This is a genomic window from Pseudomonas sp. LBUM1673 (assembly GCF_059695645.1).
The window spans coordinates 2,000,050-2,055,097 of sequence record NZ_CP166780.1; the positions used below are offsets into that span (position 1 = coordinate 2,000,050).

58 protein-coding genes (2 of these 58 running past the window's edge) are annotated in these 55,048 nt (G+C 59.4%); 37 read left to right on the plus strand and 21 right to left on the minus strand.

The features are described 5' to 3' along the window. The 4 genes in view from ACA044_RS09125 to ACA044_RS09140 are tightly spaced (at most 14 nt apart) and all read left to right on the plus strand, a layout consistent with a single transcriptional unit that may run on beyond the window. Positions 1 to 637, plus strand: partial view of a capsular polysaccharide export protein, LipB/KpsS family gene (locus tag ACA044_RS09125; RefSeq protein WP_497446068.1) — the end only. It extends 1,391 nt beyond the left edge of the window; only the last 637 of its 2,028 coding nucleotides appear in the window; its start codon lies off the left edge, out of view; its stop codon occupies positions 635 to 637. A gap of 14 nt (positions 638 to 651) precedes the next feature. After that, a complete protein-coding gene (locus ACA044_RS09130) occupies positions 652 to 1,443 on the plus strand; it encodes an ABC transporter permease (RefSeq protein WP_497446069.1) in 792 nt (263 codons plus the stop codon). After that, a complete protein-coding gene (locus tag ACA044_RS09135) occupies positions 1,443 to 2,636 on the plus strand; it encodes an ABC transporter ATP-binding protein (RefSeq protein WP_497446070.1) in 1,194 nt (397 codons plus the stop codon). Before ACA044_RS09130 ends, ACA044_RS09135 begins: the two co-directional genes overlap by 1 nt. Then, positions 2,633 to 3,553, plus strand: coding sequence for a glycosyltransferase (locus ACA044_RS09140; RefSeq protein WP_497446071.1), 921 nt, complete (start codon positions 2,633 to 2,635; stop codon positions 3,551 to 3,553). The genes ACA044_RS09135 and ACA044_RS09140 overlap by 4 nt, the downstream gene beginning before the upstream one ends. 57 nt (positions 3,554 to 3,610) lie before the next feature. Here ACA044_RS09140 and ACA044_RS09145 read toward each other — a convergent pair whose 3' ends face one another. Continuing rightward, positions 3,611 to 4,606, minus strand: coding sequence for a glycosyltransferase family 2 protein (locus ACA044_RS09145; protein WP_497446072.1), 996 nt, complete (start codon positions 4,604 to 4,606; stop codon positions 3,611 to 3,613). Between the two features lie 298 nt (positions 4,607 to 4,904). Between ACA044_RS09145 and ACA044_RS09150 the strand changes: the two genes are divergently transcribed. From ACA044_RS09150 to ACA044_RS09175, 6 genes are all read left to right on the plus strand, one after another. Next, entirely contained in the window at positions 4,905 to 6,899 is a 1,995-nt protein-coding gene (locus ACA044_RS09150) for a polysaccharide biosynthesis protein (protein WP_497446073.1), read from the plus strand. Positions 6,900 to 7,012: 113 nt separating this feature from the next. Then, complete coding sequence (locus tag ACA044_RS09155) at positions 7,013 to 7,348, plus strand: ComEA family DNA-binding protein (protein WP_497446074.1); 336 nt, start codon at positions 7,013 to 7,015, stop codon at positions 7,346 to 7,348. Between the two features lie 206 nt (positions 7,349 to 7,554). Further along, positions 7,555 to 8,349, plus strand: a complete 795-nt coding sequence (locus ACA044_RS09160; protein ID WP_497446075.1) for an SDR family NAD(P)-dependent oxidoreductase — start codon at positions 7,555 to 7,557, stop codon at positions 8,347 to 8,349. 32 nt (positions 8,350 to 8,381) lie between these two features. Next, the gene (fabF, locus tag ACA044_RS09165) at positions 8,382 to 9,656 is read left to right on the plus strand and encodes a beta-ketoacyl-ACP synthase II (protein ID WP_497446076.1); all 1,275 of its coding nucleotides are present in this window, start codon (positions 8,382 to 8,384) and stop codon (positions 9,654 to 9,656) included. A gap of 74 nt (positions 9,657 to 9,730) precedes the next feature. Then, entirely contained in the window at positions 9,731 to 10,384 is a 654-nt protein-coding gene (locus ACA044_RS09170; RefSeq protein ID WP_497446077.1) for a GntR family transcriptional regulator, read from the plus strand. Positions 10,385 to 10,399: 15 nt separating this feature from the next. Then, positions 10,400 to 11,251, plus strand: a complete 852-nt coding sequence (locus ACA044_RS09175; protein WP_497446078.1) for an urea carboxylase-associated family protein — start codon at positions 10,400 to 10,402, stop codon at positions 11,249 to 11,251. 45 nt (positions 11,252 to 11,296) lie between these two features. On the opposite strand, the gene ACA044_RS09180 is transcribed toward ACA044_RS09175, so the two are convergent. Continuing rightward, complete coding sequence (locus tag ACA044_RS09180) at positions 11,297 to 11,464, minus strand: DUF2897 family protein (RefSeq protein ID WP_497446079.1); 168 nt, start codon at positions 11,462 to 11,464, stop codon at positions 11,297 to 11,299. Positions 11,465 to 11,592: 128 nt separating this feature from the next. Further along, entirely contained in the window at positions 11,593 to 12,957 is a 1,365-nt protein-coding gene (gene eat, locus ACA044_RS09185; protein ID WP_258672872.1) for an ethanolamine permease, read from the minus strand. 403 nt (positions 12,958 to 13,360) lie between these two features. Here eat and kdpF point away from each other — a divergent pair, with 403 nt between their 5' ends. From kdpF to ACA044_RS09215, 6 genes are all read left to right on the plus strand, one after another. Beyond that, complete coding sequence (gene kdpF / locus ACA044_RS09190) at positions 13,361 to 13,450, plus strand: K(+)-transporting ATPase subunit F (protein ID WP_007899818.1); 90 nt, start codon at positions 13,361 to 13,363, stop codon at positions 13,448 to 13,450. An 8-nt stretch (positions 13,451 to 13,458) separates the two neighbouring features. Continuing rightward, positions 13,459 to 15,153: a potassium-transporting ATPase subunit KdpA gene (gene kdpA, locus ACA044_RS09195; RefSeq protein ID WP_497446080.1), complete on the plus strand. Its 1,695-nt coding sequence runs from the start codon at positions 13,459 to 13,461 to the stop codon at positions 15,151 to 15,153. Positions 15,154 to 15,176: 23 nt separating this feature from the next. After that, positions 15,177 to 17,234, plus strand: coding sequence for a potassium-transporting ATPase subunit KdpB (kdpB, locus tag ACA044_RS09200; RefSeq protein WP_497447191.1), 2,058 nt, complete (start codon positions 15,177 to 15,179; stop codon positions 17,232 to 17,234). A 229-nt stretch (positions 17,235 to 17,463) separates the two neighbouring features. Continuing rightward, entirely contained in the window at positions 17,464 to 18,009 is a 546-nt protein-coding gene (gene kdpC, locus ACA044_RS09205; RefSeq protein WP_497446081.1) for a potassium-transporting ATPase subunit KdpC, read from the plus strand. A gap of 140 nt (positions 18,010 to 18,149) precedes the next feature. Then, entirely contained in the window at positions 18,150 to 20,801 is a 2,652-nt protein-coding gene (locus tag ACA044_RS09210) for a DUF4118 domain-containing protein (RefSeq protein ID WP_497446082.1), read from the plus strand. Between the two features lie 48 nt (positions 20,802 to 20,849). After that, positions 20,850 to 21,548 (plus strand): response regulator, encoded by a 699-nt coding sequence (locus ACA044_RS09215; RefSeq protein ID WP_497446083.1) that lies wholly within the window; start codon positions 20,850 to 20,852, stop codon positions 21,546 to 21,548. A gap of 112 nt (positions 21,549 to 21,660) precedes the next feature. Here ACA044_RS09215 and ACA044_RS09220 read toward each other — a convergent pair whose 3' ends face one another. Then, positions 21,661 to 22,710 carry a patatin-like phospholipase family protein gene (locus tag ACA044_RS09220; protein ID WP_497446084.1) on the minus strand — a complete coding sequence of 350 codons (1,050 nt, stop codon included), beginning with the start codon at positions 22,708 to 22,710 and terminating at the stop codon, positions 21,661 to 21,663. A gap of 220 nt (positions 22,711 to 22,930) precedes the next feature. On the opposite strand from ACA044_RS09220, the gene ACA044_RS09225 reads away from it, so the two are divergent. From ACA044_RS09225 to ACA044_RS09235, 3 genes are all read left to right on the plus strand, one after another. Continuing rightward, positions 22,931 to 23,209 carry a hypothetical protein gene (locus ACA044_RS09225; RefSeq protein ID WP_497446085.1) on the plus strand — a complete coding sequence of 93 codons (279 nt, stop codon included), beginning with the start codon at positions 22,931 to 22,933 and terminating at the stop codon, positions 23,207 to 23,209. 46 nt (positions 23,210 to 23,255) lie between these two features. Then, positions 23,256 to 24,023: a CHAD domain-containing protein gene (locus ACA044_RS09230; protein WP_497446086.1), complete on the plus strand. Its 768-nt coding sequence runs from the start codon at positions 23,256 to 23,258 to the stop codon at positions 24,021 to 24,023. A 229-nt stretch (positions 24,024 to 24,252) separates the two neighbouring features. Then, positions 24,253 to 25,050 (plus strand): acyl-CoA thioesterase, encoded by a 798-nt coding sequence (locus tag ACA044_RS09235; protein WP_497446087.1) that lies wholly within the window; start codon positions 24,253 to 24,255, stop codon positions 25,048 to 25,050. Here the strand turns inward: ACA044_RS09235 and ACA044_RS09240 are convergent, their stop codons facing one another. Further along, positions 25,051 to 25,419 carry a terminase gene (locus ACA044_RS09240; RefSeq protein WP_497446088.1) on the minus strand — a complete coding sequence of 123 codons (369 nt, stop codon included), beginning with the start codon at positions 25,417 to 25,419 and terminating at the stop codon, positions 25,051 to 25,053. Here ACA044_RS09240 and ACA044_RS09245 point away from each other — a divergent pair. Next, positions 25,418 to 25,633: a hypothetical protein gene (locus ACA044_RS09245; RefSeq protein ID WP_497446089.1), complete on the plus strand. Its 216-nt coding sequence runs from the start codon at positions 25,418 to 25,420 to the stop codon at positions 25,631 to 25,633. The genes ACA044_RS09240 and ACA044_RS09245 overlap by 2 nt on opposite strands. Here ACA044_RS09245 and ACA044_RS09250 read toward each other — a convergent pair. Both ACA044_RS09250 and ACA044_RS09255 read right to left on the minus strand, forming a co-directional pair. Next, entirely contained in the window at positions 25,623 to 27,104 is a 1,482-nt protein-coding gene (locus ACA044_RS09250; protein WP_497446090.1) for a methyl-accepting chemotaxis protein, read from the minus strand. The two genes, ACA044_RS09245 and ACA044_RS09250, sit on opposite strands and share 11 nt — an antisense overlap. 256 nt (positions 27,105 to 27,360) lie before the next feature. After that, complete coding sequence (locus tag ACA044_RS09255; protein ID WP_497446091.1) at positions 27,361 to 28,170, minus strand: TatD family hydrolase; 810 nt, start codon at positions 28,168 to 28,170, stop codon at positions 27,361 to 27,363. Between the two features lie 234 nt (positions 28,171 to 28,404). Here ACA044_RS09255 and ACA044_RS09260 point away from each other — a divergent pair, with 234 nt between their 5' ends. The 3 genes from ACA044_RS09260 to ACA044_RS09270 all read left to right on the plus strand — a co-directional run bounded on the left by ACA044_RS09260 (position 28,405) and on the right by ACA044_RS09270 (position 30,921). Continuing rightward, positions 28,405 to 29,826, plus strand: a complete 1,422-nt coding sequence (locus ACA044_RS09260; RefSeq protein ID WP_497446092.1) for an MltF family protein — start codon at positions 28,405 to 28,407, stop codon at positions 29,824 to 29,826. 103 nt (positions 29,827 to 29,929) lie between these two features. Further along, complete coding sequence (locus ACA044_RS09265) at positions 29,930 to 30,364, plus strand: DoxX family protein (protein WP_497446093.1); 435 nt, start codon at positions 29,930 to 29,932, stop codon at positions 30,362 to 30,364. A gap of 248 nt (positions 30,365 to 30,612) precedes the next feature. Continuing rightward, positions 30,613 to 30,921, plus strand: a complete 309-nt coding sequence (locus ACA044_RS09270) for a class I SAM-dependent methyltransferase (protein ID WP_497446094.1) — start codon at positions 30,613 to 30,615, stop codon at positions 30,919 to 30,921. 18 nt (positions 30,922 to 30,939) lie between these two features. Here the strand turns inward: ACA044_RS09270 and greB are convergent, their stop codons facing one another. The 3 genes from greB to ACA044_RS09285 are packed head-to-tail and all read right to left on the minus strand — an operon-like array spanning position 30,940 to position 34,671. Continuing rightward, a complete protein-coding gene (gene greB / locus ACA044_RS09275) occupies positions 30,940 to 31,437 on the minus strand; it encodes a transcription elongation factor GreB (RefSeq protein ID WP_095196793.1) in 498 nt (165 codons plus the stop codon). Positions 31,438 to 31,483: 46 nt separating this feature from the next. Next, entirely contained in the window at positions 31,484 to 33,988 is a 2,505-nt protein-coding gene (locus ACA044_RS09280; RefSeq protein ID WP_497446095.1) for an ABC transporter permease, read from the minus strand. After that, the gene (locus ACA044_RS09285) at positions 33,988 to 34,671 is read right to left on the minus strand and encodes an ABC transporter ATP-binding protein (protein ID WP_007899869.1); all 684 of its coding nucleotides are present in this window, start codon (positions 34,669 to 34,671) and stop codon (positions 33,988 to 33,990) included. Before ACA044_RS09285 ends, ACA044_RS09280 begins: the two co-directional genes overlap by 1 nt. A gap of 10 nt (positions 34,672 to 34,681) precedes the next feature. Here ACA044_RS09285 and ACA044_RS09290 point away from each other — a divergent pair, with 10 nt between their 5' ends. From ACA044_RS09290 to ACA044_RS09300, 3 genes are all read left to right on the plus strand, one after another. Further along, positions 34,682 to 35,287 (plus strand): arylesterase, encoded by a 606-nt coding sequence (locus ACA044_RS09290; RefSeq protein ID WP_497446096.1) that lies wholly within the window; start codon positions 34,682 to 34,684, stop codon positions 35,285 to 35,287. 56 nt (positions 35,288 to 35,343) lie between these two features. Next, positions 35,344 to 35,637, plus strand: a complete 294-nt coding sequence (locus ACA044_RS09295) for a hypothetical protein (RefSeq protein WP_007899882.1) — start codon at positions 35,344 to 35,346, stop codon at positions 35,635 to 35,637. A 279-nt stretch (positions 35,638 to 35,916) separates the two neighbouring features. Next, positions 35,917 to 36,888 carry a L,D-transpeptidase family protein gene (locus tag ACA044_RS09300; RefSeq protein WP_497446097.1) on the plus strand — a complete coding sequence of 324 codons (972 nt, stop codon included), beginning with the start codon at positions 35,917 to 35,919 and terminating at the stop codon, positions 36,886 to 36,888. Between the two features lie 122 nt (positions 36,889 to 37,010). Here ACA044_RS09300 and oprI read toward each other — a convergent pair whose 3' ends face one another. Further along, complete coding sequence (gene oprI / locus ACA044_RS09305; protein WP_003172710.1) at positions 37,011 to 37,262, minus strand: outer membrane lipoprotei OprI; 252 nt, start codon at positions 37,260 to 37,262, stop codon at positions 37,011 to 37,013. Between the two features lie 632 nt (positions 37,263 to 37,894). On the opposite strand from oprI, the gene ACA044_RS09310 reads away from it, so the two are divergent. Further along, positions 37,895 to 38,176: a GNAT family N-acetyltransferase gene (locus ACA044_RS09310; protein WP_030132333.1), complete on the plus strand. Its 282-nt coding sequence runs from the start codon at positions 37,895 to 37,897 to the stop codon at positions 38,174 to 38,176. 69 nt (positions 38,177 to 38,245) lie between these two features. Here ACA044_RS09310 and ACA044_RS09315 read toward each other — a convergent pair whose 3' ends face one another. Then, positions 38,246 to 39,322 carry a 3-deoxy-7-phosphoheptulonate synthase gene (locus tag ACA044_RS09315; protein ID WP_497446098.1) on the minus strand — a complete coding sequence of 359 codons (1,077 nt, stop codon included), beginning with the start codon at positions 39,320 to 39,322 and terminating at the stop codon, positions 38,246 to 38,248. A gap of 190 nt (positions 39,323 to 39,512) precedes the next feature. Further along, positions 39,513 to 39,956 (minus strand): PilZ domain-containing protein, encoded by a 444-nt coding sequence (locus ACA044_RS09320; RefSeq protein WP_497446099.1) that lies wholly within the window; start codon positions 39,954 to 39,956, stop codon positions 39,513 to 39,515. On the opposite strand from ACA044_RS09320, the gene ACA044_RS09325 reads away from it, so the two are divergent. From ACA044_RS09325 to cysB, 5 genes are all read left to right on the plus strand, one after another. Then, entirely contained in the window at positions 39,955 to 40,341 is a 387-nt protein-coding gene (locus ACA044_RS09325) for a thioredoxin family protein (RefSeq protein WP_497446100.1), read from the plus strand. The genes ACA044_RS09320 and ACA044_RS09325 overlap by 2 nt on opposite strands. Further along, positions 40,338 to 41,291 carry a putative 2-dehydropantoate 2-reductase gene (locus tag ACA044_RS09330; RefSeq protein ID WP_497446101.1) on the plus strand — a complete coding sequence of 318 codons (954 nt, stop codon included), beginning with the start codon at positions 40,338 to 40,340 and terminating at the stop codon, positions 41,289 to 41,291. The genes ACA044_RS09325 and ACA044_RS09330 overlap by 4 nt, the downstream gene beginning before the upstream one ends. Before the next feature lie 245 nt (positions 41,292 to 41,536). After that, positions 41,537 to 42,442: a 5'-nucleotidase gene (locus ACA044_RS09335; RefSeq protein ID WP_497446102.1), complete on the plus strand. Its 906-nt coding sequence runs from the start codon at positions 41,537 to 41,539 to the stop codon at positions 42,440 to 42,442. Between the two features lie 97 nt (positions 42,443 to 42,539). Then, positions 42,540 to 43,043, plus strand: coding sequence for a universal stress protein (locus ACA044_RS09340; RefSeq protein WP_007899922.1), 504 nt, complete (start codon positions 42,540 to 42,542; stop codon positions 43,041 to 43,043). Between the two features lie 113 nt (positions 43,044 to 43,156). Next, a complete protein-coding gene (cysB, locus tag ACA044_RS09345; protein ID WP_007899921.1) occupies positions 43,157 to 44,131 on the plus strand; it encodes an HTH-type transcriptional regulator CysB in 975 nt (324 codons plus the stop codon). A gap of 8 nt (positions 44,132 to 44,139) precedes the next feature. On the opposite strand, the gene ACA044_RS09350 is transcribed toward cysB, so the two are convergent. Next, positions 44,140 to 44,622 carry a GreA/GreB family elongation factor gene (locus ACA044_RS09350; protein ID WP_497446103.1) on the minus strand — a complete coding sequence of 161 codons (483 nt, stop codon included), beginning with the start codon at positions 44,620 to 44,622 and terminating at the stop codon, positions 44,140 to 44,142. Between the two features lie 14 nt (positions 44,623 to 44,636). Then, positions 44,637 to 45,035, minus strand: coding sequence for a hypothetical protein (locus ACA044_RS09355; protein WP_497446104.1), 399 nt, complete (start codon positions 45,033 to 45,035; stop codon positions 44,637 to 44,639). 124 nt (positions 45,036 to 45,159) lie between these two features. Here ACA044_RS09355 and earP point away from each other — a divergent pair, with 124 nt between their 5' ends. Both earP and ACA044_RS09365 read left to right on the plus strand, forming a co-directional pair. Continuing rightward, on the plus strand, positions 45,160 to 46,302 hold the full coding sequence (gene earP / locus ACA044_RS09360; RefSeq protein WP_497446105.1) for an elongation factor P maturation arginine rhamnosyltransferase EarP: 1,143 nt from the start codon (positions 45,160 to 45,162) through the stop codon (positions 46,300 to 46,302). A gap of 48 nt (positions 46,303 to 46,350) precedes the next feature. Then, complete coding sequence (locus ACA044_RS09365; protein ID WP_007943632.1) at positions 46,351 to 46,920, plus strand: elongation factor P; 570 nt, start codon at positions 46,351 to 46,353, stop codon at positions 46,918 to 46,920. A 178-nt stretch (positions 46,921 to 47,098) separates the two neighbouring features. On the opposite strand, the gene ACA044_RS09370 is transcribed toward ACA044_RS09365, so the two are convergent. From ACA044_RS09370 to ACA044_RS09385, 4 genes are all read right to left on the minus strand, one after another. Next, complete coding sequence (locus ACA044_RS09370; RefSeq protein ID WP_497446106.1) at positions 47,099 to 48,115, minus strand: alpha/beta hydrolase; 1,017 nt, start codon at positions 48,113 to 48,115, stop codon at positions 47,099 to 47,101. A 32-nt stretch (positions 48,116 to 48,147) separates the two neighbouring features. Next, complete coding sequence (locus ACA044_RS09375; RefSeq protein ID WP_497446107.1) at positions 48,148 to 48,567, minus strand: organic hydroperoxide resistance protein; 420 nt, start codon at positions 48,565 to 48,567, stop codon at positions 48,148 to 48,150. Positions 48,568 to 48,910: 343 nt separating this feature from the next. After that, the gene (locus ACA044_RS09380) at positions 48,911 to 49,372 is read right to left on the minus strand and encodes a MarR family winged helix-turn-helix transcriptional regulator (protein WP_497446108.1); all 462 of its coding nucleotides are present in this window, start codon (positions 49,370 to 49,372) and stop codon (positions 48,911 to 48,913) included. Between the two features lie 69 nt (positions 49,373 to 49,441). Beyond that, on the minus strand, positions 49,442 to 50,398 hold the full coding sequence (locus tag ACA044_RS09385; RefSeq protein ID WP_497446109.1) for a LysR family transcriptional regulator: 957 nt from the start codon (positions 50,396 to 50,398) through the stop codon (positions 49,442 to 49,444). Positions 50,399 to 50,522: 124 nt separating this feature from the next. Here ACA044_RS09385 and ACA044_RS09390 point away from each other — a divergent pair, with 124 nt between their 5' ends. Further along, positions 50,523 to 51,257, plus strand: coding sequence for a sulfite exporter TauE/SafE family protein (locus tag ACA044_RS09390; RefSeq protein WP_497447192.1), 735 nt, complete (start codon positions 50,523 to 50,525; stop codon positions 51,255 to 51,257). On the opposite strand, the gene ACA044_RS09395 is transcribed toward ACA044_RS09390, so the two are convergent. Beyond that, positions 51,247 to 52,101, minus strand: a complete 855-nt coding sequence (locus ACA044_RS09395; protein WP_497446110.1) for a LysR substrate-binding domain-containing protein — start codon at positions 52,099 to 52,101, stop codon at positions 51,247 to 51,249. The genes ACA044_RS09390 and ACA044_RS09395 overlap by 11 nt on opposite strands. Before the next feature lie 96 nt (positions 52,102 to 52,197). On the opposite strand from ACA044_RS09395, the gene ACA044_RS09400 reads away from it, so the two are divergent. Together ACA044_RS09400 and ACA044_RS09405 are read left to right on the plus strand one after the other, a co-directional pair. Next, positions 52,198 to 52,413 carry a DUF1127 domain-containing protein gene (locus ACA044_RS09400; RefSeq protein ID WP_497446111.1) on the plus strand — a complete coding sequence of 72 codons (216 nt, stop codon included), beginning with the start codon at positions 52,198 to 52,200 and terminating at the stop codon, positions 52,411 to 52,413. Between the two features lie 64 nt (positions 52,414 to 52,477). Beyond that, positions 52,478 to 53,707 carry a winged helix-turn-helix domain-containing protein gene (locus tag ACA044_RS09405; protein ID WP_497446112.1) on the plus strand — a complete coding sequence of 410 codons (1,230 nt, stop codon included), beginning with the start codon at positions 52,478 to 52,480 and terminating at the stop codon, positions 53,705 to 53,707. A gap of 107 nt (positions 53,708 to 53,814) precedes the next feature. On the opposite strand, the gene ACA044_RS09410 is transcribed toward ACA044_RS09405, so the two are convergent. Beyond that, positions 53,815 to 55,048 carry the 3' portion of a class II 3-deoxy-7-phosphoheptulonate synthase gene (locus ACA044_RS09410; protein WP_497446113.1) on the minus strand. The gene runs 113 nt beyond the window's last position, so 1,234 of the gene's 1,347 nt are visible here — the last part of the coding sequence; its start codon lies beyond the right edge, outside the window; its stop codon occupies positions 53,815 to 53,817.

Here is a 55,048-nt window from a genome sequence, read left to right on the forward strand (position 1 = left end):
GCAAGCTGCCAAGTCGCAGAGGCAGTTGATTGATGAAGGTTTGTTACCATTTGATATCAGTGGCCGCTGGTTCCCTCGCCGCACGCTGCGCCCCTATATCTTTTTTCCTTTGCAGATTCCTACAGATCAATCGATTCAATTGTTTTCCGATTTTTCAGAACAAGTGCTCGTCGGGTCGCTGGTGGAATGGGCGAAGAAAAATGGCGTCACTGTGGTACTCAAGCCTCATCCGGCAAACATGAAAAGCATGAAACCTTTCGAAAAAATGGTCGACAACACGAACATTTTTTACAGTGAGGCCAATGTTCAGGATTTAATCGCGCATGCTACTGCGGTTTATACCATTAACAGTGGCGTGGGTTTTGAGGCCCTGTTACAAGTCAAGCCCGTTGTCACTTTCGGTCGCGTGGAGTACGACTGTGTTACGTTCAACGCGACGCCGACCACTTTGGATGAGGCTTGGGGTTATGTGCAGAATAGTACCGCAGCTGAATTGGAAGTAAGATACAAGAATTTTGTAGATTGGTTTCTTGAATGCTATGCGGTGGATATGTCTCAATCGCAAGCGTCAAAGGCACGACTGGATGAAATTGCAGCGCAGGTTCTTTCGATAATTTCACAATCTGTTGTGCGCTGAGGATGTCCGTCACTATGATCGCAAGTATTATCAACTCAAGTTTAGCGCTGGCACGTCGCAGTATTGTCATGCAGATAAAGCAGCATGCGTTGGGTTATGCCTGGACGCTAATCATCCCGATGCTTTACGCCGCCTGTTATATCTTTGTAAAACGTCAACTCAACGGCGAAGCCGCCCACTCGGTGGAAGGAAGCTGGGATGTATTGCGCGCCTTTGCCGGGATCACGCTGTTTCAGTGCTGGATGCACATGGTTCAGGAAACTTCCGAATTCATTCGACGCAATCGCGGTTTGCTCAAGGGCATGAACGTAGGACCCGTTCCTTTCGTACTGGCGGTTGCGTTTGAGGGCATCATCGCGCTGGTCGTCAGGGTCGTACTGATTTTGATCGCTGTTCCGGTGCTCGGGCTTACGTTGCCCACGGATATCTCGTCATGGCTTTGGTTTTTCTGCAGTCTGATTGCCTTGTTGATATCGGCTACCATGCTCGGCCTGCTGTTAGCGCCCTGGGCTGTACTGTACGCCGATGTGCGTAAAGGCCTCAGTTCAATCAGCTTGCCGATGATTCTGATTTCCCCCATTTTTTATGCGGCCCTTGAGCAAAAAAGTGGCGCGTTGTTTTGGGTGAATGTTTTCAACCCTGTTGCCTCTCCTCTGGCGGTCATCTCCCGATCCCTGCACGGTGAGGCGTCTGTTTATATGCTCCCGATGTTGATCGCGATGGGGGTTTCGCTTCTGGTACTGTGTTGGCTGATCAAGTCCTTGAGTCGTCAGGTGCCAATTCTTCTTGAACGGATGGGTAACTGATGAGTGCTTTGCTTGAAATCGACGGTTTGTGGAAGAAGTATTCCAGGGACCTGAAATCATCCGTCAAATATGCATCTAAAGACTTGCTGCGGGGGGCGTTGTCACGAGGCGCAGCATCCACTGAATTGCGCGACTCCGAGTTTTGGGCTCTGCGGGATATCAATGTTTCGTTGCACAGAGGCGAAGTACTTGGAGTATTGGGACACAACGGCGCAGGAAAGAGCACGTTACTCAAGTGCATAGCGGGAAAGCTGGTTGCCGACCGCGGCAAGATTTCTCGCAAAGGGGAAATTGGATTCCTGCTCGAAATGAGTGCCGGATTTGTGCCTTCCATGACGGGCAGGGACAACGTATCTGTACGCGGTCAGCTTATGGGGAAATCCGGCAAAGAGCTCAAACACTACATTAGCGCTGTTCAGGATTTCGCCGGGCTCAATGAGTTTTTCGATTCCCCTGTGCAATTTTACAGCTCGGGGATGAAATCCCGTCTGGGATTTGCTGCCTCCACGGTCATTGAGCCCGACATCCTGATCATCGATGAAGTGCTCGCGGTGGGTGATCTTTCATTTCGGCTGCAGTGTTATGAACGAGTCAATGAGCTGGCACGTAATGCTGCGGTGTTGTTTGTCTCTCATTCCATCGGGCAAGTTGCACGCATGTGCGATCGCGGTTTCTTTCTTGAGAAGGGCCGGGTCATTTTTGATGGCGGTATACAACAAGCCATTTCCATCTATCAGGACAAGTTGGGTGACCAAAGCGAGAAGGGACGCGGTCACGTGTTGAATCCGGAACTGGTGTCATTTGACTTGTTGATTGATGGAAGCGTACTGCCTTCGGGACAGACTATCCCTTATGGCGCGCAAATGGCTCTGGATATCGATGTTTCCAGGCTGCCTGCCAATGCTCAGGTCTGTGTATTTTTAAGAGACAGTTCGCAAGGTGTTCTCATGGATTGGAACTCAGCTCGTTGTAACTTGAGTTGGCCTGACGCTGCCAGTCGGCTGGTCGCTCAGCTGGGCGGCGCAGAGTTGGCTCCAGGCCCCTATTCCTTGTCCATCCAGGTGATGAGCCCGGATGGGGTCAGTCACCTGTCCTTGTCAGAAAGTGTTGCATTCAGGGTCAGTGGAGAATACTTGAATGCCGTGCCTGTACAGAAGCTTGCTGGCTGGCAGTTTGGAGGGCACCAGGTATGAACCTGCAGACCGACGATCATCCAACGGGAATGGCTGGAAATACTGTTCTGACGCCGGTCCGCGTCTTTGTAGCCGCCACCCCGGCTGAATGGTTGCCAATGCGGGTGCTGGAGTTTTCGATCAGAGAGCGGTCTTCACTGCCGGTCGAACTGTCGGCTATTTATAGCCATCAGCGACCAATCCCTCAGCCCAAGGGTATTGAGAACCGGGCTCGCACGCCTTTTTCCTTCCAGCGATTCCTCATCCCGGAGTTGTGTCAGTTCAAGGGGCGAGCCATTTACATGGACGCCGATATGCAAGTCTTTGAGGACATTGAAGGGCTTTGGAATCAGCCTTTCGGTGACAATGATCTGTTGACGGTGGCAAGCGGCACCCAAGGGCGCCGTTCGCAATTCAGCGTCATGGTCCTGGACTGTGAGCAGCTGGCCTGGAATATAGAAGACATCGTCGCCGATCTGGACAGCGGGGCGCTTGAGTACCACGCATTGATGTTCGAGATGAACGTCGCGAAACAGGTTGGCTACTCGGTGCCGGTGACGTGGAACTCTCTGGAGCACTACTCGGCCGGACAGACGTCATTGCTGCATTACACCGACATGAACACTCAGCCTTGGGTCTCTCTTGAGAACCCGAACGGCCATGTCTGGATGGCGTGCCTTAGAAGAGCCGTCGCAAGTGGCTTTATCAGCCATGCCGAGGTCGCCAGGGAGGTTGCCCTGCATCATGTAAGGCCTACGCTTTTGGCTCAGATAGACGCAGGCATGGATCGTACTTCTGAGTTGAGCGTCACTGCGGTGATTCGTGATCTTGCATTTCAGGCGCCTTATCACAAGTTGGGCAAGAAATGGCTGGGTCGGCTCAGAACCCGCACGCTGTATTACGTACGCCTGTGCCGATACATCATTAAAAAATTGTGATCGGTGCGAGCGCACTTTTTGAAAAGGGCACCTTGTATCGGTGCCCGCTGCGCCGAGTTAAATCTTGTTCAGGCAGATTGCCAGAATGAGGCTGATGTTGCCCGCCAGGGTCTGGCGATAAACACCTGATTTTTTCATGAGGCGAAACCTCTTGAAAATGGAGCTTTGACGCCCTTGCTTGAAGTCATTCAATGCCTGCCGATTCACCGGAGTCAGCTCCCCTTCAAGTAACTCAAGAATCTGCACATTCGAATCACTCCAGCGGCTGAAGCGTCCGTCGATCAACTTACCGAGACGTATCATGCGTTCTTTGAAACCGGAGTTGGCACCGATGACATTGCCACCGTGCTGACGATAGTCCAGCGTCGGCTCTGAATCGTAGATGACGTTTCCACCACAGGCTGTCGTCAAAAGATAGGTAAGCCAGTCGTGCGCGACAATGGTCATGGCGTGTGGAATTTTGTTCAAGAGGTCCCGTGCTGCGCCATTGAGGAGCATCGTATTGGCACCGGCGATGCTTTGGATCAGCGCATTCTGGAAGACCGGGGCTCGTTTGAAGTCAGGTGAAAAACCAATGATTTTCCGGTTTTCATCGATCAGGCGAGTTCGGGAGCAGTACAGGGCCGGCAAATGGGTGGGCAGCGATTCCAATTGTCGGATGCTTCTTTCCAGCTTGTTGTTGAACCAGATATCGTCCTGATCGCTGAATGCAAAAAAGTCTGCTTTTATATTTTCGTTTCTTACCAGCGACATGAAGTTTTCAGCAAAACCTGCGCGCGGACCGCTGAACACTTGTATACGTTGCGTGTTGATCAGGTCCTGGTAATTTTCCAGCAGTGCAAGCGTTCCATCGGTAGAGCCATCATCAGAAATGTATAGCGTCCATTTTTGATGTGTCTGGGCAATGAAAGAATCGATTTGCTCTTTGAGAAATGTGTAGCCGTTAAACGTACACAGAAGTATCGCTACTTCAGGGGGCGTCGGTGAATTCCTTGAGTTTTCGACGAATAGCTCAGCGTCTGATCTACCGGACAGGGGCGGTTGCTGGTCCATGCGTCCTCGCATCTTGAGTTTAAAAATAGCATTGTCAATGCGTAAAAAAAGACTGATGTCTACTTGACATCATCCCGGGTGATAGAACCGGCATCGGCGATGCGCACAGGACGTGCATTTTATCTGTCTGGAAGGTTTAATCTCTACTTCTTTACGCTCTGCTAGAGACTAGAGTGAATACGTGAAGCGCGCCCGGGCACCTGGCGCCTGCTTCGCTTGTCGAAGGAATTGTTCTGTGACTGTGGTGCAATCCCTGCATGGTTTGGACTGATTGAGATCAAAAATGGAAGGAAAGGGAATGGACAGACTGCGGATATTCCTTTTGGGAATGCCTCGCCAGAGAAAGCGCCTGATTCAGGTGATCATGGACGTGTTCCTGGTCTGGATCTCGCTATGGGGTTCGTTCGTGGTTCGTTTGGGGGTAGACGATCTGCTTGGGCCTCTGAGGGCTCACCTGTGGTTGTTTCTCAGCGCGCCATTGATTGCGATTCCTCTGTTCATTCGGTTTGGCATGTATCGGGCCGTCATGCGCTACTTTGGCAATGATGCGTTGATTGCCATTATCAAGGCGGTCAGCCTTTCTGCGCTCATTCTGGCGGTGGTCGTTTTCTGGTACAGCAACCACCAAACCGTCGTCCCGCGTTCCATCATCTTCAACTACTGGTGGCTAAGCCTCGTCATCATCGGCGGTCTGCGCCTGTGCATGCGCCAATACTTCATGGGCGACTGGTTCACCGCCGCCCAGCACGTACCGTTCACCAGTCGCGACGACGGCCTGACCAAAGTCGCCATCTACGGTGCAGGCGTGGCAGGCAATCAGTTGGTTGCTGCGTTGCGCATGGGCCGAGTGATGCGCCCTGTGGCGTTCATCGACGACGACCCCAGCATCGCCGATCGCTCCATTTCGGGCCTGCAGGTCTACAAACCCAAACATATTCAACAGATGATCGACGTCACCGGCGCCCAGGAAATCCTCCTGGCGCTGCCGTCATCTACCCGCGCACGACGCCGGGAAATTCTCAATTTTCTGGAAGGTTTTCCGCTTCACGTACGAAGTGTCCCGAACTTCACCGATCTGGCCAGTGGTCGGGTCAAGGTTGAAGATATTCAGGAAGTGGATATCGCCGATTTGCTGGGCCGGGATGCCGTGCCAGCTCAGGCCGATTTGCTCGAGCGTTGTATCAAAGGCAAGACAGTGATGGTCACTGGCGCGGGCGGATCGATCGGTTCGGAGCTGTGTCGGCAGATCTTCTCCCTTGGTCCGACCACGCTTCTGCTGTTTGAGCACAGTGAGTTCAACCTCTACAGCATCCTGTCGGAATTGGAGCAGCGCGCCTGCCGTGAGTCGGTAACGGTCAAGTTGCTGCCCATCCTTGGTTCCATCCGTCACCCGCACAAACTGCTTGATGTGATGAAAACCTGGGGGGTGGACACCGTTTACCACGCCGCTGCTTACAAACACGTACCAATGGTCGAGCACAACATTGCTGAGGGCGTACTTAATAACGTCATTGGAACACTGAATACCGCTCAGGCTGCCTTGCAGGCGGGTGTGGCCAACTTCGTGCTGATCTCCACCGATAAAGCCGTACGTCCGACCAATATCATGGGCAGTACCAAGCGCCTGGCGGAGTTGACGCTTCAAGCCCTGAGTCGTGAAATTGCCCCCGTGCTGTTCGGCGATAAAGCCAATGTATCGCGCGTTAACAAAACCCGTTTCACCATGGTTCGTTTTGGCAATGTGCTTGGGTCGTCCGGTTCGGTGATTCCGTTGTTCCACAGTCAGATCAAATCCGGTGGCCCGCTGACGGTCACGCACCCGAAAATCACCCGCTACTTCATGACCATCCCCGAAGCCGCGCAACTGGTGATCCAGGCCGGTTCCATGGGGCAGGGGGGCGACGTGTTCGTGCTGGACATGGGCGAGCCGGTGAAGATCGTCGAACTGGCGGAGAAGATGATTCACCTGTCCGGTTTGAGCATCCGTTCGGAGAAGAACCTGCACGGTGATATTTCCATTGAGTTCACTGGCCTGCGTCCGGGCGAGAAACTCTATGAGGAGTTACTGATCGGGGATAACGTCGCTGCGACGCCACATCCGATGATCATGACCGCCAACGAAGATCATCTGCCCTGGGACGTGCTCAAGGGGCGTCTTACTGAGTTGCTGATCGCTGTCGAGGAGGATGATTACGCCCGCGTGCGCCAGCTCCTGCGCGAAACGGTCAGCGGCTACACCCCCGACGGGGAGATCGTCGACTGGATCCACCAGCAACGTCGCCTCGAGCCCTGATTGTTTCACATCCTGTAACGGACACATTTTTGACAGCTCCGCCACATCGCCTAAGTTTGGGAGGCAGCTTCGGAAAAGCTGCTTCTTCCAATCGATGTCATGGAGCTTCATTTATGCGTACTGGCTATTTCTACTCTCTGGTTTTTGCCCTGCTCACCAGCGCCTCTATTGCGGCCATCGCTGCGCCGACGGCGGCGCCAGAGGCTGCCAAGGCACCCTTGATGCTGGACGTTGCCGCCAAGGCTCAAACCGCCAAGGTCGATCTCAATGGGGCCGATGCGCCGACTCTGCAGCGCGAGTTGTCCGGGATTGGCGAAGCCAAGGCCAGGGCGATTGTTGCTTATCGTGAGAGTAATGGGCCATTTTCGTCCGTCGATGAATTGCTGGAAGTGAAAGGGATCGGCAAAGCCATTCTGGACAAGAATCGCGAGAAGCTGGAAGTGAACTAAGCTTGTAGATCCACACCAAGAGGCCGGTCATTGACCGGCCTTTTTTGCTTCTGCCGCAGTGGACGACCTGGCACCTTCCATCGGAATGAAAAAAATTACGACTATCATATGGCGGCTGTATTATGCCTATAATAAAATCGTCATTCGCTGAGGCGCCCTGACATTCGGGCCTTCGCCTTCCTCAAGCATTCTCCAGGAGTACTGTCATGAATTCTGTCCAGACCCAAGGTACGGCCCTTGTCACCGGCGCTTCTTCCGGCATCGGTGCGGTTTACGCGCAGCGGTTGGCGGCGCATGGTTTTGATTTGTTGCTGGTGGCCCGTGATCAAGAACGGCTGGAGGCCGCAGCGAGCAAGCTGCGCACCGAGCATGGTGTTCAGGTGGAGGTGCTCAAGGCGGATCTGACGCAAAAGGATGATGTGCTGAAGCTTGAGCAGCGTCTGCGCAGCGATTCGAGTATCAGTTTGTTGCTCAATAACGCCGGTGTCGCGGCGGATGGTTTGCTCGCCAACGCCGACATGGATCAGCTGGAGCGTTTGATTCAGCTGAACGTCACCACGGTGACGCGGCTGGCCTCGGCAGCGGCGGCCGGTTTTTCCAAGGCCGGTCGCGGGACGATCATCAATATTGCATCCGTGGTGGCGTTGTTTCCGGAGCGGTTCAACGCGACGTACAGCGCGAGCAAGGCTTATGTGTTGAGCCTGACTCAGTCGTTGAACGCGGAGCTTGCGGGCACCGGGGTCCAGGTTCAAGCGGTGTTGCCAGGCGTAACACGCACCGAGATTTTGGAGCGCTCCGGTATCGATGCGTCCCAGATTCCGGCGGACATGATCATGGAAGCAGGGGAGATGGTCGACGCGGCTTTGTCGGGTCTGGACCAGGGTGAGTTGATCACCATTCCTTCGTTGCCGAATGTCTCCGAGTGGGAGACCTTTGTGGCGGCCCGTCTAGTGATGGCGCCGAATCTGTCCAGAAGCACGGCCGCCGCGCGTTACAAGTGAGGCGTCATGAATCGGCTTGAGGTATTGGCGTTATGAGTAATCGTCGAGTGGTTGTAACGGGCATGGGCCTGGTGTCGCCGTTGGGTAGTGGTGTCGAAGCGGCTTGGGCACGTCTGTTGGCCGGGCGCTCCGGGGTGCGGGCGTTGCCGGACGATGTGGTGGCCGATCTGTCTACCCGGGTTGGTGGCGCGGTGCAGACCCTGGCGGAAGATGCCGAGGCGGGTTTTGATCCGGATCGAGCGACGTCGCCCAAAGAGCAGAAGAAGATGGACCGCTTCATTCTGTTTGCCATGGAAGCGGCGCGTCAGGCAGTGGAACAGGCCGGTTGGCAACCGCAGGACGCCAATGCCCAGGAGCGTACTGCAACTATCATCGGTTCGGGCGTGGGTGGTTTCGGCGCGATTGCCGATGCGGTGCGCACCACCGACAGCCGTGGCCCGCGACGTTTGTCACCGTTCACCATTCCTTCGTTTCTGGTCAATCTTGCCGCGGGCCATGTGTCGATCCAGCATGGTTTCAAAGGCCCTTTGGGGGCTCCGGTGACGGCGTGCGCGGCCGGAGTTCAGGCGATTGGTGATGCGGCGCGGCTGATTCGCTGCGGCGAGGCGGATATTGCAGTGTGTGGCGGCGCGGAGGCGGCGATCGATCGTGTCAGCCTCGCCGGGTTTGCGGCGGCTCGAGCCTTATCCAGCGGTTACAACGACACCCCGGAGCGCGCCTCGCGGCCGTTCGACAGTGGGCGTGATGGCTTTGTGATGGGCGAGGGCTCGGGCCTTTTGGTGATCGAATCCCTGGAGCATGCCCTGGCGCGCGGTGCTCAGCCGTTGGCCGAGCTGGTCGGTTACGGCACCAGCGCCGATGCTTATCACCTGACCGCAGGGCCTGAAGATGGCAACGGTGCGCGACGAGCGATGTCACTGGCGTTGGCCCAGGCGGGTATTTCGCCGGCGCAGGTGCAGCATCTCAATGCTCATGCGACCTCGACCCCGGTTGGGGATTTGGGGGAGTTGGCCGCCATCAAGTCGTTGTTTGGCTCGGACAACAAGATAGCCGTGACATCGACCAAGTCCGCGACCGGGCATTTGCTCGGTGCTGCTGGCGGGATCGAGGCGATCTTTACGCTGTTGGCACTCCGCGATCAGGTGGTGCCGGCCACGCTCAACTTCGATAACCCGGATCCAGCCGCCCAAGGCGTGGACATTGTTCATGGTCAGGCGCGGCCAATGACGATCGAGTACGCGATGTCCAACGGCTTCGGATTTGGCGGCGTGAACGCCAGCGTGTTGTTCAAATATTGGGAGGACTAGTCCACGACAGGCGATGGCACGAATAGTGGTTACTCATTCGCAGACGATTGTTGAACAATCACGAGGCGTTGAGTATGAACAGCGGATTGTCCCTGGCCGACCACATCACATTGGAGTTACGCGCTGACATCATCGGCGGTCGTTTGCTGCCCGGCATGGCGCTGGTGGAAAACGATCTGGTGTCGGCTTACAACGCCTCGCGAAACACCATTCGCGAGGCGTTGCACCGTCTGGGGCAGGAAGGGCTTACCCGTTATGTCCGCAACAAGGGCGTGATGGTGCGCAGGCTGGAAGTCGAAGATGTGCGCGATCTGTTCAAGGTGCGTCGCACCCTGGAGTTGCAAGCCATCAGCGCCAGTCAGTCATTGCGTGAGTATCAGTCCGACCGGATGTTCGAGGCCCTGGAGGCCACCGAGCTGGCCCGGGAGCGCGAGGACTGGCGCGCCGTCGGTACCCACAGCCTGGCGTTTCATCAACACATCGTCGGATTGCTGCGCAGTCCATTGTTCGATGAGTTCTTCACCAACGTCGTCGCGCAACTGCGCCTGGTGTTTTGCACCGCTCCCGATGAATCACGTTTTCAGGCGCCCTGGCTGGCGCGCGACCGGCAGATACATGAGTTACTGGCCGATGGCGACAAGCGTGCGGCCGGGGACGCCATGAGCCTTTATCTCGACGACTCCGAACACCTCCTGTTGCAGATGCTTGCCCCTTCTTCCCATCACTGATCGAGGATGTGTGCCATGTACAAAGACTATCCGGCGGCCTATCAAGTCAGCAAAGGTTCGGCTTTGCAGGTAGACACTGCCTTCTACGAACGGATCCGTGACCAGAAGGCCGGACGCACGCTGATCGAGCAGTTCGAAGTGCCGATCCGCACTGGCCGCGCCTGGAATGTGCCAGCGGGGCATGTGTTCAGGGTCACGACCCCGGTCGGCCCACAAGTCGGGGACTTCAATGTCTGGAATGCCCACGACCCGCGCGAGCGCTTGTGGGCGGCGCGGACCCGGCAGTTGCAAGGGGCGCATGTCAGCACCCATGACCGGCTCTGGTCGAACCTGCCTTTCTTACGACCGCTGGTGACCATTACCGATGACAGTCTGGCCGGTTACGGTATCGATGAACACGGCGGGCGTTTGCACGATTTGCTGGGGACGCGCTGCGATCCGTATGTGAACAAAATGCTCACAGGCGAGGATTTCCATCATCACTGCCACTCCAACCTGACTCGGGCTGTGTTGCCCCATGGCCTGACCGAGTTTGACGTGCATGACGTGCTGAACATTTTTCAGTGCACTGGCCTCAACCACGATGACATGTACTTCATGAAAGCCTGTCCGGCGCAGCAGGGTGATTATCTGGAGTTCTTTGCCGAGATTGATTTGTTGTGCGCGCTTTCGACTTGCCCGGGTGGCGATCTGTCGCTCGCCATGTGGGGGCCGGATGCGCAGGATCCGCTGAGTGTGTGTCGCCCATTAGGCGTGGAGATTTATCGGTTGGAGGAGTCGTTGCTTGAGGGCTGGAGCCAGCCGGAGCGTGCGGCGTACAAAGGGTTGCATGGCTTGCACATTGCCAAGGCGGATTGGGAAAAGTAGAAACGCAAAACCCTGTCATTCAATGAGAATGACAGGGTTTTTGTTTTAGCGGTCCTGCGCATCCTTGGCGTCCGCTTCCGCGTTGCGTTCGGCGACGCGCTTACGTTGCTCTTCAGTCAATTCGACCTTGTGGGCGGTGTCGCGCAGCATCATCAAACCGCCAACGATCGAGCCGATGGCAACGATCAGAATCAACCAGGCATACCAAGGCATAGGAGTTCTCCTTAAGGGCAGGCGGATGGGCGAGAGTTTCGCCAACCGATCCTGCATACCACTTTTGAGCGATGGGATTTCGCAGTGGTTCCATTCTATGCCTGATCTGACAGCAGCACTGTGGCTGTTTAGAGTCCGGTCAACATCGCATCCGCCGGCGCATCGGCACGCAATTGTGCGGTGAGCATGAAGTACACGAAACCCACTGCCATGAATCCGAGGAAGATCAGCCCGATCAAGGTGTTGAACCAGGCCATCGCCACCAGGCAAACCACCGCCAGCACCAGCGCAATGAATGGCAGCAACGGGTAGCAGGGCGCGCGGAAAGTGCGTTCCAGGTTCGGCTCGGTTTTGCGCAGTTTGAACAGGCTGAGCATGCTCATGATGTACATCACGATCGCGCCGAATACCGCCATGGTGATCATCGCCGCCGTCAGCGTCATGCCACCGAGGTTGATCAATCCGTCGCTGTAGATCGCCGCGATGCCGATTACACCACCGGCGATGATCGCCCGGTGCGGGGTCTGGAAGCGCGACAGTTTGGCCAGGGATGCCGGCAGGTAACCGGCCCGGGCGAGGGCGAAGAACTGCCGCGAGTAGCCGAGGATGATCCCGTGGAAACTCGCCACCAGGCCGAACAGGCCGATCCACACCAGCATGTGCAACCAGCCGGAGCTTTCGCCGACCACGGCTTTCATGGCTTGCGGCAGCGGATCGTTGATGTTCGACAGGGTGCGCCAGTCACCGACGCCGCCAGCGAAGAACATCACGCCCATGGCCAACAGCACCAGGGTCAGGATGCCACTGATGTAGGCCTTGGGAATCGTGCGTTTAGGGTCCTTGGCTTCTTCGGCGGCCATGGCGGCACCTTCGATGGCCAGGAAAAACCAGATGGCAAACGGTATGGCCGCGAACATCCCGGCAATCGCGGGCGCACCGAATACATCAGAGCCGGCCCAGCCGTTGAGGGCGAAGTTACTGAAGCTGAACGCCGGGGCGACCACGCCCATGAACACCAGCAGTTCGGCGACCGCCAATACGCAGACCACCAGTTCGAAAGTCGCAGCGAGTTTCACGCCGAGGATGTTCAGGCCCATGAACACAATGTAGGCACCGACCGCCGCGTGTTTCGGGTCGAGGGCCGGAAACTGCACATTCAGGTAGGCGCCGATCGCCAGGGCTATCGCCGGTGGGGCGAAGACGAATTCGATCAGGGTCGCCAGCCCGGCAATCAATCCACCTTTTTCCCCAAAGGCGCGGCGGCTGTAGGCAAAGGGACCACCGGCATGGGGAATCGCCGTGGTCAGCTCGGTGAAACTGAAGATGAAACAGGTGTACATCGTGGCGACCATGAAGGAAGTCACCAGAAAGCCGAGTGTACCGGCCACGCCCCAGCCGTAACTCCAGCCGAAGTACTCACCGGAAATCACCAGCCCGACCGCGATACCCCACAGGTGCAGCGTGCCCAGCGTAGGTTTGAGTTGTGTGTTCATGTGTTGCCCCCTGAACGGTTTGGAAAAGCTCGGGGGAGGGCGTGTGCAGCGGGCGTGCCATTTTGCAGGTGGACGTCGTAAAGCGCTGAAAGCTGTCGTATCGGGGATGTTCGCGGCTGAATACCGGGTTTTTGTGCGCCAGTTGGGAGCGTTGTTGGCTGTTCTGCCGCCTTCGCGAGCAAGCCCACACACATTAGGAATACGCTTGCCCACACAACGCCAATCCCTGTGGGAGCGGGCTTGCTCGCGAAGAGGCCCGCCCGAACACCGCTGTAACAAAGCCATAAACCCACTCTTTACGCTTTATTTATGCCCCGCCCCACCCCTCGATCTCGCGCCTTTACAGCCTCCCTACAGACAATCACTCCACACGCGGCAATACGCCGTAACACGGAGAACTTCCATGAGCGTTCTGGACGGGGTGTCACTGCTATTGGCAGTGGGGCTGTTCATTTATCTGTTGGTTGCGCTGTTGCGCGCGGACCGGAACTAGGAGCGGCTATGCACAGTTATGACTATTGGCTGATCCTCGCCTTCTTCGCCGTGGTGTTGATCCCTGCGCCGTTTCTGGGGCGCTTCTACTACAAGGTGATGGAAGGGCAGCGCACCTGGCTTTCGCCGATCCTCGGGCCGGTGGAGCGTGGCTGCTATCGGGTGGCCGGCGTCGATCCGCAGGCTGAACAGAGTTGGCAGAAATACACCCTGGCCTTGCTCGCCTTCAACCTCGCGAGCTTTTTGTTGTTGTTCGCGATCCTGCTGTTTCAGGACCACTTGCCGCTGAACCCGCAAAATTTGCCGGGTCAGGAGTGGACGCAAGCGTTCAACACCGCCGTCAGCTTCATGACCAATACCAACTGGCAGTCCTACAGCGGCGAAGCGACCCTCAGCTACCTGAGTCAGATGGTCGGCCTCACCGTGCAGAACTTCGTCAGCGCCGCCACCGGGCTCGCTGTGCTGGTTGCGCTATGTCGTGGCATCGGTCGCAAATCCACCAAAACCCTCGGCAACTTCTGGGTCGACATGACCCGTGCCACCCTCTATGGCCTGCTGCCGTTGTGCCTGCTGCTGGCGCTGTTCCTGGTCTGGCAGGGCGTGCCACAAACCTTCGCTCACTACGTGAATGCTGTGACGATGCAGGGCGTCGATCAGGTGATCCCGCTCGGCCCGGCCGCTAGCCAGATTGCGATCAAGCAACTGGGCACCAACGGCGGTGGCTTCTTCGGTGTCAACTCGGCGCACCCGTTCGAGAACCCGACGGCCTGGAGCAACCTGTTCGAAGTCTCCTCGATCATTTTGATCCCGGTCGCGCTGGTGTTCACCTTCGGCCACTACGTGAAAGACCTGCGTCAAAGCCGCGCGATCATCGCCTGCATGCTGGCGCTGTTTTTGATCGGCGGCGCGACCTCACTGTGGGCTGAATACCAACTCAATCCGACCCTGGCCAACGTCGCCGTCGAGCAGACCGCGCCGCTGGAAGGCAAGGAAGCGCGTTTCGGCACCACCGCCACCGTGCTGTGGTCGGTGACCACCACTGCGGCGTCGAACGGTTCGGTCAATGGCATGCACGACAGCCTCAACCCGCTGAGCGGCATGGTCGCGATGATCAACATGATGGTCGGCGAGGTGATTTTCGGCGGCGTCGGAGCCGGGCTCTACGGCATGTTGCTCAACGTGCTGATCGCGGTGTTCCTTGCCGGGCTGATGATCGGGCGCACTCCGGAATACCTCGGCAAGAAACTGCAAGCCCGGGAAGTTCAGCTGCTGGTGGTGACCTTGCTGGTGATGCCAGTCGGCGTGCTGGTGCTCGGCGCGATTGCCGCCAGCCTGCCAGGCCCGGTCGCGGCGGTGAGCAACCCCGGTCCTCACGGTTTCAGTCAGTTGCTTTATGCCTACACCTCGGCCAGTGCCAACAACGGTTCGGCGTTTGCTGGATTCGGGGCGAACACCGCGTTCCACAACCTGATGTTGGGGCTGGGCATGTTGATCGGTCGCTTCGGTTACATCCTCCCGGTTCTGGCCCTGGCCGGTAGCCTGGCGATGAAGAAAACCGCGCCGATCGGTCAGAACAGCTTCCCGACCCATGGCCCACTGTTCGTGACCCTGTTGACCGTGACTATTTTGCTGGTGGGTGGCCTGACGTTCCTGCCGGCGTTAGCGCTGGGTCCTATTGCTGAACACTTGAGCTTGGGCTTCTGAGCCGCTTTTTTAGGAGCACGATGATGAATATGTCCGCAACTAAAGCCGTCACCGTCAAGGCGCCGGAACAGCCGAAAACAGCCATTGCCGCGCTCTGGCGTCCGGCGCTGGTGCAAGCCTTCGTCAAGCTCGACCCACGGCAGTTGCAACGTGCGCCGGTGATGCTGGTGGTGGAACTGACCGCCATCCTCACCACCGTGCTGTGCTTCATTCCCGACAGCGCCGTGCCGACCTTCGTCGCCGCGCAAATCGCGTTGTGGTTGTGGTTCACCGTGTTGTTCGCCAACTTCGCCGAAGCGCTGGCCGAAGGTCGCGGCAAGGCCCGTGCCGACAGCCTCAAGGCCGGCAGCGAAGGCTTGAGTGCCCGGCGCAAAAACGCCAATGGCAGCTTTCAGGTCGTGCCGGCCACCAGCCTGCACAAGGGCGATGTGGTGCGCGTCGAAGCGGGGGAGATGATTCCCGGTGACGGCGAGGTGATCGAAGGCATTGCGGCGGTCAACGAAGCGGCGATTACCGGTGAGTCGGCGCCCGTGATTCGCGAGTCCGGCGGTGACCGTTCGGCCGTCACCGGCAACACCCGACTGGTGTCCGACTGGCTGCTGGTGCGCATCACCGCCAACCCCGGCGAGTCGACCCTGGACCGCATGATCGCCCTGGTCGAAGGCGCCAAACGCCAGAAAACCCCGAACGAAGTGGCGCTGGATATCCTGCTGATCGGCCTGACCCTGATCTTTCTGCTGGTGGTGGTGACCCTGCAACCGTTCGCCCACTTCGCCAACGGCAACCTGCCGCTGGTGTTTCTGGTGGCGTTATTGGTCACGCTGATTCCGACCACTATCGGCGGTTTGTTGTCGGCCATCGGTATCGCCGGGATGGACCGTCTGGTGCGCCTGAACGTGATCGCCAAGTCCGGTCGAGCCGTGGAAGCGGCGGGGGACGTGCACGTTCTACTGCTGGACAAGACCGGCACCATCACCTTCGGCAACCGTCGTTGCACCGCGGTGTATGCAGCACCCGGCGTCACGGCCAGGGAATTGGCCGAAGGCGCGTTGTTTGCCTCCTTGGCCGATGACACGGCTGAAGGCAAATCCATCGTCGAGTACCTGCGCGGTCTTCACCCGCAACCGGAGCCGTCCGCCGAGGTGCTGACCGCCGTGCCGTTCAGCGCTGAAACCCGTCTGTCCGGTGTCGACTATCAGGGCCGCGTGTATCGCAAAGGCGCGGTGGATTCTCTGCTGACCTTCGTTGGCCTGAAACGCGCCGATCTGGCAGCGCCTCTGTCCCGGGAAATCGACAAGATCGCCCAGAGCGGGGGCACGCCGTTGCTGGTGTGTGCCGACGGCAAATTGCTCGGTGTCATCCACCTCAAGGACGTGGTCAAGCCTGGCATCCGCGAGCGTTTCGCCGAACTGCGCAAGCTGGGGATTCGCACGGTCATGGTTACTGGCGACAACCCGCTGACCGCCGCTGCGATTGCTGCCGAAGCAGGCGTGGATGATGTGCTGGCCGAAGCCACGCCGGAGAAAAAACTGGCGCGCATTCGTCACGAGCAGGACGACGGTCGCCTGGTTGCCATGTGCGGCGACGGTGCCAACGACGCCCCAGCCCTGGCCCAGGCTGACGTCGGCATGGCGATGAACGATGGCACGCAAGCGGCGCGGGAAGCGGCGAACATGGTCGACCTCGACAGCGATCCGACCAAGCTGTTGGACGTGGTGCAAATAGGCAAGGAATTGCTGGTGACCCGCGGTGCGCTCACCACCTTTTCCATCGCCAACGACGTGGCCAAGTACTTCGCGATCCTGCCGGCGTTGTTCGCCTCGATCTACCCGCAACTGGGGGTGCTCAACGTCATGCACCTGAGCAGTCCGCAGAGCGCGATCCTGTCGGCGATTGTGTTCAACGCCCTGATCATTGTGGTGCTGATCCCGTTGGCGCTGCGTGGTGTACGGGTACAGGCGGCGAGTGCTGCTGCACTGCTGCGACGCAATCTGCTGATCTACGGGGTGGGCGGGATTCTGGTGCCGTTCGTGGGCATCAAGGCGATCGACATGTTGTTGACCGCGTTGCATTTGGTTTGACGGTTGACCGGGTTGTGCGAGCTTTTTGTGGCGAGGGGGCTTGCCCCCGTTCGGCTGCGAAGCAGTCGCCAGCCCGATATATGCGGTATGTCTGAAGCAATGAAGTTTCAGATTTTGGGGCTGCTGCGCAACCCAACGGGGGCAAGCCCCCTCGCCACAAAAGACCCTTTGCCACGGGCTGAGCAGTAGCTTCCAGGCATGAGTTTTTTATCGAATCGAGGATTTTGAAATGTCCACACTGATACGTCCGGCCCTGAGCCTGCTGGTGCTGATGACCCTGATCACTGGCGTCGCCTACCCCTTGGTGGTCACCGGCGTCGCTCAGGTCGCCTTCCCGGACCAGGCCAACGGCAGCCTGGTACGCGATGCCGACGGCAAGGTCCGTGGCTCGTCGCTGATTGCCCAGGATTTCGTCGGCGACGCCTGGTTCCACCCACGGCCATCGGCCGGTGCCTTTGCCACCGTGTCGAGCAGTGCCAGCAACCTTTCGCCCAGCAATCCGGCGCTGGCCACTCGCGTTATTGACGAAGCCAATAAATTGCAGGTGGCCGGTCAGGGACCAGTGCCGTTGGCCATGTTGACCACCTCCGGCAGTGGCCTCGATCCGCACTTGCCACCGGCCGCGATTGCCTATCAACTGGCGCGTGTCGCGGCGGCGCGCAATCTGCCAGTGTCTACGCTTGAGCAACTGCTGGGCGCGCATATCGAGCAGCCGTTGGTGGGGCCTCCGGTGGTGAATGTGTTGGCGCTGAATAGGGCGCTGGAAAAGTTGTAAATCGGTGGTGGCGCCATTCGGGGGCAAGCCCGCTCCCACAAGGGATCTTCAGCGTTCACAGATCCAATGTGGGAGCGGGCTTGCTCGCGAAGGCGGCTGAACAATCACCCCTCAATATCTGAAAAAAGAGAGCTTCAAGCATGAGTGACTCCGGCCGCGCCGACGCGCTGTTAGCAGACCTGCCCCGCGATGGCCGTGGCCGGCTCAAGGTGTTCCTTGGCGCCGCCCCGGGGGTCGGCAAGACCTACGCCATGCTGCAAGCCGCCCACACTCAACTGCGCCAAGGCGTGAAAGTCATGGCCGGCGTAGTCGAAACCCACGGTCGCGCCGAAACCGAAGCGCTACTGGCTGGCTTGCCGCAGCAGCCGTTGGTGCGCTCGGAATACCGCGGCGTGATGCTCGAAGAAATGGACCTCGACGGTCTGATCAAAGCCAAACCGAAACTGGTGCTGGTGGATGAACTGGCCCACAGCAACGCCCCCGGCAGTCGGCACACCAAACGCTGGCAAGACATCCAGGAACTGCTGGCCGCCGGCATCGACGTATACACCACGGTCAACGTCCAGCATCTGGAAAGCCTCAACGATCAGGTGCGCGGCATCACCGGCGTGCAGGTACGCGAAACCCTGCCGGACTGGGTGTTGCAAGAAGCCTACGAACTGCTGCTGATCGACCTGCCGCCGCGCGAACTGTTGGAGCGTCTGCGCGATGGCAAGGTCTACGTGCCGGAGCAGGCCCGGGCGGCCATCGATGCGTTCTTCACCCAGACCAACCTCACCGCCCTGCGCGAACTGGCGATGCAAACCGCAGCGGCCCAGGTCGATGACGATCTGGCGCAGGGTTATCGCCAGTTGGGACAGGCCGCGCCGGCCGTGCGCGGTCGCTTGCTGGTGGGCGTCGATGGCGATGCTCAGGCCGAGCGCCTGGTGCGTCACGCCAGTCGCGTCGCCCAGCGGCGGCATCTGCCGTGGAGCCTGGTGCATGTGGACAACGGCCGTGTGCGCGACGAGCAGTCGCGCCTGCGCCTGCAAAGCGCCCAGCAACTGGCTGAACGCCTCGGTGGCGAAGTGGTGTTGCTGCGCGCCGCAGAGGTGGCGAAAACCCTGATCCAGCACGCCGCCGAACGACGCGCCAGCCTGGTGTTGGTCGGTCAGTCGCGTCAGCGTTTGCGTCGACGGTTGTTCGGCGGCGGTCTGGCGTCACGTTTGCTGCGCGATGCTCGCGGGCTGGAAATCAACGTGCTCGACAGCGATCACGAACAGCATCAGCCGCGCCAGCGTTCGGCGCAGTCGTTGGTCTGGTTCGACTACGCATTGGCGCTGGTGGCGACGGTGCTCGCCAGTGCCCTGGCCTGGGCGGTGTCGAGCGTCTTGCCGCTGCCCAATATTTCGCTGGTGTTCCTCGCGGCGGTGTTGCTGGTGGCGGTGCGCAGCAGCCTCGGCCCGGCGCTGGCCTGTGCGGCGCTATCGTTTCTGACCTATGACTTTCTGTTCATCCCACCGACGTTCTCCTTCCGCATCCAGCGCGAAGAAGACGTACTGACCTTGCTGTTCTTCCTGTTGATGGCGGCCTTGACCGGCAACCTTGCGGCGCGGCAACGGCGGCAATTGCAGGCGTTGCGCGACACCCAGGAAGAAACCACCGAACTGCTCGACCTGTCGCGCAAACTCACCGCCGCCACCGACCGTCAGGCCGTGGTCAGCGCGGCGGCGCAGCACCTCAACGACTGGACCGACCTGAAACTGTGCCTGCTCAATCGCGATGGCCAGAGTGGCTGGAAAGTCGAAACCGGTGGGCCGCTGGAGTTTTCCGAGGCCGAGCGCGCCGCCGCCGATTGGGCCTGGCAACACGACCAACCGGCCGGCGCGGGCACAGGCACTTTGCCGTTCGGGCGCTGGTGGTGGTGGCCATTGTCGGTGGATGACGGGCCGCTGGCGTTGCTCGGTGTGTGCGCCAAAGAGGGGCAGACCCTGAGCGGCCAGCGTCGGCGCTTGCTGACTGCGCTGAGCCAGCCGTTGGCCCAGGCATTGGCCCGGGCGCAACTGGCCGATGACCTTGAGGCGGCGCGCTTGCATGGTGAAACCGAGCAACTGCGCAGCGCGCTGCTGGCCTCGGTGTCCCACGATTTGCGCACGCCGCTGACCTCCATGCGCGGCAGCATCGACAGCCTGTTGGCACTTGGCGAGGCGATTCCGCTGGAGGACCGCCGCGAACTGCTTGAAGGCACCCGCGATGAAGCCGAACGACTGGATCGCTACATTCAAAACCTGCTGGACATGACTCGCCTCGGTCATGGCGCCCTGAAGCTGGCGCGGGACTGGGTGTCGCCGGCAGACATCGTCGGCAGTTCACTCAACCGTCTGCGCGCGGTGCTGGCATCATTGCAAGTCATTACCGAAGTACCAGCCGAACTGCCGCTGCTCTATGTGCATGCCGCGTTGATCGAACAAGCACTGGTCAACGTACTGGAAAACGCTGCGCGTTTCTCTCCGTCCCACGGGCGTCTTGAATTGCGTGCCGGGGCCAATGACCGCGAGCTGTTTTTTTCGGTGAGCGATGAGGGGCCGGGGATTCCGGAGGAGGAGCGGGCGAAGGTTTTCGACATGTTCTACACCGCCGCTCGCGGCGATCGCGGCGGGCAGGGCACCGGGCTGGGGCTGGCGATCTGTCAGGGCATGGTCGGTGCCCATGGCGGGCGGATCAGCGTCGCCGACGGTATCGAAGGGCGTGGCACCTGCATCACGCTGCACTTGCCATTGCAGACTCAGCCGGGATTGGACAGTGAAGCCTGAACTCACCTGCGCTACTCTCTTGCCACCTCTTTGTGTTGATGTGAATTCATGAGCCAGACCGCGACCATTTTGGTCATCGACGACGAACCGCAGATCCGCAAATTCCTGCGCATCAGCCTCGCCTCCCAAGGCTACAAAGTGCTGGAAGCCGGCACCGGTACGGAAGGCCTGGCCCAGGCCGCATTGAACAAACCCGACCTGCTGGTGCTCGACCTCGGTCTGCCGGACATGGACGGTCAGCAAGTGCTGCGCGAGTTTCGCGAGTGGTCGACGGTGCCGGTATTGGTGCTCTCGGTGCGCGCCAGCGAAGGGCAGAAAGTCCAAGCCCTGGATGGCGGCGCCAACGACTACGTGACCAAGCCGTTCGGCATCCAGGAGTTTCTGGCCCGAGTGCGCGCGTTGCTGCGTCAGGCGCCGACCGGTGAGGCCCAGGAAGCGGCGCTCAGCTTCGGTCCGCTCACTGTCGACCTGGCTTATCGCCGGGTGCTATTGGACGGTGCCGAAGTGGCGCTGACGCGCAAGGAATACGCCGTACTGGCGCAACTGGCTCGGCACCCGGGACGGGTCATCACCCAGCAGCAATTGCTCAAAGACATTTGGGGCCCGACCCACACCGAGGACAGCCACTATCTGCGGATCGTGGTCGGGCACTTGCGGCAGAAACTGGTGGATGATCCGACTCAACCGAGGTTCATCGTCACCGAGGCGGGGGTGGGGTATCGGTTGTTGAATGAGGATGGCTTTTAGTCTTGTATTGACTGATCTGACGCTTTCGCGAGCAAGCCTGCTCCCACAAGGGATCTTCAGCGTTCACAGATCCACTGTGGGAGCGGGCTTGCTCGCGATGGCGCCGGATCAGTCACCGCCAATCTTCATTTCGCTCACTCTCATACCGATCCAGCGTATCGCGGGCTATCTCGCGCCCCAGTGCGATCAACTCCGGCGCCTTGTAGAACTCGAAAAACCGGCACACCCGCTTGGGTACGTTGATCAAGATATCCGGCGGATACCCGGCAATCTTGTACTGCGCCAATGACGTCTGCATCACCTCGAAACTCTGGTTGATCAGGTCCAGCAAGGACGCCGGCCCCACGTTGTCGATGATGATCGACCCGGTGGCGGACTTCGGTGCGCCATTACTTTCCGGGGCGGCCGCCGGTTGCTGGGCTTCGGGTTCGGCGGATTCGATCCACGGGTTGATCTCGGCCGCTTCTGCCATCAACGCTTCCTTTTCCAGCAGCAGCAATTGTTCGGCTTGTTTGCGGCGGAAGGGCAATTTGGAACCCAGCGAGTTGATCAGGCTGTCGAACCGAGACCTGAACGCCGCCGGGCGCTGGATCACCGGTAGTTGATAGTGACGCTGATTGGTGGAGTTGAGGTTGACCGCGATGATCAAGTCGCAATGGCTCGACACCACCGGCACGATCGGCAACGGGTTGAGGATACCGCCGTCCACCAGCATTCGATTGCCCTGCATCACGGGTGTGAACAGGCTGGGGATCGCCGCCGAAGCGCGCATGGCCTGGTGCAGGCAGCCTTCCTGGAACCAGATTTCCTGCTGGTTGGTCAGGTCTGTGGCCACGGCCGTGTAGGGGATGCGCAGGTCTTCGATGTTGATCTCGCCGACGATCTTGCGGATCTGCCCGAAGACCTTCTCTCCGCGAATCGCGCCCAGACGAAAGCTGACGTCCACCAGACGCAACACGTCGAGGTAATCCAGGCTCTCGATCCAGTCGCGATAATCGTTGAGTTTACCGGCGGCATAGATCCCGCCGACTACTGCGCCCATGGAGCAACCGGCGATGCAGGCGATGTCGTAGCCACGCCGTTCGATCTCTTCAATGACGCCGATATGAGCGTAGCCCCGGGCGCCACCCGAGCCCAGCACCAGTGCGACACGCTTTTTCATGAAACACCCTCTCTGACAAGGTTCAACAATGCACCCATCGAGGGGCAAGCTTCAATCGCTATGGTCGTTCAGCGAGGCCAGTGCGTCGTTTTTTGACACTCCGGGAAAACGAATGGGTATTCTCGCCAGTGCTAGAGTTTCCGTTGCGGGCCAAAGGCACTTTTCACGCGCCAGACCGTCTTACGTGCATGACTGTTTACCTATCTTTGAGGTGTGAGTGATGAAAGCCTGGATCTGTGTGCCGTTGATTGCCTTGGCACTCGCCGGTTGTGCCGGTAAAACCGCTTACCGTGACAACTGCGGTAGCCAACTCGACGCCGCCTGGCGTGAACTGGACCTGGCCAAGGTCGAGGGCTTTGCCGGGACGGTCAGCTACTCCAAGGCGCTGTCGTTGCTGACCGGTGCCAAGACCCAGCAGCAATTCGAAGCATACGAGGGTTGTACCAAGAAGGCCGAGAAGGCGCGCTTCTACATTCGTGAGTCCCGCGCCGGTCGTTGAGGCATGATAGAGCGCACTTGGGGCAATTCGATTCAGGGAGCAAGCGATGTCGACCTTGGTTGATCGGTTGGTGGCTCATGTTCTGGGCCTGGACGTTCGTCTGCTCGCCTGTCAGGCACGCTTGACTGCCCGCACCGACCCGGAAGCGCTGCACGATCTACGCACCACCGTGCGGCGTTTGCGCAGCTTGCTGCGACCCTTGCGCGGCTTGCCCGGGGTCGAACAGCTGGAAGCGGCGGCGTCCCGGGTCGGTGAACTGACCACGCCGTTGCGCGATCGCGAAGTGCTGGCGGCGTATTTGCTCCAGCACGATCAACCCGAGGCCGCGCACCGGCGCATGGCGCGGATGGCCGAGGCTTATCCCATCGTGGCGGCGAGCCCGGAGCTGGCGCAGATGCTGATGATCCTCGACGCCTTTCCGCGTTTCCTGCGGGCCTCTCAGCGTCAGGGCTTGCTCAAGGGCTTGCGCAAACGCATCGAAAAACGCCTGGCCAAACAATGGAAGAAACTCGACCAGGCCTTGCATGATCCCGCCCATGACCGCCATCGTTTGCGCCTGCTGATCAAGCGCGTGCGCTATGGCATTGAAGCCTACCCCGAACTGGATCGTTTGCCGGAAGCGGCCCTGCCCAGACTGAAATCGGCCCAGGCTGCTCTGGGTGATTGGCACGATAGCTGGCAGTGGCTGGCCCGTGCCAAGGAAGAACCCGATTTGCAGCCATGTGTCGCGGTCTGGACAACCACGATGGCCAAGGCCGAAGAGCGCGCCGACCGCGTCCTCGACAAACTCAGCGCCACCTGCTTCAAATCCTGAAATCACCACAAATCCAATGTGGGAGCGGGCTTGCTCGCGAAAGCGGTCTGACATTCAACATTTGCGTTGAATGTTATGCCCTCTTCGCGAGCAAGCCCGCTCCCACATTAGTTGTGTGTTCCAGCCAGGCGCGGCTCATCTGTCAGTGATTTTGGCCGGAATAAGCGCTGTGCCGACTTTGCGGGCTGGTTAAGATCGTCCCATCCATTTTCCTGTCTCTGAGGTTCCCATGCGCTTTTCCGATCTGCTCGACGCTGTTCGCAGCCAGCCGCAAGCGCTGTCTATTCCGGCCGAGTGGGGCCAGGGGCGGGCGAGTTTTGGTGGCTTGGTAGCCGCCTTGCAATACGAAGCCATGCGCGCAAGAGTCCCGGCGGATCGTCCGGTGCGCTCGCTGGCAATCACCTTTGTCGGTCCGGTCGAACCCGATGTGCCGGTCAGTTTTGAAGTCGATGTGCTGCGCGAAGGCAAAGCCGTCAGCCAGGTGTTGGGCCGGGCGATGCAGAAGGGGCAAGTGGTGACGTTGGTCCAGGGCAGCTTCGGCGCCTCGCGACCTTCCGAGGTGGCGGTCACGGCCAACGCTGCGCCCGAGATGAAACACTGGGACGACTGCCAGGAAATGCCCTATATCAAAGGTGTGACCCCGGAATTCATGCGTCATATGGCAATGCGCTGGAGTGTCGGTGGCCTGCCGTTTACCGGCAACACATCCCGCGAGATGGGTGGTTGGGTGCGCTTGCGTGGGGATGTGAAGGACGAGGCGGTCAGCGAGGCGCATATTCTGGCGCTGGTCGACGCCTGGCCGCCGTCCTTGTTGTCGCATCTGAAGAAACCGGCGGCAGGCAGCACGCTGACCTGGACCATCGAATTCGTCCAGCCGTTGCTTGCGTTGAGCACGCTGGACTGGTGCAAGTACCTGGTGGACATCGAGTATGCCGCTGACGGCTACGGGCACGCCGCCGCAAAACTGTGGAGCGAAGACGGTCAGTTGATCGCCATGAGCCGGCAGACGGTAACGATTTTCGCCTGATCAGCGACGACGACGGTGGCGTTCACGCCAGGCGCGCCACCAGCCGCCACTGAAGAAAAACCGTGGGAAGGTCAGGAACTGCTCGACCAGCAAGCGCGACACAGCATCTTTGCGATCACTGAACGGCTCGGAGGCTTGTGCCTCCAGGCGGTGACCGTGACGCTGCAGGCCCAGGGCGGCGAGCAGGCCGATGATACCGATCGCGATGCTCGCCAGATCCAGGCTGAACACCCCCGAGACCATCAGTAAAAACGCCACGATGAACAGCGGCACGGCAATCAGGTGCAACACCAGATTGGTCGGGTGCTGGTGATTGTTCGGGTACGCTCGCCATTGCCACGCGGGAAGGTTGGGGTGACGTTTACCCATGATGTTTGTCCTTGGTTCGTTGAGGCTCTTTGAACAAAGGATAGGCCCGGCGAAAGCCGTCGGCGAATCAAGGCTGGCTATCGAAGTGATAGGGGGCATGGTCAATATTGATGTTGACCGGGCTGACGCTTTCGCGGGCAAGCCTCGCTCCTACAGGATTTATGTCGACCTTGTAGGAGCGAAGCTTGCTCGCGAAGAGGCCCTCAAAGCTTGAGCTGCCCGATGGCCTTGCTCAATTCCCCGGCCAACATCGCCAACTCATTGCTGGTGATCGCCGAATTCACGGTCTGTTGCACGGTGTTCTCGGTCACATCCCGAATGCTCACCACCGACCGATTCATTTCTTCCGCCACATGGCTCTGCTGCTCGGCCGCTACCGCGATCTGCGTATTGCTTTCACGCATCTGCGCCACCGCACCGGTAATTTCGGCCAGGGCCACGCTGGCTTCCTGAGCCTGCTGCATGCAGTCGTGCGCCTTGTCCGAGCTCTCCTGCATAAAGTCCACCGCGTCCCGAGTGCCGGCCTGCAACGCTGAAACCATGGTGGTGATCTCGTCGGTGGACGTCTGGACTCGTTTGGCCAGGTTACGCACTTCATCGGCGACCACCGCAAACCCGCGGCCCATTTCTCCGGCCCGGGCCGCTTCGATGGCGGCGTTAAGGGCCAGCAGGTTGGTCTGTTCGGCGATGCTGTGGATCACGCTGACCACGCCGTTGATCTTCTGGCTGTCCTCGGCCAGGCGCTGAATCATCTCGGCCGTTTGCTGCACGCCGGTGGACAACCCGCTAATCGATTTCTGTACCCGAGTGACCACTTCCTGGCCGCTGCCGGCCAGGGTGTCGGCGGTTTGCGAGAGGTCGCGGGTGGCACTGGCGTGTTGGGCAATGTGATGGACCGTGACGGTCATTTCGTTGATCGCTGTGGCGGCCTGATCGGTTTCGCTTTGCTGATCGAGCATGCCGTGACGCACCTCGTTCATGCTTGAAGCCAGCCGTGCGGCGCCGACATCCAATTGCCGGGCAGTGCTGGCGACGGTATTGACCACTCGCTGGTAACCGGCCTGCATGGCGTTGAACGCGTTGGCCATTTGCCCGACTTCATCCTGGCAGGCCAGCGGCACACGGGCCGACAAGTCGCCGGTTTTCTCGACGTGGAGCATCACGTCTTTCAAGGTGTTGAGCTGGCTGAGCAGGAAGCGGATCAACAGTTGCGACGCGCCGAGCATCGCCAGCATCAGGATGAACACCGCTACCGCGTAGTGGGTGAAGCGTTCACCGAACACTTGGCTCAGGCTTGGGCCGTAGGCAATCACTGCCACTTGTTGGCCATCGGGGCGAGTGAACACTTCGGCGCCCATCAGCGGATTTTCCCCGAACAGCGGCATGGCGTTGATCTCGACCCAACCGTTGGTATCGGTCAGCTCCAGCACCGGTTGCCCGTTCAGCAACGGCGCCTGCCCGCGATGGAAGGTAAGAAGGTGATCGGCCTTGGGCAGTGGTTGCCCGGCAGGCCAGGTGTCGAGCAATCGCGCCTGAGCCTGGGCCGAAGCCTGGGCGGCGTGGCTGCGGGCCTGTTGTTCGAGCTGCACGGCGTACAGCACCAGCAACAGGGTGGTGACGAAGGCGACGGCGTTGACCGCCCAGAATTTGTATTTCAGCGAGATGTTGCTAAGCCAGGCACCCATGGAGGTCTTCTCTGATAGCGGAAACAGTTTTGGCAAGGTGCCAGTATTGTGCCGCTATGCAGGGATTCAGATGTTGATACAGGTCAACGAGCACAGCCTATCCAAATGTGGGAGCGAGCCTGTGTGGCGAGGGGGCTTGCCCCCGTTGGGTCGCGAAGCGGCCCCAAAACCTGCAATCGCGGTGTATACGACTGCTACGCAGCCGAACGGGGGCAAGCCCCCCTCGCCACACCCCGCCCCCACAGGGAATTTGTGGTTATAGGGGGATTGAGGGCAGACCGAAGAACGCTCGTGCGCAGGCCGTGCTATGGGCAGCCAAATCTTCCACCGTTTCCCCACGATGCAACGCGACTTCACGCAACACTTCGGTCAAGTAAGCTGGCTCGTTGCGACCATTCTTCGGCTTGGGGCGCAAACTGCGGGGCAGCAGATACGGCGCATCGCTCTCCAGCATCAAGCGCCCGCGTTTAATCTCTTTGACCAACGGATGCAGGTGCGTGCCCCGGCGCTCGTCGCAAATCCAGCCAGTGATGCCGATGTGCAAATCCAGGTCGAGATAGCTGAACAGCGCCTTCTTTTCACCGGTGAAGCAGTGCACCACGGCAGCCGGCAATTGATCGCGATAATCGCGCAGGATCTCCAGCAACCGTTGGCTGGCGTCGCGCTCGTGCAGGAACACCGGCAATTGCAGCTCGACCGCCATCGCCAGATGCTCTTCGAGGACTTTTTCCTGCTGCGGGCGGGGCGAGAAATCACGATTGAAATCGAGGCCGCATTCACCCACGGCCACCACGTTCGGCTCCTTGAGCAAACAGCGCAGACGCTGAGCGCTGTCGGCGTTCCAGTCGCTGGCCGAGTGCGGATGAATGCCGGCCGTGGCGAACAGCCGCTGAGCACTTTCGTCCAGTTGCTGGCACAGCTCCAGAGCCTGTTCGCTGCCCTCGACGCTGGTCCCGGTGAGCACCAGTTGGCAGACCCCGGCAGCATAGGCGCGGTCGAGTACAGCCTGGTGTTTGTCGGCGAAACTGGGGTTGGTCAGGTTGACGCCGATATCGATGAGTTGCATGGTGCTACCTCGGACCAAAGGCCGGAAAGCATATCAGAGCTGTAGATTTATAAGAAAAGCCAAGAACTACAACGAGTTAAAGCTGTCTGTTGAGGCCGCGAGACAAGTCGGATTGGTAGGTTTGCTGTCACTGTGCCACTCTCTCGCACTTTATCAGCGCTTCAAGCGCTCTGTTCTGTCGTTCGACATCATGCAATAGCCATGAGGTCGGCCAGTATTCTTTCCGGAGAGTGGATGACACGTCCCTCGGTGTTGTTACTGCTGTGTTGTTCGTTGCTGCTGCCGATGCCGGCGGTTGCGCGTCTGGCCGGGCCGTTGCAAGCAGTGCCCGCGGCCAAGGTCCGCGACCTGGCGGAAATTCGCAGCAGTCGCGTGTTGCGGGTGCTGGTCAACCAGAGCCGCAACAGCTCCGGCGAAGTCCAGGGCCAGGCCATCGGCGTCGAATACCACCGCCTGCGCGCTTTCGAGCAATACCTCAATGGCTACGCCCGTGACGGCCAGGAAATCACCCTCAAGATCATTCCCAAAGCCAAGGATCAACTGCTCGGCGCGTTGCAGCGCGGGGAGGGTGATTTGGTTGCGCCGGGGGAATTGCTTGATCCGCAATCGGGCCTCGCGGTCAGCACCAGTCAACCGATTGCCAGCAATGTGCCGTTGCTGTTGGTGGGAATCAAAGGCGAACGACATTACACCCGTCTCGAACAACTCTCAGGCAAAACCCTCGCGCTACCCACCGGCAGCGCGGCCGGGGATGCCGTCAGTCAGATCAATCAAAAGCTTGCACTGCACAAATTGCCCCCGGTGAAAATCGAGTGGGTCGATCCAAGCCTGGCCGTCGAGGACGTGCTGGAAATGGTTCAGGGCGGGATCTTTCATCTGACGATCGTCGAGCAACCGATTGCCGAACGCTGGGGCAAGATCCTGTCCAAGTTGCGCTTCGATCGCCAGGTCCTCATCAGCGAGCCGGGCGAGGAGTACTGGTTCGTGCGCCGCGACGCCTCGATGCTGCGTGCGAGCATCGATCGCTTCTTGACCACCTACAAGAAGCCGTCGGATCAGGATGCGGCGTTCCTGCGGATCTATCGGCGCCTGTATCAAGTGCACTACCCCCTGGCCAAGGCTGATCGGCAACGCCTGGAAAAACTTCGACCGGTTCTGCAAAAGCACGCTGAAGCCCAAGGGATGGACTGGCTGAACCTGGCGGCGCTGGCCTTCAAGGAGTCGGCGCTGCAACCCAACGCCAGAAGCGGCAGCGGCCCCACTGGCCTGATGCAAATTACCCCGTCTGCGGCGCAACGGGTTGGCGTCAGTAACATTCAGAACCTGGACGCCAATGTGCAGGCCGGGGCCAAGTACCTGGCGATGATCCGCCGCAAGTTTTTTGCCAGCCCCAAACTCAACGAACGCGAGCGCATGGCGTTCGTGTTGGCGGCCTACAACATGGGGCCGGAGCGGGTCCAGGGCATGCGCGCCGAGGCCCGGCGGCGCGGCTTGAACCCTAATCAGTGGTTTTTCCAGGTCGAGCGCATTGCCATGGAGCAGGTGGGAATGGGGGCGGTCAGCTATGTTAATAGCGTGAACAAGTATTACCTGGCGTTCGATCGGGAGCGGGAGTCGTTGGAGCCCCAGGGGCAAAAAGTTGCCTCACGGAAATGATCTACTAAACTGATTGTTATGGTGCGTTTTTTGCGCTTTTAACATGAGTTTTATTGATTAATATGGCGGCCAACCAACACACACTCACAATGGATGACACAGCATGAGCACACTGATCAACAAGGTACTGTCCACCCGCGCGGGCTACGGTCTGACAATTCTGCGGATCTTCGTCGGCATCATCTTCGCGGCCCACGGCTCACAGAAACTCTTTGGTATGTTCGGTGGCTACGGCATTGCCGGTACCGCGCAGTACATGGAAAGTATTGGGCTGGCGCCGGGTCACCTGATGGCGATCCTGGCTGGTGGTACCGAGTTCTTCGGCGGTCTGGCGCTGATCATCGGTCTGCTGGCACGCCCGGCAGCGCTGGGGCTGACCTTTCTCTCGCTGGTGGCTATTTTCACGGTGCACATCAGCAACGGTCTGTTCATGGCCAATAACGGTTATGAATTCGCCCTGGCCTTGCTCGGCGGCAGCCTCGCAGTGCTGATCGAAGGTGCAGGCAAGCTGTCGGTAGACCGCGCCATCACCAGCTGACCACTCTGGCACAACGAAAAGGCCTGCACTGTGCAGGCCTTTTTTGTTGCTGGTGATTCTTGACACTGTCCGGTCAGCTTCTCTAGGATGCTGCTCATGCGCCGATTTAAACAGCTACTTGCGGGGCGCCAGGTGACTCGTTCAGTTGCCGATAGAAGCTCGAAACAGGCTTCGAAATACCGCTAAAGCGCTGGTTCGGTGTTGCCTCTCACCTGCCATGCAGACTTTTGAGGCAGAGACACGACACAATGAATGCACTAAGCCCTGTTGTACGCCCCGCGCCGATCACGGCACACCTGACCCAACGCAATCCAAAAATCCTGCTTGGCGGTAAACATCAGCCGACGCTATTGCGTTACCTCGATGGCTGGCCACGTCGCACCGGCGGGCCCGCAGCCTTCCTGATTCAGTTTGTCGACGATGGCGAGTCACTGGCACGTTTTGCCAACGACAGTTTCGATCTGGCGGTGATTCTGGCGCCCGGTGCCGAGGATGCGCCTGAAGTGATCAGGCAGCTGACTCGCGTGGCTCGCCAAGGGCTGATTACCCGACGCTGAGGCTTAGAGCGCTGCGGCTCACAGATACTCGATCGCCACGATATACACGCATTGTTCACCGGTTGGTGTCTGGACCCGCACTTCGGCGTCCAGAGCCTTGCCGATCAAGGCGCGCGCCAACGGTGAGTCGATACTGATCAGGCCTTGTTTCAAATCCAGCTCATCCGGCCCGACGATGCGATAACGCGACTCCTTGCCGTCTTCATCTTCAATCGTGACCCAGGCGCCAAAATAAACCTTGTTCGGATCGCTGGGTTTTTCGCTGACGACCTTGAGTGCTTCCAGGCGTTTGGTGAGAAAGCGCACGCGACTGTCGATCTCGCGCAGCATTTTTTTGCCGTAGGTGTACTCGGCATTTTCCGAGCGATCGCCCTGTGCTGCCGCTTCGCTGACCGACTGCGTTACCTGAGGCCGCCGTACATGCCAGAGCTCATGAAACTCGGCCCGCATCCGCGCTTCACCTTCGGGGGTGATCAGCGCGGTGCCAGCGGTGCGGGGAGGGCGATAACGGCTCATGGCGACTTCTTGTGGTTGAATACGTGGATCAGAGTGCTTGAGTCTATCAACCCTCGCGCAGGACTGTCAGGGGGCTGGCGTTCAAGGCGCGGCGTGTGCCGAACACACCGGCACCGCCGATCAACACCGCGCCGATCAGCGGCAATACCAACAGCCACGGATGCGGATGCCAGGGCAGGTCGAAAGCGTAACGGTAGAGCACCAGGCTCACCAGTTCCGAACCCAGTGCCGCCAATAACCCGCTGACCGCGCCGAGCAGGCCGAATTCGATACGCCGGGCCCTGACCAGCAACTGCCGTTCGGCACCCAGCGCTCGCAACAACGCACCTTGGCGAATGCGTTCATCGAGGGTTGCCTGCAAGCCGGAGAACAACACCGCCATCCCCGCGGCCAGCACAAACAACAGCACGTATTCCACCGCCAGGGTCACCTGGGCGAGGATGCTGCGCAGCTGCGCCAGCAAGGCTTCGACTTGCAGAATGGTCACTGCCGGAAAGCTGCGGGACAGGTCGACGATCTGCTGATCGTGACCGGCCGCCAGATAGAAACTGGTCAGGTAGGTCGCCGGCAAGTCCTTCAAGGTGCCGGGCTGGAAGATCATGAAAAAGTTCGGTTGGAAATTGTCCCAGTTGATCTCCCGCAGGCTGGTGACTTTCGCCTCCCGATTGGCCCCGCCGACGGTGAATACCATGTGATCGCCGAGCTTGAGTTTGAGGCTTTCGGCAACTTTACCTTCCACCGAAACACCGGGTATTTCATCCGCCGGTTGCTGGTCCCACCAGTTACCGGCGGTGAGTTTGTTACCCGCCGGCAGGTCTGCCGCCCAGGTCAGGCTCAGGTCGCGTTGAATGGCTCGATCACCGGCCGAATCCTTGCTGACGATGTCCTGCACCGGTTCGCCATTGATGCTGATCAGCCGTCCCGGCACCACCGGGTACAGCGGCGCCGATTGAGCCGACAATTCCATCAATCGATCGGTAAAGGCCTGTTTGTCCGCTGGCAGAATGTTCAGGGCGAAATAATTCGGGGCGTTTTTCGGCAGCTGGTTTTGCCAGGTGTCGAGTAACTCGCCGCGTAGCAACGCAATCAATGCCATGGACAGCAGAATCAAACCGAAGGCCAGGGCTTGACCCGCAGCTGCCAATGGATGGCGCAGCAGTTGGCCCAACCCGAGGCGCCATGGCAATGAGGCGCGGGCCAGCATCCGGCGCAGGCTCTTGAGCAGCAGCAACAGCAAACCGCCCAGCACCAGCGCCGCGATCACACCGCCGCCGAGCAGGGCGAAGGTCAGCACCAGGTCCAGGCTCAGGCGCCACATGATCAGGCCGAGGGCGCCCAGCGCCGCGCCATAAACCATCCAGGTGCTGGACGGAATCGGCAGCATGTCGCGACGTAATACCCGCAGCGGTGGTACCCGACCCAAAGCGGCCAGTGGCGGCAGGGCGAAACCGGCCAGGGCGACCAGTCCGGTGCCGATTCCGGCGATGGCCGGCAACAGACCTCCCGGTGGGACATCGGTTGGCAGTAAATCACGCAGCAGCGCAAACAGCCCGAGCTGTGCCAGCCAGCCGAGCAGGGCGCCGCTGATGCTGGCGAGCAGTCCGAGTACGGTCAATTGCAGACTGAACAGCACCATGGTTTCCCGGCGAGACAGACCCAGGCAGCGCAGCAATGCACTGGCATCGAATCGGCGAGTGGCGAAGCGTGTCGCTGACAACGCTACCGCCACGCCGGACAGTAGAACCGCCACCAGACTGGCCATGTTCAAATAACGTTCAGCCTTACCCAGGGCGCCGCCGATCTGTCGGTTGCCGTCCCGGGCATCCTGTATACGCTGGTTGGCCGCCAGGCCTGGCTTGATCAGTTGACGATAGGTTTCCAGCGCCGGGGCAGGGCCACGCCAGAGTTCACGGTAACTGACCCGGCTGCCGGGTTGCACCACACCGGTCGCCTCAAGGTCGCTGAGGTTGATCAGCACCCGTGGCGTCAGACTGTAGAAATTGCCGGCGCGATCCGGCTCGTAGGTCAGCACCCGCGCCAGTGTCAGGGTTTTCATGCCGACGTCGATGCTGTCGCCGATCTTCAAGTCCAGCGCGGTCAGCAGTCGCGCTTCGACCCAGGCTTCGCCGGGTTTCGGCCCGCCGCCGGGTTGTTCCGGTGCGAAGGGGGTGGGGGCGCTTTTCAGTTCGCCGCGTAACGGGTAGACGCCATCGGCGGCTTTGATGCTGGACAACTGAATGCCGTTGTCGGTGGCGATGACGCTGGAAAACTCCACCACCTGAGCGTGCTCAAGGCCCAACTCCGTGCCGCTTCTTATCTGTTCGGGGCGTGCTGGCGAACTGCCTTCGAGTAACAGGTCGGCACCGAGAAACTCGGTGGCGCGCAGCATCATGGCGCCGTTCAGGCGGGCGCCGAAGTAGCCGATGGCGGTACTCGCCGCCACGGCCACCAGCAAGGCGAAGAACAACACGCGCAACTCACCGGCGCGGGCATCGCGCAGCAGCTGGCGGATGGCGAGACTGAACAGGCGCAACAGCGGCAGGCGTGCCATTAAGGCTCCAGAGGGGCGACCAGCAGGCCGGCTTCAAGGCGGATCAGGCGTCGGCAGCGATGTGCCAGGCGTTCGTCGTGGGTGACCAGTACCAGGGTCGTGCCGCTTTCCTGGTTGAGTTCGAACAGCAGATCGCTGATGCGCTCGCCGGTATGGCTGTCGAGGTTGCCGGTGGGCTCATCGGCGAACAGCACATCGGGCTCCGCAGCAAAGGCGCGGGCAATTGCCACACGCTGCTGTTCACCACCGGAAAGCTGGCGCGGCGAGTGGGTCAGGCGTTGACCCAGCCCGACGCGCTGCAGCAGTTCGGTAGCGCGCTCACGGGCGTCTTTGCGGCCATCGAGTTCCAGCGGCAGCATGACGTTTTCCAGGGCGTTGAGGCTGTCGAGCAGCTGAAAAGACTGGAAGACAAAACCCACGTGCTCGGCACGGATGCGGGCGCGTTGGTCTTCGTCGAGATTGCTCAGGCCTTGACCGGCGAGAGTGACTTCGCCGCTGCTCGGCAGGTCGAGGCCGGCAAGCAAGCCGAGGAGGGTGGATTTGCCGGAACCGGAGGCGCCGACGATGGCCAGGCTGTCGCCCTTGTTCAGTTCCAGGCTGAGTTCGTGCAGGATAGTCAGTTCACCTTCCGCGCTGGGAACCACTTTGCTGAGGTTCTTCGCGGTGAGAATGCTTGCGCCCATGGAGAATCCGATGCGTGTGTGGTTTTTGAGTGCTGGCCTGGCCTTGATGTGCATGGCCCAGAGCGCAGCGTCGGGTACAGTCCTGATCGTTGGCGATAGTATCAGCGCCGGTTTCGGCCTGGATACCCGGGTGGGGTGGGTGTCGTTGCTCGAGCAACGGCTCAAGCGCGAAGGTTTCGACGATAAGGTGGTCAATGCATCCATCAGCGGCGACACCAGCGCCGGAGGCCGGGCGCGCCTGCCGGCGCTGCTTGCAGAGCATAAGCCTGCGCTGGTTATCCTCGAGTTGGGAGGCAATGATGGGTTGCGGGGAATGCTGCCAACACAATTGCAACAAAATCTTGCGTCGATGATCGACAGCTCCCGCGCCAGTGGTGCCAAGGTGCTGTTGTTGGGCATGCAATTGCCGCCCAATTACGGTGCGCGTTACACCCAGGCCTTTGCCGAGGCTTTCACCAAGGTAGCCAACGAGAAAAAGATCCCGCTGGTGCCGTTTTTTCTCGACGGTGTGGGTGGTCATCCGGACCTGATGCAAGGCGACGGCCTGCACCCGGCTGCGGCGGCTCAGGACAAGTTGCTGGAAAATGTCTGGCCGACACTGAAACCGCTGCTTTGACGCTTTTCTAGCGGCGGTGTTTCGGCTAAGGTGGCGCCCCCGATTTGGAGCCCCCGATGCCGCGTCCTGCCTGGTCCCTTTTTGCCTATCAACTGATCGAGCCTGACGAACAGCTGGATCTGTTCGCCTGCCAGGAAGTGCGGGTACATCTGGTGACCCGTCAGCTTGAGCTGGGCGGCTCGGCGGACCGAACCTTGTGCGGCAGTCTGTTACCGGCGCAACCGCGCTGGTCGAGCGTTGATCGTACGGTGTTCCAGGATCAGCGCCTGTGCTCGCTGTGCCGGGCCATTCTGGAATCGCAAAAACGCGGCACCTCGCCGATCTGGCCTGAGTTGCGGTTCGAGCTTTAGGGCCCCTGTGGCGAGGGGGGCTTGCCTGTGGCGAGGGAGCTTGCTCCCGTCGGACTGCGAAGCAGGCCCCAAATTCCGATCACCGGGGTTCTACAGTAAAAACGCATTTACCGGTTTCACGACGGCTACGCCGCCGAACGGGGGCAAGCCCCCTCGCCACAGGCAAGCCCCTCATCGCAGGTCCCCCTAACCACAGGTCTTTACGTCTCCCCGAAATAACGGGCGGCGGTGTACAATCCCGTTTTTATACCCTTGTCGATCATGCAAAGGATTTTCCGGATGTTGCCGCGCTTTCCCGCCGTCACCCGCTGCCTGTCTCTTGCCGCCCTCTGCGTCGCGGGTCCGGTAGCAGCATTGGAGCTACCCCTGCCACCACCCGGTGAAGACATCATCGGCCAGGTGCAGGTGATCAAGGCCAAGTACGAAGACACCTTCGCCGACCTTGGCACCGCCTACGATCTGGGCTATTCGGAAATGGTCGCGGCCAACCCGGGCGTTGATCCATGGTTGCCGGGCGCAGGTACCGAAGTGGTGCTGCCGACGCGCTTCATCCTGCCGCCGGGCCCCCGTGAAGGCATCGTCATCAACCTGGCTGAATACCGTCTTTACTATTTCCCGAAAGGCCGGAACGTGGTGTACACCTTCCCGCTGGGTATCGGCCGTGAAGGCTGGGGCTCGCCGATTGCCCACACCAGCATCATTGCCAAGACGCCGAACCCATCCTGGACCCCTCCAGCGTCTATCAAGGCCGAACACGCCGCCGATGGCGATCCGCTGCCCAATGTGGTGCCGGCCGGCCCGGACAACCCGCTGGGGCCGTTCAAATTCACCCTGGGCACTCCGGGCTACCTGATCCACGGTTCGAACAAGAAGTTCGGTATCGGCATGCGCACCAGTCACGGTTGCTTCCGCATGTTCAACAACAACGTGCTGGAAATGGCCAGCATGGTGCCGGTAGGGACGTCGGTGCGCATCATCAACGATCCGTACAAGTTCGGCCTCAGTGGCGGCAAGGTCTATCTGGAAGCGCACACGCCGCTGGATGACAAGGGCAACCCTTCGGTGGTCGACAAGCACACAGCCGTGATCAATGCGATGCTCAAGCGTGAGGACATCACCAACAACTTGCGCATGAATTGGGATGTGGTGCGTGACGTAGTCGCCGCTGAAGATGGCCTGCCGGTGGAAATCGCCGTGCCGGGTGCTTCGGCACCGATGGTATCGAGTGCGCCGATCGACCTGCAGCAGTAACGCGTTAAAGCAACCCGCCGATGCAGACCGCGTCGGCGGGTTTTTTATGGCCTGCAGAAACGGCGGGCAATAAAAAGCCGACCCAAAAAATGGGTCGGCTTGATAACAATCCCGAAGGACTATTACTTGCGGCTAGCTTTTTCCAGCATGCGCAGAGCACGCTCGTTAGCTTCGTCAGCAGTCTGTTGTGCTTTTTGAGCAGCAGCCAGAGCTTCATCAGCTTTACGGTAAGCTTCGTCTGCACGAGCCTGGGAGCGAGCTGCTGCGTCTTCAGTAGCAGTCAGACGTGCTTCGGTTTCTTTCGATACGCTGCTGCAACCGGTAGCCAGAACTGCGGCCAGAGCCAGAGCAGAGAATTTCAGAACGTTGTTCATCGTGTTCCCCTTCAAGGACTTTCTATTAAGTAGCTGTCTCCTCAGAGTGAGGAAATAGCCGGCGTACATACTACCCATTACTTGTAGTAAGTAAACTGACGTAGCGCAAGAAGCAAAAAAAATTGTAGGCGTTGATTCTTTTTCGAGCAACTTTTAACTGCATTGTATAAAAAATATCCAGCTGCGAGGCCCGAACTGAGCGAGCCGCCGAGGAAAAGTTCCCCGAGTCGGCAGCTGTTTTTCAGTCTTGGCTAAAGTCTGTCTAGATGGAGTCGTCCACACTTTTGTTCGAATTTTGCGCAGCGGCTCCCATATCTTTATCCATGTTGAGGTGACTTAAACAAAGGGCGCTCGTCTTAAGTCTCAATATCCGGCAATGTTCAGGCCCCGACCCGGGAAGATCCCGGTCGAGCCATCCCTGCATCACCCGGAGCAACACCCGCCTGCCAGCATGACGAGCGTCCCTTGAGCATTTCTGCCAATGGTGCCTACTATTTGTTACGTGCCCGGTTGCGCGAGATTGGTGCTGCTCTTCTCGGTGTCCATTCAGGCACGGGGTGGCGTAGATGTTCCTTCGCCGGAAAAACATCGGTAAGGTAGGGGTCAGAATTAAAGACCCGCGAGGAGTAGTGATGAGCGAGGCGTTGTCCATCCACCATGACCAGGCTGGTCATCAGTTCGAGACCACTGTGGACGGTTATCGTGCCTACCTGACCTATATGGATCTGGGAAAACAGACCCTGGATATTTATCGTACCTTTGTGCCCAACGCGCTGCGTGGTCGCGGCATCGCGGCGGCGTTGACCGAGCAGGCACTGCAATACGCTGAAGAAATGGGCTACACGGTCATTCCATCGTGCTCTTACGTGGAACGCTACATGGAACGTCACCAGCGGCATGCCGCCAAGCTGTGAACAAAGCGAACGCATAAAAAAACGCCAGGTTTAAGCCTGGCGTTTTTTATGCGTGAAACGAAACGGCGATCAGCTGCGATTGCGTTTGGGCAGCACGTCCTTGAGCTTGGCATGCATGCTGCGCAAGGTGTTTTCGGTGGCGGTCCAGTCGATGCAGGCATCGGTGATCGACACGCCGTATTGCAGGTCGGCGAGGTCTTTCGGGATCGCCTGGCAACCCCAGTTCAGGTGACTTTCGACCATCAGGCCGATGATCGACTGGTTGCCTTCGAGGATCTGGTTGGCGACGTTCTCCATCACCAGCGGTTGCAGGGCCGGGTCCTTGTTGGAGTTGGCGTGGCTGCAATCGACCATGATGTTCGGCTTGATCTTCGCCTTGTTCAGCGCTTGCTCGCAGAGTGCGACGCTGACCGAATCGTAGTTCGGTTTGCCGTTACCGCCGCGCAACACCACGTGACCGTAGGCGTTGCCCTTGGTGGTGACGATCGACACGCCACCCTCCTGGTTGATACCCAGGAAACGGTGCGGGCTGGAAACCGATTGCAGGGCGTTGATGGCCACCGTCAGGCCGCCATCGGTGCCGTTCTTGAAGCCGACGGCCGAGGACAGGCCGGAAGCCATTTCACGGTGAGTCTGGGATTCGGTGGTGCGTGCGCCGATCGCCGACCAGCTGATCAGGTCCTGCAAGTATTGCGGGGAGATCGGGTCGAGGGCTTCGGTCGCGGTCGGTAGGCCCATCTCGGCCAGGTCCAGCAGCAACTGACGACCGATGTGCAGGCCATCCTGAATCTTGAACGAGTCGTCCAGGTATGGATCGTTGATCAAGCCTTTCCAGCCGACGGTGGTGCGTGGCTTCTCGAAATACACGCGCATGACCAGATACAGGGTATCGGACACTTCGGCCGCGAGTACCTTCAGGCGCTCGGCGTATTCGTGGGCAGCCTTGATGTCGTGGATCGAGCATGGTCCGATCACGACGAAGAGGCGGTGGTCGGTGCCATCAAGAATGTTGCGAATGACTTCGCGGCCCTTGGTGACGGTGCGCAGGGCAACGTCGCTCAGAGGGATATCACGCTTGAGCTGATCGGGAGTGATCAGGGTCTCGTTGGAGGCGACGTTAAGGTCGTTGATCGGTAAATCAGCCATCGTTTACTCGTCAGGTCACGGGTGCCGGCCGCCAGCGATCCCCGCGCGGCGGAGCACAGCAAATTTAAGCGCGTCGGGGAGTCGAACCTTAGCGCGTTACACCGTGGCTCGACAATGGGCAGACGCCGGTTTAGGGGGCATTCTCAATTAGTTTGCCCATCGCGCCGGGGAAACGAATTGATAACACCCCCTAATCCAGCACTGGCTGTGCAAATGCCTTGCGAACCGTGTCGTGGGAGAACTCGTCGGCGTGCTGCTGGACCCATTCGAGGGCCAGGCTCTGATTGATCTGCTGTTCGCTTTGGGGTTCGTGCTGACGGCAGTAACGTTCGATCTGGCAGACCTGCTCACCCATCCGCGCGCAAAATAGCGTCTGTTCATCGACAAACGCGATCCCCACCAGATAGCCGCGTTTTCGTCGCAGGCACCAAGCCACATAGCCCAGGTAACAGACTGAGATGCTCAGGGTCGGCATGCGCACTTCGAGTGCCGTACCCCGTCGCCACGCGCGGTGGTAATTGCAAGCCATGCCGCCGAGGCTGATAGTGTGCAGCTCTTGCCGCGAAATACACTCATGTTTGAGCAACGTTAATTCGACGGGCACATCGTCAGGATGAGGAAGATAACGTCTCATGAACACGGACTCCCTGTGTCGGTCATCTGACATTGTTTCTCCCAGTATAGTGGTCGAATCGGAACTGACCGATTTCGACGCCGACCAACGGTTACTGGCGATGAGCGGCATTTCACTGGTGATTTTTACCAGTGTCGGCTGCGCCAGTTGCCGTTTTGCCCGTGAGCAATTGCCCAGGTTCGACCTGATGGTCGATCGACTGTGCTGGATCGATGCCGGGAACAATGGCGGGGTGGTCGAGCGTTATCGGGTCTTTCATTTGCCGGCGCTGTTTGTGGTGCGCGACGGTGAGTTTTTCGGGGCGCTACAGTCGCGTCTGACCCGCACGGCGCTCAACGAGGCCGTAAGTCAGGCGTTGAGCCAACAAGCAGAGGAGTTGCCATGACAGGCACAGTGGCCAGGCCGACAATCGGTATTATCGGGACCGGCGCGATCGGTGGTTTCTACGGGGTGATGCTGGCGCGGGCCGGCTTCGATGTGCATTTTCTGTTGCGCAGTGAGTTTTCAGCGGTGGCCGAACGCGGCTTGCATCTCGACCATGCGTTGTTGGGCCCGCTGACCCTGAACCCGGTCCAGGCCTATTCGTCGGCTGCCGACATGCCGCCCTGTGACTGGTTACTGGTGGGCGCCAAGACCACCAGTAACGCGGACCTGGCGCCGGCCATTATTCAAGCTGCGGCGCCTGATGCCAAAGTGCTGTTGCTGCAAAATGGCCTGGACGTCGAAGACAGTCTGCGCGAGTTGCTGCCCGATTCACTGCACCTGCTCGGCGGGCTCTGTCTGATCTGCGTCCATCGTTTGGGCCCTGGCGTCATCACCCATCAAGCGCTCGGGGCGGTGAGTGTCGGCTACCACAGCGGCCCCGCCGCCGAACAGGCGCGCATGAATATCGTCGAGGAGGGCGCCGGACTGTTCCGCGCCGCCGGTATCGACGCCCAGGCCATGCCGAATCTGCATCAGGCGCGCTGGCAGAAACTGGTCTGGAATATCCCCTACAACGGTTTGTCGGTTCTGCTCGGGGCCAGCACCACGCCGTTGATGGCGGATGCCGACAGCCGCGCGTTGATTCAGGCCTTGATGGCCGAAGTGGTTCAGGGGGCCAACGCGTGTGGTCATGACATACCACCGGGTTACGCCGGTTATCTATTCAACATGACCGAGAAAATGCCCGACTATTGGCCGAGCATGTACCACGATTTTCGGCACAAGCGGCCGCTGGAACTGGACGCGATCTACGCTCGGCCACTGGCAGCGGCGAAGGCGGCGGGATGTGAGTTGCCGCGAATCGAGGCCTTGTATCGCAGCTTGGGCTTTATCGACCGACGTAATCACTGAGTCGGTCAAAAGAAGGGGGAAGTAATGCCGACAGTTCAGCAATTTCAGCGCGCGACGCACCTCGTAGCAGCTGCCGAAGGCTGCGTTCGGCTGCGAAGCAGTCGTGAATCCGGCCGACGCGGTCTGCCTGATGTACTGCAATCTCTGGTTTTACGACTGCTGCGCAGCCGAACGCAGCCTCGCAGGCTCGGCAGCTGCTACAGATAGCATTGCGGCTTAACTGATTGGGCATTAGGGGAAAGGGCATGGCAAATGGGATAGACGACAAACTGGTGCTGGCGATTTCTTCGCGAGCGCTGTTCGACTTGAGCGAGAGCCATAAGGTCTATCTGTCGAGTGGCGTCGAGGCCTATCGGCAATACCAGATCGAACACGAAGACGAAATTCTCGAGCCCGGCGATGCGTTCCCGTTGGTGCAAAAACTCCTGAACCTGAACGCCAGCCTGGGCCGTGCCCGGGTCGAGGTGATTCTGGTATCGCGCAACAGCGCCGACACGGGCCTTCGGGTTTTCAACTCGATTCATCACTATGGCCTGGCGATCTCGCGTGCGGCATTTGTCGGTGGACGCAGTCCTTATCCATACCTCAAGGCCTTTGGCTGCGACCTGTTTCTTTCGACCCATGCCGACGATGTGCGCAGTGCGCTGGATGCCGGGTTTGCCGCAGCGACCATTCTGTCGGGCGGTGCCAGTCGCGCCGCCAGCGATGAACTGCGCATTGCATTCGACGGTGACGCGGTGCTGTTTTCCGACGAATCGGAGCGGGTCTATCAGTCGGGAGGCCTTGCAGCGTTTCAGGCCAGCGAGCGCGAGTCGGCCCGTGAGCCTTTGCGCGGTGGGCCGTTCAAAGGCTTCCTCGCAGCGCTCAATCTTCTGCAGCGCGAGTTCCCCGATGATGCCTGTCCGATCCGCACCGCGCTGGTGACCGCGCGTTCGGCGCCGGCCCATGAACGGGTGATCCGCACGTTGCGCGAATGGGACATCCGTCTGGATGAATCGCTGTTCCTCGGCGGACTGACCAAATCGGCTTTTCTCGAAGCCTTTGCCGCCGACGTATTTTTCGACGACCAGGCCGGCCATTGCGAGCTGGCCCGCGAAGTGGTCGCCACCGGTCACGTGCCGCATGGCATCAGTAACGAGCCGTCGATTTAAAGCGCCGCGGTTCAATGCGTTGCGCCAGACGCCGCACTCGCCGCGGCACTGCTAAGCTGAATCAATCTCCGCCATGTTGGCATTAAAGGAGGTCCCTATGATTCATTCGATGCTGTATGCCACCGACCTCGGTCTGTACGCACCTTTTGTGATGCAGCATGCGCTGGCACTGGCTCGAACATTCAATGCCGATCTATATGTGGTGCACGCGGTTGAGCCGATGGGGTTGTTTGCCGAATCGGTGCTACAGAGTTACCTCGATGAGCAGGCCTTGAACGAGTTTCACAGTCAGGGCCTGAATACGGTGATTGCCAATATTGAGCAGCGGGTGCTCGACAGCTTTCGCGAAGAACTGGGGGATGAAGGGGAGCAGGACCTGGAACGGATTCGGGCAGTGCGGGTACTGCAGGGCGATCCGTCGCAGGTGATTCTCGACCAGGCGCAGAAACTCTCCGTCGATTTGCTGATCGTAGGGAGTCACAGTCATGGCGCTGGCGCGGAAACGCCATTGGGCCGAACCGCTGCGCGAGTGTTGCAGCTATCCAGGGTGCCGGTCTATCTGGTGCCGCTGATGGAGCGCCGCCGCAAAGGGGATCGCTAGGACACGAATAATGGCGTTTTGATAAAAAAGTTCTAGATTTATTAATCAAACCATTAATATAGTTATATATCGTCGCTGATGCCCGTGGCGTCTACCTGCTTTGAGGGATTCATATGAAGCTTCAACAATTGCGCTACATCTGGGAAGTGGCGCACCACGACCTCAACGTTTCAGCTACAGCCCAAAGCCTCTACACCTCACAACCGGGCATCAGCAAACAGATCCGTCTGCTGGAAGACGAATTGGGGGTCGAGGTTTTCGCCCGCAGCGGCAAGCACTTGACCCGGGTGACCCCGGCCGGCGAGCGCATTATCACCACCGCTGGTGAGATCCTGCGCAAAGTTGAAAGCATCAAGCAGATCGCTCAGGAATTCTCCAACGAGAAAAAGGGCACCTTGTCGATCGCCACCACGCACACCCAGGCGCGTTATGCGTTGCCACCGGTGATCAGCAATTTCATCAAGCAATACCCGGACGTTGCCCTGCACATGCATCAGGGGTCGCCGATGCAGATCGCCGAGATGGCCGCTGACGGCACCGTCGATTTCGCCATCGCCACCGAAGCGCTGGAGTTGTTCGGCGACCTGGTGATGATGCCGTGCTACCGCTGGAACCGCTGCGTGGTCGTGCCTCAGGGCCACCCGCTGACCAAGTTGTCGAAGCTGACTCTCGAAGCCTTGGCCGAATACCCGATTGTGACCTACGTGTTCGGTTTCACCGGCCGTTCGAAACTCGACGAAGCCTTCAGCCATCGCGGCCTGACACCGAAAGTGGTGTTTACCGCGGCCGACGCCGACGTGATCAAGACTTACGTTCGTCTGGGCCTGGGCGTGGGCATTGTGGCGAAAATGGCGGTCGACACCAAGCTCGATAGCGATCTGGTGGTGCTCGATGCCAGCGAGTTGTTCGAATCCAGCATTACCAAAATCGGTTTCCGTCGCGGCACGTTCCTGCGTGGCTTCATGTGCGACTTCATCGAGAAATTCGCGCCGCACCTGACCCGCGAAGTGATGGCCAAGGCCATTCAGTGCCACAACAAACAGGAACTGGAAGAGCTGTTCGACGGCGTCGAACTGCCGGTCCATTAATAGCTCGGTTAAACCACCTCGGTGACAGAGAACTGTTGCCGAGCGCCCGCCACCAGAATCTCCACTTCATCTCCTTCGAACTTGCCCAGCAGGCTTTTGCCCAGCGGCGAGCGGGGGGTGATGACGGTAATCAATTGCCCCACCAGATCAACCTTCAGCCCGGCCGCGTCGGGGGCCAGGAACAGCCATTGTTCGCGACCCTTTTCGTCTTCCAGACCGAGCAGGGCGCCGACTTCGATACCGCGCCGGTCGTCATAAGGCCGCAGTGTCAGGTTCTGACAAAGGGCCAATGATTGCCTGATTTCTTCCACTCGTCTGGCCTGTCCGGCCGCCAGATAAGAGGCTTCAAGTCCCAGGGTGTCGTACTTGTTTTCGGCGATATTTTCTTCGTGGGTCGCGGTTTCGTAAGAGGTTTGCGCGGCACGCTCGGCAATGTCGAGATCGATCCGCAGCTTGTCGATAATCAGTTGGTGGACGGTCGGCTTGTGCATAGAGAGCTTCATGATCAATCGCAGAATTGCAGGACATTGGCGCGGCTTTTTTCGCTCGGCGCGGTCTGATCCTGTTGCAGCCAGAACTGGCATTTTGGATTGGACAGATTGTGTTTGCTGCTTCTGGCCTGTTCCACCATTTGCTGCTGCTCGTTCCTGCGCAGATGCTCCTCATACTGTTCGAACATCGGGTTCTGCAGGGCGGGTTGCTCAATCACCGCAGGCTTGGCCAGTTGTTCCACCGCTTGGGCCAAGGGCGCCAATGGCTCGTTGAACAACAGTCGATACGCGAGCCAGCAGGTCAGTGCGATTGCGATGAATCCCAGCCACAAACCGAGGGCAATGCTGCCGGTCAGTTGCAGCGCATTAAACTGGATCGGCAAGGGACGGCGCGGGTTGGGACGGTAGGGCATTACTGCCTCCTGGCGGGTGGTCGCGGGCGAGTGGCGATTGTCGCATGAAGATTAATCGCCGTCGGCTCTTCTGCACGGGGTAATTTATGCGGACAATCGGCGCCTTTGCCAACGGGAGCCTGGAATGCCTGAAATGAAAACCCGCTGGGATATTTTTTGCACCGTGGTCGACAACTTTGGCGACATCGGCGTGACCTGGCGCCTGGCCCGACAACTGGTGGCCGAACATTCAGTGGCGGTGCGCCTGTGGGTCGACGACCTGCGGGCCTTCGAGCGTTTGTGTCCGCCAATCGATATCAATGCCGCGCAGCAGTGGCAGCAGGGCGTCGAGGTGCGACAGTGGTCGGCCGACTGGCAACCCACCGAAGCGGCGGATGTCGTCATCGCCGCGTTCGCCTGCCAGTTGCCGAGTGCTTACATGGAAGCCATGGCCGAACGGGAAAAGCCTGCGCTGTGGATGAACCTCGATTATCTGAGCGCCGAAGACTGGGTCGTCGGCTGCCACGGCTTGCCGTCGGTGAAGTACAGGAATGTGCAGAAGTACTTCTTCTTCCCGGGTTTTCGCAAGGGCACCGGTGGCTTGCTGCGTGAAAGCGGGTTGCTGGAACGGCGTCGGCAGTTTCAGCAAAGCCCGCAAGCCCAACGAGAATTCCTGCAAGGCCTGGGGATTGATCGCGCGCCAGATGCACAGCTGATCTCGCTGTTTGCCTACGAAAACACCGGGCTGGCCAGTTGGCTCGACACGATGGCTGCCGATTCGACGCCCACTCATCTGCTGGTGCCCGAAGGGCGGATTCTTGGCGACGTCGAACGCTGGCTCGAAGTGGACGGGCTGACGGCCGGGGCGGTGCATGTGCGCGATGCCTTGACCGTACAAGTGCTGCCGTTCGTCCGACAGGATCAATATGACCTGCTGCTGTGGAGTTGCGATTTCAACGCCGTGCGCGGCGAAGATTCCTTTGTCCGCGCCCAATGGGCAGGCCGGCCGCTGCTCTGGCACATCTATCAGCAGGACGAAGATATCCATCTGGACAAGCTCGACGCCTTCCTGACTCTGTACACCCAAGGCCTGTCCAAGCCTGCTGGCGAGGCGATCAGCGGTCTATGGCGGGCGTGGAATGCCGGTGAGACAATGACCGGGCACTGGAAATCAACCCGAAAACACTGGCCGGAACTGCAAGAACATGCCGAGGCGTGGTGTCTGGAACAAGCCTTGCAGGCGGATCTTGCCGCAGCGCTGGTACAGTTTTACCTAAATTGGATATGATACGCGGCCTAGATTTTTGTAAATCCCATCCAAATTCGGATATTCGCAATGAAAACTGGTAAAGAACTGAAACCCGGTACCGTGATCCGTCTCGAAAACGATCCTTGGCTGGTTCAGAAAGCTGAATTCACCAAGTCCGGTCGTAACAGCGCGATCATGAAGACCAAGCTGAAGAACCTGCTGACCGGTTACAAGACCGAGATCGTTTACAGCGCCGACGACAAACTGGACGACGTAATCCTCGACCGCAAAGAAGCGACCCTGTCCTTCATCAGCGGCGACACCTACACGTTCATGGACACCACCGACTACACCATGTACGAGCTGAACGCTGAAGACATCGAAGCCGTTCTGCCTTTCGTTGAAGAAGGCATGACCGATGTTTGCGAAGCGATCTTCTTCGAAGAGCGTCTGGTTTCCGTAGAGCTGCCGACCACTATCGTGCGTCAGGTTGACTACACCGAAGGTTCCGCTCGCGGTGACACTTCCGGCAAGGTTATGAAGCCTGCCAAACTGAAGAACGGTACCGAACTGTCGGTTGCTGACTTCATCGAAATCGGCGACATGATCGAGATCGATACCCGCGAAGGCGGTTCCTACAAAGGCCGTGCTAAATAAGCACCGCTTCAGGAATGAAAAAGCCCGACCATTGAGTCGGGCTTTTTTGTGCGTTTTTTTCAGAAAAACGCCAACTCTTGTAGGAGCGAGGCTTGCCCGCGAAGGCGATTTATCATTCAACATTGATGTCGACTGACACTACGTCTTCGCGGGCAAGCCTCGCTCCTACAAGGGGGTGTTATTTCTTCAGGTGTTGCTTGAGTTCTTCAGAGGCTTGCAGCATGGCCGAACGCACCGCGGGCACCTGGCTCACCACGTTGAGCAAACCGTAGTCGTGGATCATACCGTTGTAGCGCACCGCCGTGACCGGCACACCGGCCTCGTCGAGTTTGCGGGCGTAGGCTTCCCCTTCATCGCGCAGTACATCGGCGCTGGCCGTCTGCACCAGGGCGGGTGGCAAGCCCTTGAGTTGCGCGGTGGTCGCCCGCAGTGGTGAGGCGTAGATCTCGTTGCGCTGTTTGGCGTCGGTGGTGTAGTTGTCCCAGAACCACTTCATCATGTTTTTGGTGAGGAAGTACCCCTCGGCGAACTGGTTGTAGGATGCCGTTTCGAAGCTGGCATCAGTCACCGGCCACAACAACACCTGGAACCTGATCGCCGGCGTGCCTTTGTCTTTGGCCATCAGCGCAACCACGGCCGCCATGTTACCTCCGACGCTGTTGCCGGCCACGGCCAGACGTTTGCCGTCGACGTTGATCTCTTTACCGTGCTCGGCCACCCACTTCGTTGCGGCGTAGGCCTGGTTGATCGCCACCGGGTAACGCGCCTCCGGCGAGGGGGTGTAATTGACGAACACCGCCGCCGCGCCCGAACCCGTTACCAGGTCCCGAACCAGCCGTTCGTGGGTCGGGAAGTCCCCCAGTACCCAGCCACCGCCATGGAAGAACATGAACACCGGCAGCTCACCTTTGACCCCGGCCGGCCGCACGATGGTGAGGCTGATCGGTTGGCCGTCGACCTGGATGGTCTTCTCGCTGACATCGGCTTTGGGCAGCGTCAGCTTCACCCCGGCTTGCGCACCCACCAACACCGCGCGGGCATCGGCAGGGGTGAGCTGTTCCAACGGTTTGCCGGTGCCGGCATTCAGCACGTCGAGGAACGCCTGGGTGTTGTGTTCAACCCCATTGCCTGCGAATGCACTGTTGATGGACAGGGCGAGAAGGGTACCGGTCAAGACTTTGGTGAAAGTATTCATGTTCGTTTCCTGTTCGGCCTTGGAGTCAGCGGTTAGACGGTAACGTGCAAGCGCACATCGACGTTGCCACGGGTGGCGTTGGAGTACGGGCAGACCTGGTGGGCGGCTTCGACCAGGCTTTGTGCATCGGCTTGTTCAAGACCCGGCAGGCTGATGTGCAGGTCGATGTCCAGACCGAAACCGCCAGGGATCTGGCCGATGCCGACATGGGCGGTGATCGACGCGTCGTCCGGGATTTTGCGTTTGATCTGGCTGGCGACGAATTTCAGCGCGCCGATGAAGCAGGCGGAGTAGCCGGCAGCGAACAGTTGTTCAGGGTTGGTTGCCGCGCCGCCAGCACCACCGAGTTCCTTCGGGGTCGCGAGTTTGACGTCGAGGATGCCGTCGCTGGAGATCGCACGACCGTCACGGCCGCCGGTGGAGATTGCGATTGCGGTGTAGAGCGTTTGCATGGTGTGAGCCTCGTTTGGAGTTTTATTTTTTGCGCTAAATGTTTGCGCGCTAAGTAAGTGCGAAATAAATGTAGCTCTCAAATATTTAGTGCGCAATATAAATTTTCGAAAAAATTTGTTTTGAGTCGTAGTCCAGCAATTCGATTGGGGAGGAGAAGCTTGAGATAGAGGCTTTCGTGCGGGATTGTTGCGAAGTGAAGTTTTTTGCGACGGGGAGGACGCCTTCGCGGGCAAGCCTCGCTCCTACGGGTTTCGGTCGATAACATAATTTGTAAACGACACAAAACCTGTAGGAGCGAAGCTTGCCCGCGAAGAACGATAACGCGGTCTAGCAGGCCATCACCTAAAGGCTGTCTTGCAGATGGCTGCGCAATGCCTGGAGATCCGCTTGCAGCTTCTTCAACTGTTCCAGCGTCTGTCCGCTGGCACCGAGGATGCATTGGGGAATGCCGCGCGCCTTGTCTCGCAGCGCATGGCCTGGCTCGGTCAGTTCGACAATCACCACCCGTTCGTCTTCACGGCTGCGGGTGCGGCTCAGCAAGCCTTCGGCTTCCAGGCGTTTGAGCAGTGGGGTGAGGGAGCCGGGATCGGTCAGCAGTCGGGTGCTGATTTCGCCGACCGTCAACCCATCCTTTTCCCACAACACCATCATTGCCAGATACTGCGGATACGTCAGGCCCAGTGCTTGCAACAGCGGCTTGTAGACCTTGGTCATCAGTAGCGAGGTGGAATGCAGGGCGAAGCAGACCTGATTGTCCAGCAGCAGGTCGTCGCAGTTGTCCGGGTTGTTGCGCTCAGTGTTCATTTCAAAGCCTTGATCAGTGATCGTCATGAATCTAGCGGGCGAATCTTTAATGCGCCAGATAATTCTGGACTAATGGCGGCCCAGGTTGGTTTGCAGCGCCAGATCCCACGGCGGGATGGGGCTGAAACGGGTCTTCAGGTATTCCAGCAACAAGCGGCTGCGCGAACTGGGCTGCTGCTCCAGGCGCAACGCATAAATGCCGGTGCTTTCCGGTGGTGGCAGGCCGTTTTCGCAGAACAGCGGTAGCAGTTCGCCGCGCAATAAATATTCGCTGGCCAGCCAGGTCGGCAAATGCGCGATGCCCAACCCGGCCAGTGCGCCACAGACCAGCGCCTCGGCATTGTTGGCGCTCATGCGGATTCGTGCTGGCCGGTGCAAGTGCATCTGCCCATCCCGTTCGAAACGCCAGGCGAACGGCGGAGCCAGGCCCTCCCAGTCGAGACCATCGTGGTCGACCAACTGCGCCGGATCGGTCGGCACACCGCGGCGTTGCAAGTAATCCGGGCTGGCGCAGGCGATGCGCACCATGCTCGCCAGCGGCGTGGCCACCAAGCGGGTGTCGGCCATTTGCCCGGCGCGCAACACCAGATCGACCTTGCCCAGGTTCGAGCCCTGCATGTCGACAAAGCTGTCGATCAGGTGCAATTGCACGTCAAGGCCTGGGTAAAGCATCAGGAAATCGGCAATCACCGGCGCCAGGTGTAGTCGTCCGAACGCTGCCGGCGCATCGACCCGAATCAAACCTTCTGGCGCACTACTCAGGGACACCGCTTCGGCCCGGGCCAGCCGCAGTTCAGCGACGATCCGGCGCGCGCGCTCGGCAAAGGCCAAACCTGCCGGGGTAGCCCGCACTGCGTGAGTGCTGCGAATAAACAACTGGCTGCCGACGGCGCTTTCCAGGCTGTCGATGCGTCGCGCCACGGCTGATGGCGTCAGTGGATGGCGGCGGGACGCAGCGGAAAAACTGCCGCTTTCCAGTACATCCAGAAACAGACCGAGCTGTTCGGTCAACTGATTGGGGTTCATGGTTTCGTCAGCGCTTGTGCGAATTTGGCAAAGCCATTGTGCGTTGCTATGCGTTTCCCTGCCAGAGCCAACTGCGTAGGATGAACAGCCTGACAAAAGGAAATCGCCTGTGATTGAGTTCGTGATGTATCTGGTTTTTGGCGTAGCGTTTGGAACCCTCGGCGGGCTCTTCGGCATTGGTGGCGGGTTGGTCGCGATCCCGCTGCTGGGCGTGTGGTTCGGTCTTGATCAGCAGATTGCCCAAGGCACGGCGCTGGTGATGGTAGTGCCAAACGTGATGCTGGCGCTGTGGCGCTATCACCAGCGCAATCGCATCGAATTGCGTCATGCGCTGCCACTGGCCTCGATGGGGTTCTGCTTTGCCTGGATCGGGTCGATCTGGGCGGTGGGCATCGATGCTCAAACCATGCGTGTGGGCTTTGTCGCCTTTCTGGTCGCGCTGTCGGCCTACAACCTGATACGAATGTTCACCGCCACCGCGCCGGCGTCTTCGCAGATGCACTATGCCTGGCCATGGCTGGGCGTACTGGGCGCGGCTTCCGGGACCATGGGCGGGTTGTTTGGCGTGGGCGGGGCGGTGGTGGCAACGCCGGTGTTGACCAGCCTGTTCGGCACCACCCAAGTGGTTGCCCAAGGCTTGTCACTGGCGCTGGCGTTGCCGAGCACGGGCGTCACTTTGGCGACTTACGCGGTGCACCATCAGGTGAACTGGGCGATCGGTGTGCCGTTGGCGGTTGGTGGATTGATGAGCATCAGTTGGGGCGTGAGAATTGCCCACGCATTGCCGGAGCGGCTCTTGCGTGGGTTGTTCTGTGGCTTTCTGGTGGTTTGCGCGGTGATGCTCGCGTTTAAAGTTTGAAGCCTTCGACGATGTGCTCGGCCAGGCATTCGGTGATCGGCGAAGGATTGTTCAGGTTACGGATCAGCATGATGCTGGCTTCCGGCAACAGCGGCAGGTCTTCGTTGGCGCCGAGGATGCGCATGTCCGGCGTGATCAGGCTTTCCAGTTGCGCGGTGATGGCAAGCCCCGCGCTGACCACGGCCATCAGCGCCGACAGGCTGGAGCTGTTGTAGGCAATGCGGTAATCGCGGCCCATGGCATCCAGGGCATTGCATGCCCAGAGGCGGCAGAAACAATCACTGTTGAACATCGCCAGCGGCAGCGGTGTCTGCTCGTGGGCGCTGAAGCATTGGGCCTCGGCCCAGACAAAACGCTCCTTGCGCAACAATTGGCCAATCTCGTTACCGGGTTCGCGGGTGACGATGGACAGGTCCAGGTCCTGGCGCTGCAACAGTTGCCTGGACGATTCGCAGTGAACCTCGATCTGGATCAGCGGGTAGAACTGCGCGAAGCGCGACAGGATGCCCGGCAGAAAGCGCATGACGTAATCGTCGGGCGTGCCAATGCGCACCGTGCCCACCATGTGTGGCTCGCGCAGGGTATTGAAGACTTCGCTGTGGAGTTTGAGGATGCGCCGCGCATAACCCAGCAATACCTGGCCTTCGGCGGTCAGCTTGACCTGGCGCCCGTCGCGTTCGAACAGCTGGCGCTGCAACACGTCCTCTTCCAGGCGTTTCATCTGCATGCTCACCGCTGACTGGGTACGGTTGACCATTTCACCGGCGCGGGTAAAACCGCCCTGATCGGCGATTGCGACGAAGGTGCGCAATACATCGGTGTCGATACTGGGGTAGGCGGACATTCATCAATCTCCGAGATGCATATCATCAGAAACATTCGTTGGATTGATCTTATCGCTGGCGCGAGACTTGGGCCATCCCTAAAGGAGGGCAATACGATGAAAGGTCAAAACGAGCATGTAACGGAAGAAAAATTCTCCATCCACGCGATCTCCGATCTGCTGCACAAGTTTAGTCGCTGGTACGAACTTCACCGTGAACGTGAAATGCTGGCGAGCTTGAGCGACGAAGCACTGAAAGACATCGGCGTGAGCCGTGCAGATGTGGAACATGAGACGGTAAGACCGTTCTGGGATGATCCGATGCATAAATGATGATGCCATCGCTACACAAACCACTTCCGGGTGAGGTAGGTTGCGGGCAGACAAGGAGATGCTCATGCCCGCCACACTGTCCTTTTCCCTCAAACAGGCTCGCCGTCTGGCGCTGGCCGCCCAAGGATTCAACGGGCGCCAGCCGCCAGCGGCGATCAAACCGGTCCAACTCAACCGGCTGATCGAGCGCCTGGGCATTCTGCAGATTGATTCGGTCAATGCGTTGGTGCGTTCGCACTACCTTCCCTTGTTTTCCCGTCTTGGCAATTACTCATCTGACTTGCTCGATCAGGCAGCCTGGAGTCAGGGTCGTCGGCGCACGTTGTTCGAGTATTGGGGGCACGAAGCGTCTTTACTGCCCTTGTCGATGTACCCCTTGATGCGCTGGCGTATGCAGCGTGCGACCCACGGCGAAGACATCTATCAGCAATTGGCGCGTTTCGGGCGTGAGCAGCAAGACACGATTCGCCGCGTGCTGGCGTCGGTTCAGGAGCTCGGTGCACTGGGTGCCGGCAGCCTGTCGACCCGTCAGGAGCGAGCAGGGCCGTGGTGGGACTGGAGCGCGGAAAAGCACGCACTGGAATGGTTGTTCGCTGCCGGTGAAGTGACCGTAGCCGGCCGACGCGGGTTCGAACGGCTTTATGATTTGCCGGAGCGGGTGATTCCTTCGGCGATACTTCAGCAGCCCTTGCTCAGTGAGGCCGAGGCTCAGCGCGGGCTGTTACTGCACGCCGCCACGGCTTTGGGCGTTGGCACGGAAAAGGACCTGCGGGATTATTTTCGCTTGAGCCCGGCAGACAGTCGGCCGCGGCTGGCGGAGCTGGTCGAGGGCGGTGATCTGCTGGTGTGTGAGGTTGAAGGCTGGCGGCAACCGGCCTATTGCCTGGCTGAGCCGAAAGTGCCGCGCAAGGTCGAGGCCAGTGCGCTGCTTTCACCGTTCGATTCGCTGATCTGGGAGCGCAGCCGCACCGAGCGATTGTTCGATTTCCGTTATCGGCTGGAGATTTATACGCCGCAGCACAAACGCGTCTATGGCTATTACGTATTGCCGTTTTTGCACAATGAGCGAATCGCCGCGCGGGTCGACTTGCGCGCCGAGCGAGCGTTGGGCCGGTTGGCGGTGCATGCCGTGCATGAGGAAGAGCCGGGGCTGGATGAGGCGGGGATGCTGGCGTTGGCGGTGAATCTGCGGCAAATGGCGGATTGGTTGGGGCTGGAGCAGATTCAATTGAATTGCCCGCGGGCGAGTGCGGCGCGGTTGCGGGTGGCATTGGCTCAATTTGGTGGTGGTTGAGCTGACGCTTTCGCGAGCAAGCCCGCTCCCACATTTGGAATGCGGTCAACTGTGGGAGCGGGCTTGCTCGCGAAAGCGGTGGATCAGGCAACCAAAGACTTACTGACTCACCGCCGAACCTGCTTCAGGGTTTCAGCAATCAAAAACGCCAATTCCAGCGACTGATCGGCATTCATCCGTGGGTCGCAGTGGGTGTGGTAACGGTCCGACAAGCCATCCTCGGTAATCGGCCGCGCGCCGCCGATGCATTCGGTGACGTTCTGCCCGGTCATTTCGATGTGGATGCCGCCGGCATAACTGCCTTCCGCCTCGTGAACCTGGAAGAACTGTTTCACCTCGCCAAGGATCTGCGCGAAGTCGCGGGTCTTGTAGCCGCTGCTGGCCTTGATGGTGTTGCCGTGCATCGGGTCGGAGCTCCAAAGCACCTGCTTGCCTTCGCGCTGCACCGCGCGAATCAGCTGCGGCAGGTGATCGCCGACCTTGTTCGCGCCCATCCGCGCAATCAGGTTCAGGCGGCCCGGGTCGTTGTCCGGGTTGAGCACATCGATCAGGCGAATCAGGTCTGCGGGGTTCATGCTCGGGCCGACCTTCACGCCGATCGGGTTGTGCACCCCGCGCAGGAATTCGACATGCGCGCCGTCCAGTTGACGGGTACGGTCGCCGATCCACAGCATGTGGGCCGAGCAATCGTAGTAGTCGTTGGTCAGGCTGTCGCGACGTACGAAGGCTTCTTCGTAGTTCAGCAGCAGCGCTTCGTGGGCGGTGAAGAAACTGGTTTCGCGCAGTTGCGGCGAGCTGTCCATGCCGCAGGCGCGCATGAAGGCCAGGGTTTCATCGATGCGATCAGCCAGGTGGCTGTACTTCTCGGCCAGCGCCGAGTTGGCGATGAAGTCCAGGTTCCACTTGTGCACCTGATGCAGGTCGGCAAAGCCGCCTTGGGCAAAGGCGCGCAACAGGTTCAGGGTTGCCGTGGACTGGTGATAAGACTGCAGCAAACGTTCCGGATCCGGCACGCGGCTTTTTTCGTCGAAACCGATGCCGTTGACGATGTCGCCACGGTAGGCCGGCAGCGTCACGCCGTTGATGGTTTCATCGTTGGCCGAACGGGGCTTGGCGAACTGGCCGGCCATACGTCCGACTTTGACCACCGGGCAACCGGCGGCGAAGGTCATGACGATCGCCATTTGCAGCAGCACTTTAAAAGTGTCACGAATTTTCGCAGCGGAGAATTCGGCGAAGCTTTCGGCGCAGTCGCCGCCCTGCAACAGAAATGCCCGGCCCTGGGTGACTTCGGCAAACTGACGGCGTAACTCCCGGGCTTCACCGGCAAACACCAGCGGC

Coding starts and splice junctions, on each gene's coding strand:
- ACA044_RS09135 (WP_497446070.1), top strand. CDS start 1,443: ATGAGTGCTTTGCTTGAAATCGACGGTTTGTGGAAGAAGTATTCCAGG.
- ACA044_RS09300 (WP_497446097.1), top strand. CDS start 35,917: ATGTTGCCGCGCTTTCCCGCCGTCACCCGCTGCCTGTCTCTTGCCGCC.
- greB (WP_095196793.1), bottom strand. CDS start 31,437: ATGAGCCGTTATCGCCCTCCCCGCACCGCTGGCACCGCGCTGATCACC.
- ACA044_RS09150 (WP_497446073.1), top strand. CDS start 4,905: ATGGACAGACTGCGGATATTCCTTTTGGGAATGCCTCGCCAGAGAAAG.
- kdpC (WP_497446081.1), top strand. CDS start 17,464: ATGTCCACACTGATACGTCCGGCCCTGAGCCTGCTGGTGCTGATGACC.
- ACA044_RS09245 (WP_497446089.1), top strand. CDS start 25,418: ATGATGTTTGTCCTTGGTTCGTTGAGGCTCTTTGAACAAAGGATAGGC.
- fabF (WP_497446076.1), top strand. CDS start 8,382: ATGAGTAATCGTCGAGTGGTTGTAACGGGCATGGGCCTGGTGTCGCCG.
- ACA044_RS09230 (WP_497446086.1), top strand. CDS start 23,256: ATGTCGACCTTGGTTGATCGGTTGGTGGCTCATGTTCTGGGCCTGGAC.
- ACA044_RS09325 (WP_497446100.1), top strand. CDS start 39,955: ATGAACACGGACTCCCTGTGTCGGTCATCTGACATTGTTTCTCCCAGT.
- earP (WP_497446105.1), top strand. CDS start 45,160: ATGCCTGAAATGAAAACCCGCTGGGATATTTTTTGCACCGTGGTCGAC.
- ACA044_RS09255 (WP_497446091.1), bottom strand. CDS start 28,170: ATGCAACTCATCGATATCGGCGTCAACCTGACCAACCCCAGTTTCGCC.
- ACA044_RS09215 (WP_497446083.1), top strand. CDS start 20,850: ATGAGCCAGACCGCGACCATTTTGGTCATCGACGACGAACCGCAGATC.
- ACA044_RS09225 (WP_497446085.1), top strand. CDS start 22,931: ATGAAAGCCTGGATCTGTGTGCCGTTGATTGCCTTGGCACTCGCCGGT.
- ACA044_RS09285 (WP_007899869.1), bottom strand. CDS start 34,671: ATGGGCGCAAGCATTCTCACCGCGAAGAACCTCAGCAAAGTGGTTCCC.
- eat (WP_258672872.1), bottom strand. CDS start 12,957: ATGAACACACAACTCAAACCTACGCTGGGCACGCTGCACCTGTGGGGT.
- ACA044_RS09330 (WP_497446101.1), top strand. CDS start 40,338: ATGACAGGCACAGTGGCCAGGCCGACAATCGGTATTATCGGGACCGGC.
- ACA044_RS09340 (WP_007899922.1), top strand. CDS start 42,540: ATGATTCATTCGATGCTGTATGCCACCGACCTCGGTCTGTACGCACCT.
- ACA044_RS09400 (WP_497446111.1), top strand. CDS start 52,198: ATGAAAGGTCAAAACGAGCATGTAACGGAAGAAAAATTCTCCATCCAC.
- ACA044_RS09280 (WP_497446095.1), bottom strand. CDS start 33,988: ATGGCACGCCTGCCGCTGTTGCGCCTGTTCAGTCTCGCCATCCGCCAG.
- oprI (WP_003172710.1), bottom strand. CDS start 37,262: ATGAACAACGTTCTGAAATTCTCTGCTCTGGCTCTGGCCGCAGTTCTG.
- ACA044_RS09140 (WP_497446071.1), top strand. CDS start 2,633: ATGAACCTGCAGACCGACGATCATCCAACGGGAATGGCTGGAAATACT.
- ACA044_RS09310 (WP_030132333.1), top strand. CDS start 37,895: ATGAGCGAGGCGTTGTCCATCCACCATGACCAGGCTGGTCATCAGTTC.
- ACA044_RS09375 (WP_497446107.1), bottom strand. CDS start 48,567: ATGCAAACGCTCTACACCGCAATCGCAATCTCCACCGGCGGCCGTGAC.
- ACA044_RS09265 (WP_497446093.1), top strand. CDS start 29,930: ATGAGCACACTGATCAACAAGGTACTGTCCACCCGCGCGGGCTACGGT.
- ACA044_RS09220 (WP_497446084.1), bottom strand. CDS start 22,710: ATGAAAAAGCGTGTCGCACTGGTGCTGGGCTCGGGTGGCGCCCGGGGC.
- ACA044_RS09240 (WP_497446088.1), bottom strand. CDS start 25,419: ATGGGTAAACGTCACCCCAACCTTCCCGCGTGGCAATGGCGAGCGTAC.
- kdpF (WP_007899818.1), top strand. CDS start 13,361: ATGAGCGTTCTGGACGGGGTGTCACTGCTATTGGCAGTGGGGCTGTTC.
- ACA044_RS09315 (WP_497446098.1), bottom strand. CDS start 39,322: ATGGCTGATTTACCGATCAACGACCTTAACGTCGCCTCCAACGAGACC.
- ACA044_RS09160 (WP_497446075.1), top strand. CDS start 7,555: ATGAATTCTGTCCAGACCCAAGGTACGGCCCTTGTCACCGGCGCTTCT.
- ACA044_RS09390 (WP_497447192.1), top strand. CDS start 50,523: ATGTATCTGGTTTTTGGCGTAGCGTTTGGAACCCTCGGCGGGCTCTTC.
- ACA044_RS09210 (WP_497446082.1), top strand. CDS start 18,150: ATGAGTGACTCCGGCCGCGCCGACGCGCTGTTAGCAGACCTGCCCCGC.
- ACA044_RS09260 (WP_497446092.1), top strand. CDS start 28,405: ATGACACGTCCCTCGGTGTTGTTACTGCTGTGTTGTTCGTTGCTGCTG.
- ACA044_RS09235 (WP_497446087.1), top strand. CDS start 24,253: ATGCGCTTTTCCGATCTGCTCGACGCTGTTCGCAGCCAGCCGCAAGCG.
- ACA044_RS09355 (WP_497446104.1), bottom strand. CDS start 45,035: ATGCCCTACCGTCCCAACCCGCGCCGTCCCTTGCCGATCCAGTTTAAT.
- ACA044_RS09270 (WP_497446094.1), top strand. CDS start 30,613: ATGAATGCACTAAGCCCTGTTGTACGCCCCGCGCCGATCACGGCACAC.
- cysB (WP_007899921.1), top strand. CDS start 43,157: ATGAAGCTTCAACAATTGCGCTACATCTGGGAAGTGGCGCACCACGAC.
- ACA044_RS09380 (WP_497446108.1), bottom strand. CDS start 49,372: ATGAACACTGAGCGCAACAACCCGGACAACTGCGACGACCTGCTGCTG.
- ACA044_RS09175 (WP_497446078.1), top strand. CDS start 10,400: ATGTACAAAGACTATCCGGCGGCCTATCAAGTCAGCAAAGGTTCGGCT.
- ACA044_RS09335 (WP_497446102.1), top strand. CDS start 41,537: ATGGCAAATGGGATAGACGACAAACTGGTGCTGGCGATTTCTTCGCGA.
- ACA044_RS09370 (WP_497446106.1), bottom strand. CDS start 48,115: ATGAATACTTTCACCAAAGTCTTGACCGGTACCCTTCTCGCCCTGTCC.
- ACA044_RS09145 (WP_497446072.1), bottom strand. CDS start 4,606: ATGGACCAGCAACCGCCCCTGTCCGGTAGATCAGACGCTGAGCTATTC.
- ACA044_RS09250 (WP_497446090.1), bottom strand. CDS start 27,104: ATGGGTGCCTGGCTTAGCAACATCTCGCTGAAATACAAATTCTGGGCG.
- kdpA (WP_497446080.1), top strand. CDS start 13,459: ATGCACAGTTATGACTATTGGCTGATCCTCGCCTTCTTCGCCGTGGTG.
- ACA044_RS09350 (WP_497446103.1), bottom strand. CDS start 44,622: ATGCACAAGCCGACCGTCCACCAACTGATTATCGACAAGCTGCGGATC.
- ACA044_RS09395 (WP_497446110.1), bottom strand. CDS start 52,101: ATGTCCGCCTACCCCAGTATCGACACCGATGTATTGCGCACCTTCGTC.
- ACA044_RS09180 (WP_497446079.1), bottom strand. CDS start 11,464: ATGCCTTGGTATGCCTGGTTGATTCTGATCGTTGCCATCGGCTCGATC.
- ACA044_RS09295 (WP_007899882.1), top strand. CDS start 35,344: ATGCCGCGTCCTGCCTGGTCCCTTTTTGCCTATCAACTGATCGAGCCT.
- ACA044_RS09385 (WP_497446109.1), bottom strand. CDS start 50,398: ATGAACCCCAATCAGTTGACCGAACAGCTCGGTCTGTTTCTGGATGTA.
- ACA044_RS09290 (WP_497446096.1), top strand. CDS start 34,682: ATGCGTGTGTGGTTTTTGAGTGCTGGCCTGGCCTTGATGTGCATGGCC.
- ACA044_RS09155 (WP_497446074.1), top strand. CDS start 7,013: ATGCGTACTGGCTATTTCTACTCTCTGGTTTTTGCCCTGCTCACCAGC.
- ACA044_RS09405 (WP_497446112.1), top strand. CDS start 52,478: ATGCCCGCCACACTGTCCTTTTCCCTCAAACAGGCTCGCCGTCTGGCG.
- ACA044_RS09365 (WP_007943632.1), top strand. CDS start 46,351: ATGAAAACTGGTAAAGAACTGAAACCCGGTACCGTGATCCGTCTCGAA.
- kdpB (WP_497447191.1), top strand. CDS start 15,177: ATGAATATGTCCGCAACTAAAGCCGTCACCGTCAAGGCGCCGGAACAG.
- ACA044_RS09320 (WP_497446099.1), bottom strand. CDS start 39,956: ATGAGACGTTATCTTCCTCATCCTGACGATGTGCCCGTCGAATTAACG.
- ACA044_RS09130 (WP_497446069.1), top strand. CDS start 652: ATGATCGCAAGTATTATCAACTCAAGTTTAGCGCTGGCACGTCGCAGT.
- ACA044_RS09170 (WP_497446077.1), top strand. CDS start 9,731: ATGAACAGCGGATTGTCCCTGGCCGACCACATCACATTGGAGTTACGC.